This window comes from Pontibacter sp. GD7 (assembly GCF_058216375.1).
Map to the genome: position 1 here is coordinate 230,209 of NZ_JBYZMP010000005.1, position 56,869 is coordinate 287,077.

At 46.7% G+C, this 56,869-nt stretch carries 45 protein-coding genes and 1 tRNA gene (1 of these 46 cut by a window edge); 39 read left to right on the forward strand and 7 right to left on the reverse strand.

Annotated elements, in window-relative coordinates; translation table 11 throughout:
* The 10 genes from AC4BAP_RS10105 to AC4BAP_RS10150 form a co-directional block, all read left to right on the forward strand.
* Positions 1-280 carry the 3' portion of a SixA phosphatase family protein gene (locus AC4BAP_RS10105; RefSeq protein ID WP_490582521.1) on the forward strand. The gene continues 212 nt to the left of window position 1, outside the view, so the window shows 280 of its 492 coding nt (coding positions 213-492); its start codon lies beyond the left edge, outside the window; the stop codon is at positions 278-280.
* A 97-nt stretch (positions 281-377) separates the two neighbouring features.
* Entirely contained in the window at positions 378-1,124 is a 747-nt protein-coding gene (locus AC4BAP_RS10110; RefSeq protein WP_490582522.1) for a ParA family protein, read from the forward strand.
* Between the two features lie 114 nt (positions 1,125-1,238).
* On the forward strand, positions 1,239-5,774 hold the full coding sequence (locus tag AC4BAP_RS10115; protein WP_490582523.1) for a HAMP domain-containing protein: 4,536 nt from the start codon (positions 1,239-1,241) through the stop codon (positions 5,772-5,774).
* Positions 5,774-6,370: a chemotaxis protein CheW gene (locus AC4BAP_RS10120; RefSeq protein WP_490582524.1), complete on the forward strand. Its 597-nt coding sequence runs from the start codon at positions 5,774-5,776 to the stop codon at positions 6,368-6,370. Before AC4BAP_RS10115 ends, AC4BAP_RS10120 begins: the two co-directional genes overlap by 1 nt.
* Before the next feature lie 30 nt (positions 6,371-6,400).
* Positions 6,401-6,763 (forward strand): response regulator, encoded by a 363-nt coding sequence (locus tag AC4BAP_RS10125; RefSeq protein ID WP_490582525.1) that lies wholly within the window; start codon positions 6,401-6,403, stop codon positions 6,761-6,763.
* Positions 6,764-6,881: 118 nt separating this feature from the next.
* Entirely contained in the window at positions 6,882-8,516 is a 1,635-nt protein-coding gene (locus tag AC4BAP_RS10130; protein ID WP_490582526.1) for a chemotaxis protein CheA, read from the forward strand.
* Between the two features lie 42 nt (positions 8,517-8,558).
* Positions 8,559-9,203 (forward strand): chemotaxis protein CheC, encoded by a 645-nt coding sequence (locus AC4BAP_RS10135; RefSeq protein WP_490582527.1) that lies wholly within the window; start codon positions 8,559-8,561, stop codon positions 9,201-9,203.
* 789 nt (positions 9,204-9,992) lie between these two features.
* The gene (speE, locus tag AC4BAP_RS10140) at positions 9,993-11,267 is read left to right on the forward strand and encodes a polyamine aminopropyltransferase (protein ID WP_490582528.1); all 1,275 of its coding nucleotides are present in this window, start codon (positions 9,993-9,995) and stop codon (positions 11,265-11,267) included.
* Positions 11,260-12,330: an agmatinase family protein gene (locus AC4BAP_RS10145; protein WP_490582529.1), complete on the forward strand. Its 1,071-nt coding sequence runs from the start codon at positions 11,260-11,262 to the stop codon at positions 12,328-12,330. Before speE ends, AC4BAP_RS10145 begins: the two co-directional genes overlap by 8 nt.
* Positions 12,331-12,482: 152 nt before the next feature.
* Positions 12,483-12,815, forward strand: coding sequence for a phage holin family protein (locus AC4BAP_RS10150; protein WP_490582530.1), 333 nt, complete (start codon positions 12,483-12,485; stop codon positions 12,813-12,815).
* 105 nt (positions 12,816-12,920) lie between these two features.
* Here the strand turns inward: AC4BAP_RS10150 and AC4BAP_RS10155 are convergent, their stop codons facing one another.
* Positions 12,921-13,253, reverse strand: a complete 333-nt coding sequence (locus AC4BAP_RS10155) for a four-helix bundle copper-binding protein (RefSeq protein ID WP_490582531.1) — start codon at positions 13,251-13,253, stop codon at positions 12,921-12,923.
* 231 nt (positions 13,254-13,484) lie between these two features.
* Here AC4BAP_RS10155 and recQ point away from each other — a divergent pair, with 231 nt between their 5' ends.
* A complete protein-coding gene (recQ, locus tag AC4BAP_RS10160) occupies positions 13,485-15,617 on the forward strand; it encodes a DNA helicase RecQ (protein ID WP_490582532.1) in 2,133 nt (710 codons plus the stop codon).
* 70 nt (positions 15,618-15,687) lie between these two features.
* Here the strand turns inward: recQ and AC4BAP_RS10165 are convergent, their stop codons facing one another.
* Complete coding sequence (locus tag AC4BAP_RS10165; protein WP_490582533.1) at positions 15,688-17,064, reverse strand: S8 family serine peptidase; 1,377 nt, start codon at positions 17,062-17,064, stop codon at positions 15,688-15,690.
* Between the two features lie 550 nt (positions 17,065-17,614).
* Between AC4BAP_RS10165 and AC4BAP_RS10170 the strand changes: the two genes are divergently transcribed.
* On the forward strand, positions 17,615-18,388 hold the full coding sequence (locus tag AC4BAP_RS10170) for a helix-turn-helix domain-containing protein (protein WP_490582534.1): 774 nt from the start codon (positions 17,615-17,617) through the stop codon (positions 18,386-18,388).
* 182 nt (positions 18,389-18,570) lie between these two features.
* The gene (locus AC4BAP_RS10175) at positions 18,571-19,290 is read left to right on the forward strand and encodes a pirin family protein (RefSeq protein WP_490582535.1); all 720 of its coding nucleotides are present in this window, start codon (positions 18,571-18,573) and stop codon (positions 19,288-19,290) included.
* Between the two features lie 141 nt (positions 19,291-19,431).
* Here the strand turns inward: AC4BAP_RS10175 and AC4BAP_RS10180 are convergent.
* Positions 19,432-19,505, reverse strand: a tRNA-Met gene (locus AC4BAP_RS10180).
* A gap of 135 nt (positions 19,506-19,640) precedes the next feature.
* Between AC4BAP_RS10180 and AC4BAP_RS10185 the strand changes: the two genes are divergently transcribed.
* From AC4BAP_RS10185 to bshB1, 8 genes are all read left to right on the forward strand, one after another.
* The gene (locus AC4BAP_RS10185) at positions 19,641-20,045 is read left to right on the forward strand and encodes an START-like domain-containing protein (protein ID WP_490582536.1); all 405 of its coding nucleotides are present in this window, start codon (positions 19,641-19,643) and stop codon (positions 20,043-20,045) included.
* A 102-nt stretch (positions 20,046-20,147) separates the two neighbouring features.
* A complete protein-coding gene (locus tag AC4BAP_RS10190; protein WP_490582537.1) occupies positions 20,148-21,560 on the forward strand; it encodes an LptF/LptG family permease in 1,413 nt (470 codons plus the stop codon).
* 113 nt (positions 21,561-21,673) lie between these two features.
* Positions 21,674-21,949: a 30S ribosomal protein S15 gene (gene rpsO, locus AC4BAP_RS10195; RefSeq protein ID WP_490582538.1), complete on the forward strand. Its 276-nt coding sequence runs from the start codon at positions 21,674-21,676 to the stop codon at positions 21,947-21,949.
* Between the two features lie 137 nt (positions 21,950-22,086).
* The gene (gene pnp / locus AC4BAP_RS10200; protein ID WP_490582539.1) at positions 22,087-24,225 is read left to right on the forward strand and encodes a polyribonucleotide nucleotidyltransferase; all 2,139 of its coding nucleotides are present in this window, start codon (positions 22,087-22,089) and stop codon (positions 24,223-24,225) included.
* 192 nt (positions 24,226-24,417) lie between these two features.
* A complete protein-coding gene (locus AC4BAP_RS10205; protein ID WP_490582540.1) occupies positions 24,418-25,281 on the forward strand; it encodes a sigma-70 family RNA polymerase sigma factor in 864 nt (287 codons plus the stop codon).
* 143 nt (positions 25,282-25,424) lie between these two features.
* The gene (gene trxB, locus AC4BAP_RS10210) at positions 25,425-26,363 is read left to right on the forward strand and encodes a thioredoxin-disulfide reductase (RefSeq protein WP_490582541.1); all 939 of its coding nucleotides are present in this window, start codon (positions 25,425-25,427) and stop codon (positions 26,361-26,363) included.
* 127 nt (positions 26,364-26,490) lie between these two features.
* Positions 26,491-27,546 carry a peptidoglycan DD-metalloendopeptidase family protein gene (locus AC4BAP_RS10215; protein ID WP_490582542.1) on the forward strand — a complete coding sequence of 352 codons (1,056 nt, stop codon included), beginning with the start codon at positions 26,491-26,493 and terminating at the stop codon, positions 27,544-27,546.
* A 15-nt stretch (positions 27,547-27,561) separates the two neighbouring features.
* Positions 27,562-28,281: a bacillithiol biosynthesis deacetylase BshB1 gene (bshB1, locus tag AC4BAP_RS10220; protein ID WP_490582543.1), complete on the forward strand. Its 720-nt coding sequence runs from the start codon at positions 27,562-27,564 to the stop codon at positions 28,279-28,281.
* A gap of 100 nt (positions 28,282-28,381) precedes the next feature.
* On the opposite strand, the gene accC is transcribed toward bshB1, so the two are convergent.
* A complete protein-coding gene (accC, locus tag AC4BAP_RS10225) occupies positions 28,382-29,890 on the reverse strand; it encodes an acetyl-CoA carboxylase biotin carboxylase subunit (protein WP_490582544.1) in 1,509 nt (502 codons plus the stop codon).
* A gap of 212 nt (positions 29,891-30,102) precedes the next feature.
* Here accC and AC4BAP_RS10230 point away from each other — a divergent pair, with 212 nt between their 5' ends.
* Both AC4BAP_RS10230 and AC4BAP_RS10235 read left to right on the forward strand, forming a co-directional pair.
* On the forward strand, positions 30,103-31,341 hold the full coding sequence (locus AC4BAP_RS10230; RefSeq protein ID WP_490582545.1) for an aminotransferase class I/II-fold pyridoxal phosphate-dependent enzyme: 1,239 nt from the start codon (positions 30,103-30,105) through the stop codon (positions 31,339-31,341).
* Between the two features lie 106 nt (positions 31,342-31,447).
* Positions 31,448-31,639, forward strand: a complete 192-nt coding sequence (locus AC4BAP_RS10235; protein ID WP_490582546.1) for a histone H1 — start codon at positions 31,448-31,450, stop codon at positions 31,637-31,639.
* 78 nt (positions 31,640-31,717) lie between these two features.
* Here AC4BAP_RS10235 and tyrS read toward each other — a convergent pair whose 3' ends face one another.
* Positions 31,718-33,022, reverse strand: a complete 1,305-nt coding sequence (gene tyrS, locus AC4BAP_RS10240) for a tyrosine--tRNA ligase (protein WP_490582547.1) — start codon at positions 33,020-33,022, stop codon at positions 31,718-31,720.
* Positions 33,023-33,157: 135 nt separating this feature from the next.
* Between tyrS and AC4BAP_RS10245 the strand changes: the two genes are divergently transcribed.
* The 10 genes from AC4BAP_RS10245 to trmB all read left to right on the forward strand — a co-directional run bounded on the left by AC4BAP_RS10245 (position 33,158) and on the right by trmB (position 44,961).
* Entirely contained in the window at positions 33,158-33,616 is a 459-nt protein-coding gene (locus AC4BAP_RS10245; protein WP_490582548.1) for a GNAT family N-acetyltransferase, read from the forward strand.
* Between the two features lie 136 nt (positions 33,617-33,752).
* Positions 33,753-34,799: a DNA polymerase III subunit delta gene (gene holA, locus AC4BAP_RS10250; RefSeq protein ID WP_490582549.1), complete on the forward strand. Its 1,047-nt coding sequence runs from the start codon at positions 33,753-33,755 to the stop codon at positions 34,797-34,799.
* Between the two features lie 242 nt (positions 34,800-35,041).
* The gene (locus AC4BAP_RS10255; RefSeq protein ID WP_490582550.1) at positions 35,042-38,089 is read left to right on the forward strand and encodes a tetratricopeptide repeat protein; all 3,048 of its coding nucleotides are present in this window, start codon (positions 35,042-35,044) and stop codon (positions 38,087-38,089) included.
* 38 nt (positions 38,090-38,127) lie between these two features.
* A complete protein-coding gene (locus tag AC4BAP_RS10260; protein ID WP_490582551.1) occupies positions 38,128-39,813 on the forward strand; it encodes a TonB-dependent receptor in 1,686 nt (561 codons plus the stop codon).
* Between the two features lie 6 nt (positions 39,814-39,819).
* Positions 39,820-40,962: an HU domain-containing protein gene (locus AC4BAP_RS10265; protein WP_490582552.1), complete on the forward strand. Its 1,143-nt coding sequence runs from the start codon at positions 39,820-39,822 to the stop codon at positions 40,960-40,962.
* A gap of 1 nt (position 40,963) precedes the next feature.
* Positions 40,964-41,668 carry a MotA/TolQ/ExbB proton channel family protein gene (locus tag AC4BAP_RS10270; RefSeq protein WP_490582553.1) on the forward strand — a complete coding sequence of 235 codons (705 nt, stop codon included), beginning with the start codon at positions 40,964-40,966 and terminating at the stop codon, positions 41,666-41,668.
* 2 nt (positions 41,669-41,670) lie between these two features.
* A complete protein-coding gene (locus AC4BAP_RS10275) occupies positions 41,671-42,069 on the forward strand; it encodes an ExbD/TolR family protein (RefSeq protein ID WP_490582554.1) in 399 nt (132 codons plus the stop codon).
* 9 nt (positions 42,070-42,078) lie between these two features.
* Positions 42,079-42,999, forward strand: a complete 921-nt coding sequence (gene tolA, locus AC4BAP_RS10280) for a cell envelope integrity protein TolA (protein ID WP_490582555.1) — start codon at positions 42,079-42,081, stop codon at positions 42,997-42,999.
* 9 nt (positions 43,000-43,008) lie between these two features.
* Positions 43,009-44,301: a bifunctional folylpolyglutamate synthase/dihydrofolate synthase gene (locus AC4BAP_RS10285; protein WP_490582556.1), complete on the forward strand. Its 1,293-nt coding sequence runs from the start codon at positions 43,009-43,011 to the stop codon at positions 44,299-44,301.
* A gap of 3 nt (positions 44,302-44,304) precedes the next feature.
* Positions 44,305-44,961, forward strand: coding sequence for a tRNA (guanosine(46)-N7)-methyltransferase TrmB (gene trmB / locus AC4BAP_RS10290; protein ID WP_490582557.1), 657 nt, complete (start codon positions 44,305-44,307; stop codon positions 44,959-44,961).
* Between the two features lie 214 nt (positions 44,962-45,175).
* Here the strand turns inward: trmB and trpF are convergent, their stop codons facing one another.
* Positions 45,176-45,799: a phosphoribosylanthranilate isomerase gene (gene trpF / locus AC4BAP_RS10295; RefSeq protein ID WP_490582558.1), complete on the reverse strand. Its 624-nt coding sequence runs from the start codon at positions 45,797-45,799 to the stop codon at positions 45,176-45,178.
* A 235-nt stretch (positions 45,800-46,034) separates the two neighbouring features.
* On the opposite strand from trpF, the gene mnmA reads away from it, so the two are divergent.
* Genes mnmA through AC4BAP_RS10320 form a run of 5 tightly spaced genes read left to right on the forward strand, consistent with a single transcriptional unit; the run spans position 46,035 to position 52,724 of the window.
* Positions 46,035-47,180 carry a tRNA 2-thiouridine(34) synthase MnmA gene (gene mnmA / locus AC4BAP_RS10300; protein WP_490582559.1) on the forward strand — a complete coding sequence of 382 codons (1,146 nt, stop codon included), beginning with the start codon at positions 46,035-46,037 and terminating at the stop codon, positions 47,178-47,180.
* Positions 47,181-47,186: 6 nt separating this feature from the next.
* The gene (locus AC4BAP_RS10305) at positions 47,187-47,918 is read left to right on the forward strand and encodes a hypothetical protein (RefSeq protein WP_490582560.1); all 732 of its coding nucleotides are present in this window, start codon (positions 47,187-47,189) and stop codon (positions 47,916-47,918) included.
* Positions 47,919-47,921: 3 nt separating this feature from the next.
* The gene (locus tag AC4BAP_RS10310; protein ID WP_490582561.1) at positions 47,922-49,574 is read left to right on the forward strand and encodes a S8 family serine peptidase; all 1,653 of its coding nucleotides are present in this window, start codon (positions 47,922-47,924) and stop codon (positions 49,572-49,574) included.
* 44 nt (positions 49,575-49,618) lie between these two features.
* Positions 49,619-50,272 carry a ribulose-phosphate 3-epimerase gene (gene rpe / locus AC4BAP_RS10315; protein ID WP_490582562.1) on the forward strand — a complete coding sequence of 218 codons (654 nt, stop codon included), beginning with the start codon at positions 49,619-49,621 and terminating at the stop codon, positions 50,270-50,272.
* Positions 50,273-50,288: 16 nt separating this feature from the next.
* Complete coding sequence (locus tag AC4BAP_RS10320; protein ID WP_490582563.1) at positions 50,289-52,724, forward strand: TonB-dependent receptor; 2,436 nt, start codon at positions 50,289-50,291, stop codon at positions 52,722-52,724.
* Between the two features lie 265 nt (positions 52,725-52,989).
* On the opposite strand, the gene AC4BAP_RS10325 is transcribed toward AC4BAP_RS10320, so the two are convergent.
* Entirely contained in the window at positions 52,990-53,856 is an 867-nt protein-coding gene (locus AC4BAP_RS10325; protein ID WP_490582564.1) for a DUF2911 domain-containing protein, read from the reverse strand.
* A gap of 653 nt (positions 53,857-54,509) precedes the next feature.
* Here AC4BAP_RS10325 and AC4BAP_RS10330 point away from each other — a divergent pair.
* On the forward strand, positions 54,510-56,869 hold a 2,360-nt coding region (locus tag AC4BAP_RS10330), incomplete at its 3' end, for a YDG domain-containing protein (RefSeq protein ID WP_490582565.1).

Genomic DNA, 56,869 nt, shown 5'->3' on the forward strand with positions numbered 1-56,869 from the left:
ATACTATGAGCCGGAGGAAGTGGATTACCAGCCTGATCTGTATAATGCTCATGAGCAGCAGCTTTTAAATTGTTTGTGCGCATTGCCGCCCGACGTGAAGAACGTGTTGCTGGTGGGGCATAACCCGGGCGTTACCAAATTAGTGCGCGAAGTAACCGGTAAGATGATCGGGTACCTTGACACGGCGCAGGTTGTGGCGCTTGAAGTATGCCTGGAGAAGTGGGAAGACCTCTATATTACCTCTGGTAGCCTGCTGCATAGATCGGGGCAACAAGTATAAATGGTTTATTTTGGCATTTATCTTTTATAGTCAAATCTTAATTTTGTAGCTTTAACCGCGCTAATGACGCCGGTTTGCCCCGGCCTAAACAACCCTTATGAAAACTACTGTAGTTGCTGTCATTAACCAGAAAGGTGGAACCGGTAAAACCACAACCACAATAAACTTAGGTAGTGCCCTGGCTAAACTGGGGAAAAAAATCCTGCTTGTAGACCTCGATCCGCAAAGCAATCTTTCCTACTCGCTTGCTGTACCATCAACTGCCGGAACGCTGGCCGATGTGTTTTTGGGTGCAAAAAAATTACAGGATATTCTTGTCCACAAAGACGGCATTTCTGTTGCCCCCGGCTCAAACGATCTGGTTGATATCGAGATATCGCTGGTGAGCCAGCCAAAGCGGGAAAGCTTCCTGAAAAGTATACTTGCTGATGCGAAAGGCTTTGATTATGTGTTGATTGACTGCCCGCCCTCGCTTTCAGTGCTTACACTTAACGCGCTCAGTGCGGCAAATGAGGTTATCATTCCGTTGCAGATGGAAGTGCTCACCCTGCAGGGCCTTGACCAGATCATGCAGACAGTGGAAAAGGTGAAAAAAGCGTTCAATCCCAAACTTAAAATAAAGGGCATCGTAGTGGTGATGTTTGATGTGCGCAGGAAGCTGAGCCAGGAAGTGCTGCAATACCTGCGGGAGAACATTGAAGAACGGATATTTAATAGCCAGATACGCCTGAACGTGAAACTTGCAGAAGCACCATCTTTCGGTAAAAGCATACTTGATTACGATGCCGCCTCCTATGGGGCCAAAGACTATAAATTACTGGCAGAGGAATTCCTTCAAGCTTAAATGTGGAAACCGCCTTTAGTTGATAAACAATTTAGAACTATATTGCATTTATAAGAAGTCTGTACAAAGAACACGACGTGCTTTGTAGATACACATACCCAAACCCTGACACTTATGGCCTTAGGTAAGAACTTGAAGCTGAATAAAGAAAAACTCATCAGTGAGGCAGAGGCTAAGCCAAAGAAACCTGCTTCTCTTAACGCCAAAGCAGAGAATGCCAAAGCAGATGAGAAAACACCGGTTACCAGACTGAATAGCAAGGATCAAAAACCTCAGGAAGTAAAAGAGAAAACCCCTGGCAAGAAACCTAACCAGCCAGACTTTTCCGCTGACATCAAAGTGGAGTCTAAGCCCGCCGATGCCCTGTCCTATAACCAGGAGTACGTAAGCGAGCAGCTTAACAAGGTACTCTACGCGCTTGATGCCTTTAAGAAAGGCGACATCTCGGTAAGGCTTACAAAACAGAACAACGACATTTTCGCTGAGATCGCAGAAGCTTACAACTCGATGGTGGAGATGATCGGTGGTGTAGGTGGTGAGGTGTCCCGTATCTCGAAGGTAGCAGGAGTGGAAGGTAACCTGAAAGCCAGGGCCTCCGCCGAAAGCGCCTCGGGTTTCTGGAAGGACATGATCAACAACATCAACGGTCTTGTTGACTCCATTGCGGTGCCTGTACTGGAGGTAGGCAAAGTACTGAAGAATATATCTCGCGGTAACCTCGACGAAACGTTCCAGATCCCGGTATCCGGCGACTTTAAAGTGATGGCCGAGACCATTAACCGTACTATTGATAACCTGAACCTGTTTGCCGGTGAGGTAACCCGTGTGGCCCTGGAAGTGGGTACCGAAGGTAAGCTGGGCGGCCAGGCATCGGTGCCAAACGTAGCCGGCGTATGGAAGGACCTGACCGACAACGTGAACACCATGGCCTCGAACCTGACATTGCAGGTACGCGACATCGCCAATGTGGCAACAGCCGTGGCCAAGGGTAACCTTACCCAGAAAGTATCGGTTGATGTGCGCGGTGAGTTTGCCCAGCTGAAGGACAACGTAAACCAGATGGTTGATTCACTGAACATCTTTGCAGACGAGGTAACCCGCGTTGCCCGTGAAGTAGGAACGGAAGGAAGACTGGGAGGCCAGGCAAAAGTGCCGAATGTTGGTGGTGTTTGGAAGGACCTGACTGACAATGTAAACACCATGGCCAGCAACCTTACCAGCCAGATGCGTGACATTGCGAATGTATCTACGGCTGTTGCGAAAGGTGACCTGACACAGAAGATCACAGTGAACGTGAAAGGCGAGATGGCCGAGCTGAAAGACATCATCAACCAGATGGTGGACTCGCTGAACATCTTTGCAGGTGAGGTAACCCGCGTTGCCCGTGAAGTAGGTACAGAGGGTAAACTTGGAGGCCAGGCAAATGTGCCAAAGGTTGAGGGCACTTGGAAAGAGTTAACAGATAACGTGAACCTGATGGCGGGCAACCTGACCAGCCAGGTGCGTGACATCGCCAACGTGGCAACCGCTGTGGCCAAGGGTGACCTGACCCAGAAAGTATCCGTTGACGTGAAAGGCGAGCTGGGTGAACTGAAGGACATCCTCAATGCCATGGTGGACCGCCTGAATGTGTTTGGTGCGGAAGTAACCCGTGTGGCGCGTGAGGTGGGAACAGAAGGTATACTTGGCGGCCAGGCGAATGTGCCAAATGTGGCAGGTATCTGGAAAGAATTAACCGATAACGTGAACCTGATGGCGGGCAACCTGACCAGCCAGGTGCGTGACATCGCCAACGTAGCAACTGCGGTTGCGAAAGGTGATCTAAGCCAGAAAATAACTGTAAATGTGCGCGGTGAGCTTGCTGACCTGAAGGAGAACTTAAACCAGATGGTGGACTCGCTTAACATCTTTGCAGACGAAGTAACAAGAGTGGCACGTGAGGTGGGCACCGAGGGTAACCTGGGTGGTCAGGCCACTGTGCCAAACGTAGGCGGTGTTTGGAAAGACCTGACCGACAACGTGAACACCATGGCCTCTAACTTAACGCTGCAGGTACGTGACATCGCCAATGTGGCAACCGCCGTGGCGAAAGGCGACCTGACGCAGAAAGTGTCTGTGGACGTGAAAGGGGAGATGGCTGAGCTGAAAGTGAACCTGAACCAGATGGTGGACTCGCTCAACATCTTCGCCGGCGAGGTAACCCGCGTTGCCCGTGAAGTAGGCACCGAAGGAAAGCTAGGCGGACAGGCAACTGTGCCTAATGTAGGTGGTGTTTGGAAAGACCTTACTGACAATGTGAATACCATGGCCTCTAACCTGACAACACAGGTAAGAGGTATAGCCAACGTGGCAACCGCCGTTGCCAAAGGCGACCTGACCCAGAAAATTACAGTAGAGACCCGCGGTGAAATGGCCGACCTGAAGGAAAACCTGAACCAGATGGTGGACTCGCTGAACATATTCGGTGATGAGGTAACCCGTGTGGCGCGTGAAGTAGGAACGGAAGGTAAACTGGGTGGCCAGGCAATTGTACCGAATGTAGGTGGTGCCTGGAAAGACCTGACCGACAACGTGAATTACATGGCGTCTAATCTTACGGCTCAGGTACGTGATATTGCAAAGGTGGCCACTGCCGTAGCAAAAGGCGACCTTACGCAGAAAGTATCGGTAGAGGCCCGTGGCGAGATCCTGGACCTGAAGGAAAACCTAAACCAGATGGTGGACTCGCTGAACATTTTCGCTGACGAGGTAACCCGTGTTGCCCGCGAAGTGGGTACCGAGGGTAAACTGGGCGGACAAGCCAATGTGCCAAAAGTACGTGGTACCTGGAAAGAGCTTACCGACAACGTGAACACCATGGCCTCGAACCTGACCAGCCAGGTGCGCGACATTGCCACTGTAGCCACCGCCGTTGCTAAAGGAGACCTGACTCAGAAAGTATCCGTGGATGTGAAAGGGGAGCTGGGCGAACTGAAAGAGAACATCAACCGCATGGTGGACTCACTCAACATATTTGCAGGTGAGGTTACCCGTGTGGCGCTGGAAGTAGGTACTGAAGGTAAACTAGGCGGACAGGCATCTGTGCCCAACGTGGGTGGTGTATGGAAGGACTTGACGGACAACGTGAACACCATGGCCTCGAACCTGACAACACAGGTGCGTGGCATTGTAAAAGTTGTAACGGCTGTATCGAAAGGTGACCTGACGCAAAAACTGACACTAGATGCCAGAGGAGAAGTAGCTGAACTGGCAGATACTATTAACACCATGGTGGTTGACCTGAACAGGCTGGCCGGTGAGGTTAGCCGTGTGGCAAGAGTGGCTGGTGTGGAAGGAAAACTGACCGAGCGTGCCACACTGCAGGGTGTGGGTGGCAGCTGGAAAGAACTGGTTGATACCCTGAATGACCTGCTTGAGTCCATTGTAACGCCGGTTCTGGAAGTATCCAGGGTGGTGCGTGCGATCTCTGAAGGTGACCTGACTCAGAAAGTGGAGACACAGACTGCCGGTGACATTCTGGACATGGCTAACGCCCTGAACCTTGCCGTTGACAACCTGAACTCATTGCTGGGCGAGATCAACGACTCGTCGCTGGTAGTGGGAACCTCCTCTGAGGAGATGGCCAGCAAAGGCTTGGAAATGAACAAGATTACGCTTGATGTGGCGCTTGCCATGCAGCAGATGGCCGAAGGTGCACAGAACCAGGCCCTTAAAACGGACCAGGCCTTTAAACTGATCGAGGAGATCATGAAGGCAACCAAGGAAACCGCCAATCGCGCCGAGGTTGTGAACAAATCTGCCTTACTCGGTGAGGAAACCTCGCAGTTGGGTCTGAAAACTGTGGCGGAAGTGGTGAAGAACATGGAAGAAATCTCCAGCTCTGCTGCCCTTACCTCTAAAACAATTGAGGTATTAAGTGCCCGTTCGCAGGAGATCTCCAAATCACTGGGTGTAATCACCGACATAGCCGCACAAACCAACCTGCTTGCGCTGAATGCAGCCATCGAGGCGGCCCGAGCAGGTGAGGCGGGTAGGGGCTTTGCCGTGGTTGCCGAGGAGATCCGAAAACTTGCCGAAGGCTCCCGCAAATCGGCCAGTGAAATCTCGACGCTGGTGGATGACGTGAAAAAAGATACTGCCTCTGCCGCTATGGCGATCTCTACCATGGAGGGCCGGGTATTGAAAGGAAAGAACGCCACATTTGAAGCGTCCGGTGCATTTAAGAACATCGCGGCATCGAGTGGCGAAACCCTTAGAACTGCACAGGACATCTTAACTGCGACAGAAGTGCAGAAATCCTCTATCGGGGATGTTGTGAAGTATGTGGAGGAAGTTGTTGCCATTGCGGAGCAAACCGCCTCCGGAACACAGCAGGTTGCCAGCACCGCCAAGCAGCTTTCAGCTTCGATGCAGGCACTTACCTCTTCTTCACAGAACCTGAATGATATCGCAGCAGATCTTCAGATAAGTATATCCGCCTTCAAGCTTATTGACGGAAACCTGGTTTTTAACAATGCTGGTAGCAGACGAATGTTGTCTATTCCTGCAGCGCATAAGAATGATAAGGTTGCAAGGGGGAATCAACGTCTCAGTACTAAATCGAAGGCCACTAACGCGTCTCAGACAGGAAGTGACAAAAGAAGCAAGTAATGGCGAAGCAAAAGAAAGAAGAAATGCCTGCTGCCATACAGGAGGCAGGCACTGAGCATGATCCGGCCCTTGCAACCAACGGAAGCAACGGAGGTAGCAAGAAAGAGCCAGCACCAGAGGAAAAGGAAGAAAAGGTACACCTGATCGTCTTCAAGCTTGGCGAAGAATACTATGCCATCAAAATTGAGCAGGTAAAGGAAGTCACCATAACGCCAAGTATAACCCGGATGCCGCGGACCCCTGATTTTGTGCAGGGTGTCGCCAACATCAGGGGCGATATTATCGCCATCGTTGACCTGGAGAAAAGGTTTCAGATAAGGCCTGCTCCCGTAACAGAAGATTTGAATCCTAACCTGACGTACACGTTGGTTATGGAGGCGAAAGAGTATAGTATAGGTGTGGTGGTAAAGGAAGTGCCGCAGTCGCTTAACCTGTCCATGTCTAAAATCGATAAAACGCCTTCTTTCTTACAGGATACAAGTATAAAAGACAATTACATTGAGGGCATAGCCAAGGTCGATAACCGTCTGATCATCGTGCTTGACATGCATAAGATCCTTTCCAGTGACGAGATAAAGCAGCTTACCGGAAAATAACATCAAACTAAAATCACTTAAAATAAAAGTATGAAAAGAATACTGGTTGTAGATGACTCCTTCTACATGCGCACCATGCTAAAGAACATGCTCACGGATGCAGGCTACGAAGTGGTGGGAGAGGCGCCAAACGGGCAAACTGCGCTGGAACTGGCCAAGGAAACAAAGCCTGACCTGATTACACTGGATGTGATTCTGCCGGATAATACGGGACTGGATGTGCTGAAGGGGATCAAAAAAGACCAGCCTGACATGAAGGTGATCATTGTGAGTGCCGTTGGCCAGGAAGTGATCGTGAACGAGGCCCTTGAGTATGGCGCCTTGTCATACATTGTAAAACCATTCTCGGAGGAGAAGGTGCTGGAGGTAGTAAGCAAGGCACTGGAGGAATAAGTAAAACAGTAGTTTAGCTATTAACGCAAATTCGAGCCTGTAACTACCGCAGCAAGTATGTTTTGCCGCATTTGTTCAGGTAAAAGTATAGCAGGCTAAGGTCTTCGGATCGCAAAGCATGAAATCTAGAGAACAGGAGTATAAAGAGATATTTATTGCTGAGGCGCTGGAGTATTTTGACTCCCTGAACAGGCACATCAGCGAACTGGAGAAACAGCCGCAGAATGATAAGATTCTGGCGGAGATCTTCCGTTTGCTGCATAACCTGAAGGCGAACGCAAAAGCTATCGGCTACCTGCAGATATCGGATGTGGCGCATAAGCTGGAGACCGCCTTTAGCCTGATCCGTAACAAAGAGCTCAGCTTTAGCGATGAGGTGGTGACCGTGCTGTTTGACGGGATAGACATGCTCGGTGATCTGATCGCCAACATAGACAACCCGACGGTGCTTGAGCCGGACCCGGTGCTGCTCCGCAACCTGGATATTATCGTAGACAGCCTGTCTGACAGTACCATAGAGCTGGCAAAGGTTCAGAAGTATACTTCGGCCAAGAACCTTTCACTCTCCGACCTGATCTACATCCAGATAAAGAAGCTGGACCACATGCTGAACCTGGTGGGGGAGTTGATCATAGATCGTGACCGGATCATTTCGCTGAGCAGAGAGCTGAACAATGATGACCTGAAAGTGGTTAGTTCGCACCTGTACCGCATCACGGAGGAGTTGCAGTACAGCGTTATGGATGCGCGCCTGGTTAACATCGGTACGCTGTTCAACAAGTTTCCGCGCATAGTGCGTGACATAGCCACTGCCGAACACAAGGACATCAACCTGGAGATAATCGGACAGGACATCCAGATCGACAGAAACATACTTCAGATCATCACCGACTCGCTGCTGCACCTTGTCCGGAACGCCATTACGCACGGCATCGAGATGCCGCAGCAGCGCGAAAAGGCCAACAAGCCTAAAGCCGGCTCGCTTGTGCTGAGTGCCCGTAATGACCGGGAAAATGTAGTGATCAAACTGAAAGACGACGGCAAGGGCATAGACCTGAAAAAAGTAAGGAAAACGGCTGTCAGCAAGAAGCTCGTATCGCCGGACCTGGTAAATGACCTGCCGGACACGGAGGTGCTTTCTTTTCTGTTTGAGCCGGGGTTCTCTACTGCCGATGTGGTTACCGAGTTCTCGGGCAGAGGTGTAGGCCTTGATGTAGTGAAAAATGCCATCGACTCGATCGGAGGACGCTTGCAGGTTGATTCCCAATTAGGGGTGGGCACCACGTTTACCATGCAGTTGCCTACATCCATTGCTGTGAAGGGCGCGCTGCTTTTTGAGGTGGATGAGATCTTCTACGCCATACCGCTGATACACACAGAGCAGGTTGTTGCCCTGGATAAGGACGAGCTGCATGAAGTTGGCGACGTGATGGTGGCCGATGTTAAAGGTGAAACGATTACGGTGGTATACCTGCACGAGCTTCTGAATGCCGATGAGGCAAGTATGAAACTCGGCGATAAGGCCAGGCTGAAAGGCCAGGTGCAAAACATTGTTGTTGTGTCTTACAATAACCGAAAGCTCGGACTTATTGTAGATAAGTTATACAGGCAGCAGGATATTGTTGTAAAACCCTTAAGTAAACCGCTGGATAAGATAGACCTCTACGGAGGTGTAACGCTTCTTGGCAGCGGCAAAGTTTGTCTGGTGCTTGATGTGCCGGCTATAACCAGGTATTTTATAAATAAAAGGTAAAGGACCGAGGCGATGGGAGTTGACGAAACAAAAGCAGAACGTATGATGGTACCTCATATCACGGAACTGGAGAGGGACATAATTAAAGAGATTTTAAACATAGGTCTTGCCCGTGCAGCAGACTCGTTTGCCGCAATCGCCCAAGACCAGGTTTTGCTAAAAGTGCCGGACATCAAACTGATCGATATCAAAGAACTGCTGCAGTTTGTAGAGCAATACATTGATACACATCAAATTATTCAGTCTGATATCAAAGGGGACTTTAACGGGGCTACCCTGATGCTGTTCTCCGATGACCACATTGCCCGCCTCTCGGAAGTATGCCTGAGTATGCTCAAAGTGCAGAAAGGGGAATTGTCCGTTATGCAGGAGTCTTTATTGCTGGAGATCAGCAATATCATTACCGGAGCCCTGGTAACCCAGCTGGCCAACATACTTAAAGCAGACATTTACGGCTCACCGCCTAAATCCCCCAAAAACCACATCGCCGATTCCCTGAAAGACATTCTGATGAATCATCCGATGTTCAAGCCGATCGTATTTACAGTGATTACCCGCTTCACACAGAACCACAGAAGTGTGGAACTGCCCTTGCTCTTGTTCTTCGATGCCAAAACACTTGTTAAGATGCTGGACATCATCCGCACGTTTGACCTGGAGAGCAACGGTCTGTCCGATTCGGAATAAAGTATAAAGGATAAAGTATAAAGTATAAAGTATAAAGAAGCTGTTTAGGGTTTTGGCTAGAAGAGATCGAACCCGCCATTGTTGGTGTTTTTCAACAACAATTTAAGGCACTGGCTATTATACTTGCTGGTGAAAACACGCAGCAAGGGCAGACAGTATGTATTTTAATAAACGCTAAACAGGCTCAAAGTATAAAGTATAAAGTCCTTCTGTAAGTATGACTTCTACTTCAAAAAGGGGCTAAGTTGACAAGGTGCTACAGGCTATGCTTATAATGTCCCTGTAGTTAAGTTATTACTTTAGCTTCGGTCAAGCCATCTCCCTATGGGTCCTATCTTTGAAACTGTTTAGAGTTTCGGTAAAAAAATAATGAACCCGCCATTGTTGGTGTTTTTCACCAATAATTTAAAGGCACCGGCTTTTATGCTTGCTGGTGATAACACGCAGCAAGTGCAGGCAGTCTGAATTTTAATAACCTGTAAACAGGCTCTATACTTACCCACTTTGGCAGGTTGCCTTTTCGCCGCTAAGGCATTTCAAAGTACAGAACTGCTAATTTCTACAACAAGCCTGGGTAAACCAGGATAACTGAATCGACAGTTGTTAAGTATAAAAGGCTAACTTATTGTAAAGCAGCAAAGTAAACAAATGAGGTGTATTATCATTTTTGATAATAGCTTCAGATTTCGTTTTTTTGCTGAATTAATCATTTTTAACCTTTCATACCCATTGATGAACGCTTTAGGTAGACACATTTTAGTTGAATTTTACGATTGCTCGCCTGAGCTTATGAACGATGTCGTTCATATCGAAAACAGTATGGTAGCTGCCGCAGAAACTGCGGGTGCAACTGTCATTAACAGCACGTTTCACCATTTCTCGCCGTATGGCGTTTCGGGTGTGGTTGTTATTCAGGAGAGCCACCTGGCCATCCATACCTGGCCTGAGTTTGGCTATGCAGCCGTAGACCTTTTTACCTGCGGTGATTCAGTTGATCCTTGGGTATCTTATAATTTCCTGAAAGAGGCTTTTGAGGCCGGTCACGGTTCTTCGATGGAGCTTCGCCGTGGTCAGCTTAGCCTGCTTAAGCGCACCGACTTTAACCTTGAAACCCTGCGTGATGTGTCATCGCGTCCGGAAGAAGTGCCGGGCAGCATTACACGTGATGTATGGTTTACCGAGCGTGACGAGAACATTGCCCTTTCCCTGAAGCATTCTGGCAACCAGCTTTACAAAAAAGATTCTCCTTACCAGCGTGTAGAGGTATTTGAAACACTTGCTTACGGCAACATGCTTACACTGGACGGCATGGTGATGTGCACGCAGAAAGACGAGTATGTGTACCATGAGATGATCACGCACGTGCCGATGTTCAGCCACCGCAAAGCCAAGAGAGCCCTTGTTATTGGCGGTGGCGACGGCGGAACTGTAAGAGAGCTTTTGCGCCATGAGCAACTGGAAGAGGTAACACTTGTAGAGATTGACGAACTGGTGATTGAAGCATGCAAGCTGCACTTGCCGGAAACTGCGTCTGCCTTCGACAACCCACGCCTGAACCTGCTGGTGGAAGATGGTATCAAGTATATCAACGAGTGTGAAGACGGCCGTTACGACCTGATCATAGTGGATTCTGCAGACCCTGTTGGACCTGGAGAGGGCTTGTTTACAGCAGAGTTCTACAAAGAAGTTTACCGTTGCCTGACACCGGATGGCGTTATGATCACGCAGTCTGAGTCGCCGAGATTTAACAGTGGTGTGTTTGTAGAGATCTACGATACCTATAAGCAGATCTTCGGTAAGGATAAAGTACACTGCTACCTTGCAGCTATCCCAACTTACCCGACTGGTACCTGGAGCTTCTCTTACTCATCCAAAGGTGATTCTAACCCACTGGTGTTTGATAAAGAAGCTGCTGCTCAGTTCTCTAAAGAGCAGAACTTAAAGTATTACAACGAGGAGATCCATGCTGCTGCCTTTGCACTTCCGAACTTTGTGAAGGAGCTTTTGAACAAGGGTACACAGCAGGTGATCGAGAAATATTCTGCAGAGCCAGCCAATGAATAGCAAAGAGCAAAAGATCGCCAACTTCGACCCAAACGGAGTAGGTGATGTCAGCGGCGGTATCTTCGGACTTCCGTTTACAGTGGAGGAGTCTGAACTGGTAATCATCCCAACGCCCTGGGAGGTAACAGTATCGTACAGTGCTGGCACCGCGCAGGGGCCCCAGGCTATACTTGATGCCTCTCCGCAACTGGATCTGTTTGAGCCAAGCATTCCGGATGCCTGGAAACTGGGCGTTGCCATGGAGGAGGTGTCGGAGGAATGGCTGGCTACCAGCGATGCTTTACGCGCCAAAGCCGAGGCATACATTAACTGGCTGGAGGCCGGAAGCCCAGAGATCGGCAGAGCGGAGTTTGAGAACCTGCCAGCTGACGTAACGGCAAAAGGGAAGGAGTTCCTGCAGTGGCTGAAAGACAAATCGCTGGGTTACCTGAACCAGGGTAAAATGGTGGCCGTACTTGGCGGCGACCACAGCACACCGCTTGGCCTGATGCATGCACTGGCTGAGAAGCATGAGGAGTATGGTATACTACAGATAGATGCGCATGCTGACCTGCGCGATGCCTACGAAGGCTTTGAGTTTTCCCATGCCTCTATCATGTTCAATGCGCTGAAGTTGCCTCAGGTTAAGAAACTAGTACAAGTAGGTATCCGTGATTTGTGCCAGGCCGAGGCAGAACTGGCCGACCAGTCTAATGGCAGGATTACGATCTTCTACGATGCCACATTGAAAGAAAACATGTATGCTGGCGATAGCTGGAAGAAAGAGTGCAAGAAGATCATTGCGCAGCTTCCGCAGAAAGTATACATCAGTTTTGACATTGATGGCCTTGATCCAAAGCTTTGCCCTGCCACTGGTACACCGGTACCTGGCGGCCTGGAGTTCGAGCAGGCTGTGTTCCTGGTAAAGCAACTTGTAAAGTCGGGCCGCGAGATCATCGGCTTTGACCTGTGCGAGGTTGCCCCTGGCGAAAGTGAGTGGAACGGTAACGTAGGTGCACGCGTGCTGCAAAAGCTGTGTAACTGGATGGCGGTTTCGCAGGGTAAACTGGAGGCCCAGTTTTAATACCTTTACAGCTTGAATAAAATTAATAATGGCCGCCGGCAATATTGCTGGCGGCCATTATTAGTTCCGGGTTTACAGCCAAATATTCTAAATTGCGTATGTATTGCGAATATTGCTGATTCCTTAACGTACTATACTATAACCAAACCACTATGGGATTCCTTGTAAAATTATTGATCACGGGTGCCGCTGCCATGATAGCGGCCTATATACTTCCGGGGGTAAATATCGATGGCTTTTTAACTGCACTTATACTTGCACTTGTGCTGGCATTGCTTAATGCCGTTGTCAGGCCGGTATTGGTGTTTTTTACCATACCTGTAACTGTACTTACACTGGGCCTGTTCTTATTGATCATCAACGCCATCATTATACTTTTGGCAGACTGGCTGGTGACTGGTTTCGATACCAGCGGCTTTTTTGCTGCGCTGCTTTTCAGTATAGTTCTGGCCATTGTAGAGGCCATACTTGATTTTATTTTCTAAAGGCCAGCCATACTGCAGACAACTTGTTGTCGTATACTTTTTATACTTTAACAAAAGAGGCAACCGTAATTAAACACGGTTGCCTCTTTTGTTTTTATTTTATACTTACGATTTCATCCATGCCTCACACGCCTCCACGCACTCACGGCAGGCATCGGCACACTTCTGGCAATGATCGTGGTCGTGCTTTCTGCACTCTTCCTCGCACAGCCTGCAGATCTCAATGCACTCCTTCATTACATGCTTGGCATGGGCAGAGTCACGGGCTACAAAGCGCGCCGTAATGGTGCAGATGTCGGCACAGTCGCGGTCTAATAATATGCATTTGGCCATTTCCTTAACGTTGTCTTCGTGCAGGCATTCGGTGGCACACGTTTCGCAGGCGGTTATACATTTTATCAGTACATGTTCCAGGTTGTTTGTCTTTTCTGATTTCATAGCTTATTTATTTTTTATCATTTACAATGCATTAAGGTACGGCTGCTGAAAAGTACAGGTTATGAATTCTGTGGTGCGGCTATTCAAAGTATAAATTTGAGGTCCTGAAACTTATACTGTTCTCTTTAAGATTTACATGAAGTACAGTTCGTAATTGCGAATGCTTATGGTTAACTTTGAAGTATAATTTTAGCAGTACAGGCAGGTAGCTTTCTGCAGTTAGATAAAGGTATGGTTACGATTCGGGAAGCGAGGGAAGCGCTTAAGTTATACTTTGGGTATGAGCAATTCAGGCCCATGCAGGAGCAGATCATTGAAAGCGTGCTCCAAGCCAGGGATGTAGTGGTGTTGATGCCAACCGGTGGGGGCAAATCTGTTTGCTATCAGGTGCCGGCTATTGTCATGCCCGGGCTTTGCGTGGTGGTTTCTCCATTGATAGCCCTCATGAAGGACCAGGTGGAGGCACTGTTAGCCAACGGAATTCCGGCCGCCTTTATAAACAGCTCCCAAACTGCAGAGCAGCAGTACCAGATTGAGAACCAGTGCCTGGAAGGCAAGCTGAAGCTGCTCTATGTTTCTCCTGAGAAATTGCTTTCGCCGGGCTTTCTTTCGTTTATCAAACGGGTGAAAGTATCGCTTTTTGCCGTGGATGAGGCGCACTGTATCTCTGCCTGGGGCCATGATTTCCGTCCGGAATACACCCAGCTAAAGGCATTGAAGCAGCAGTTTCCGGCCATACCTGTTATTGCCTTAACGGCCACTGCGGATAAACTCACCCAAAAAGACATACAGGAGCAACTGCACCTGCAGCAGCCACGGGTATTTGTCGCCTCTTTTGATAGGCCAAACATTAACCTTATGGTGAAGCCTGGCCGTGACAGGTATAAAAAGATCACGGACTTCCTGGATCGTCATTATAACCAACCGGGTATTATTTATTGCCTCAGCCGCAAAGGTGTAGAGTCGTTGGCAGCTAAGCTTAAGGCAAACGGATACAGTGCTACATATTACCACGCAGGAATGTCGCCTAACCAAAGGGCCAAGGCCCAGGAAGACTTTTTGCGCGATAATGTACAGATCGTGGTGGCCACAATAGCCTTTGGCATGGGTATAGACAAGTCTAACGTGCGCTGGGTGATCCATTACAACCTGCCAAAGAATATTGAAGGCTATTACCAGGAGATAGGTAGAGCTGGCCGTGACGGCGCCAAGTCGGATGCATTGCTTTTTTACAGCTTTGCCGATGTGATGAACATGCGCAACATGTTAACGGACAACCAAAGCCGGGAAGAGCAGACTGAACTGCAACTGGTTAAGCTGGAACGCATGCAGCAATTTGCCGAGGCAACGGCCTGCAGGCGGCGTATACTTTTGCAGTACTTCGGCGAAACCATGGAGAAAGACTGTGGCAACTGCGACATCTGCCGTAATCCGCCTTCCAGTTTCGATGGCACCCTGCTTGCCCAGAAGGCACTTTCCGCTATTGCAAGAACGCAGGAGCGGGCCAATATGAGCCTGTTGATAGAGGTTTTGCGCGGTGCCCGTACGAACCAGGTACTTCAGGCTGGTTTTGATAGAATAAAGACCTATGGGGCCGGGCGCGACATAAGCACGATTGACTGGAACAGGTATCTGCACCAGTTATTGAATGAGGGCTTTATGGAGATGGCTTATGACCAGGGCTATACTTTAAAGCTGACCGACCAAAGCAGGCAGGTGTTGTTTGAGGGTCGCAAAGTGCAGCTGGTCAAGTTTGAAGAGATCAGGCAGGAGGAGCCGGCTATTAGAGCGCGTCCGAAGCGTGAACTGATCAAAGATGCCTTGTTTGAGCGTTTAAGGGCCTTACGTAAAAGCATTGCCGACAGCGCAGGTGTGCCGCCGTACGTTGTGTTTACCGATACTACCTTGCAGGAAATGGCTGCGGAGCGCCCAACAAATAAAATTGCCATGCTGGCTATATCCGGGGTTGGTGCGCAGAAGTATGAGCGCTATGGTGATATCTTTATCAGCGAGATCATTGATTTCGTGAATGAAGAGCAGGCTAAGGGCAACAAGATGAAGGGGGCTACCCACCTGGCTACATTCGATTTGCTGAAGCAGGGCTATTCCATTCAGCAGATAGCAATTCAGCGTAATTTAAATGCCGTAACAGTTTTCTCTCACATCGCCACCTTGTACGAGCAGGGCTTCGATATTGACCTGTACCAGTATGTATCAAAGGGAGAGTATAAAGTGATCAAAAAAGCCATCGCAACTTTAGGAGCGGATGCTAAACTGAAAGAGCTTTTCGAGTTCCTGGAAGAAAAGTATGAATATTATAAAATAAGACTGTCTATATCGCTTTATAAAAAAGGGGAGGTATAGCTATTAAATCACCCATAAATAAGAAAGGCTGCCCGCAAAGGCAGCCTTTCTTATTTATGGGCTAAATTATTTATTTAACCGATGCGATCGGGTCTGGAGTGTTGTCCTTGTCTCCTGTGATTGTACCCTGTGAGTAAACAGTACCTCTCAGTAGCAATACACCTGCAACGTGCGGCGCGGCAAACGACGTACCATAACCACCGCCTGCAAATCCGCCACCTTTGGTAGTTACCGTAACATTTGCGCCTGGGGCAGCAAAGTCTACAGATGCGCCATAGTTAGACGATGACCAAAGGCGGTTGTATATGTCCATGGCAGACACGGTATAAACGCCAGGGGCATCAACACGGGCAGGAGATGTGCCAGAGCAATCTACACCGCTGTTACCGGCTGCAATTGCAAAGAAAATACCTTTGGCCGCAGCAGACATCACCGCATTATCAAGAGTAGATGAAATACCGGCACCAAGGCTCATGTTTACCACATCACCTGGTTTGGCATACATGCTGGCATGGTTTACAGCAGAGATCGCTCTTGAAACAGTGCCTGCGCCAGCATCATCGAATACGCGAAGCGCCACGATAGTTGCATTGGCTGCTACGCCTATCATACCAGAACCGTTGTTTTTAGCTGCAATTACACCAGCTACTGAAGTACCATGGCCGTAACCATCTTCAACAGACGTTATACCATAGATAAATGAAACGCTTCTGTTAAGGTCGATATTCAAGTCAGGGTGATCTGTGTCAACGCCAGAGTCAATTACCCAAACAGTTTTACCTGTACCATCGCCAAAGCCTACACGCTGAATGTTCCAAGGCACGTTCTCGCCGGCAACAGGCGTGATAGTTGTATAAGTGTTTGTGCTTGGAGCAGGAGCAGGAGCTGGTGCTGGTGCAGGTGCTGGTTCAGTCGGAGTCGGCTCAGTAGGTGTTGGCTCCGTTGGAGTCGGTTCAGTAGGTGTTGGGGTAGGGTCGGTTGTGCCACCGCCGGTTTTATCTCTGCCATTTCCTTTGCCAGGGTTTGAGTTTTTGCCAAGAGATATGGTTCTGTCCTGCTCAATGTAAGCAATATTCGGGTTTCTTCTCAGTTCCTCAAGCTGAGCGTCTGAAAGGCGTGCGGCAAAGCCATTAACAACACCGTCAAACTTCTGTACCAGGTCGGATGCAGAGATGTTGGCCTCAGCTACTACACGCTCGCGCACACTGTTAAAGCTGGCACGCTCACCCGTGGACATGTCGTTAGAGCCAACGGCATTAAGCCCTTTACCACCTTTAAATACAACTATGTATTGGCCAGGGATGGCATTGCTTACAGCATTTGGAGATTCGGCAACATTGCTTTCAAACTGATTTTCCATCAGATCTTCCTTCTGGCAACCTGCCAGGGTTACAGCTGAGGCAAGTGCCAGGCAAGAGACTGTTCTCTTAAATCCATTTGTAATCATAAACTTTGGGCTAAAAAGTTGAAAAAATATTTAATGTTTTGTGAAACCTTTGCTTTGATTGTGTCGTAACCAGCCCCTTATTCAAAAAGTTCAAGTCTTTGCCAAAAAACTGGCTAAAGGAAATTAAACTTTCAAAAGAAATAAGGTCAAGAACTTTAAGATCTGAAAGGGAAATTTAACTCCTGAGCACCCTTAATATCATGTTTAAAAATTGCACTGATATATCAGAGATACGCATTAACTAAAAGGCAACCCTTGGCTAATTGCTTCAATTTGATAAAGATAAGGGGTTTGTTTTTGCTTATGCAATAGCAGGTTTAGTGTTATAAAATGTATTTATATGACTTTAAAAGGAATTTAGTGAAAGTGCAATTTTTGAGAGTTGAACTTGTGGTGAATTAAGGTTGGAATTGTACTTTATTAAGTGGGTTAATTAATTGCTAATTTGATTAGTAAATGATGTAGTATTTTCATACCTTTACAGAAAGGATGTTATTTAAAATGTCCTTTTATTTTTAATTTTCGCTAACACATTTGGCAATCAAGCAATATGGTTACTGCAAATATCAGGTTTCTGCGTAAAAATGCGGGTTATACCCAGGCCCAGCTGGCAGATAAATTAGAGATAAAGCGTTCGCTAGTAGGTGCGTACGAAGAGGGGAGGGCGGAGCCGAAATTGGCTACTCTGGTCAATATTTCTAAACTGTTTGACATTACGCTGGATGACCTGATCACAAAAGATCTTTCAGATCCGCAGGTGCAGAAGGGGGCGACGGCAAACCCGAATGGCGGCAAACTCAGGGTGTTGGCCATTACCGTGGATGAGCAGCAAAAAGAAAACATCGAACTGGTGCCATTCAAAGCGAGTGCCGGCTACCTGAACGGTTACGCCGACGCTGAGTTTATTGAGGACCTTCCGCGCTTTAAACTCCCGATGCTGGGTTCGAGTGGTACTTACCGCGCCTTCGAGATCAGTGGCGATTCCATGTTGCCAATTGCCTCCGGTACTGTTATTGTAGGTCAGTTTATAGATGACTGGGCTACAATTAAGGATGGCACGCCGTGTATTATCGTTAGTCAGAAAGAAGGCGTTGTGTTTAAGCGCGTGTTCAATAAGATAAAAGATGCTGCCGTGTTGCGCCTGCATTCTGATAACCCCGTTTATTCACCTTATGAGATAGGTGTGGAGGATGTGATCGAGATCTGGGAGGCAAAGTCTTACATCAGCTCGTCTTTCCCTATTGCCGACCTGTCGCTGGATAAGCTGTCCTCTATTGTGCTGGATCTTCAGAAAGAAGTACAGAAGTTAAAAAAGGTAGATTAATACTACAGGTAGTATACGCTTCATACTTATATAAATAGCAAGGTCCTGCCAAAGCGGCAGGACCTTGCTATTTATAGCCAAAATCAGCTGTAAACGTGTTTGTTTTAACTAGCTAAATAGTTTATCCGTACAGCATAGCAGTTTAGTATACTGTTGCATACAAAGTATAAACTACACGCAAAATGATAAAACTTATAACAGCTAAGGAGCGCCATGAGGCACATATTGGCGATTGGCTTTCTTCCCATTACCTGTTGTCTTTTGCCGATTACCACGATCCGGCGAATATCCAGTTTGGTCCTTTAAAGGTTTTCAACGATGACCTGATGCAGGGTAACTCCAAACTGCCTGACCACCCGCATGCAGAGATGGAAATAATAACCGTAATGCTGGATGGAGAGCTAAGGCATACAGACAGCCTGGGAAATGATGTAAAGGTTAAGGCTGGGGAGGTGCAGCGCATGTCTGCAGGCACCGGCATCACACATGCCGAAACAAATGAAGGGGACAAGCCGGCTCATTTCTACCAGTTGTGGTTTTTGCCCAATAAAAATGGGATTGCGCCATCTTACGAGCAAATGTCACTGGATTTTCTGGATAACGATGACAGGTTAACCCCTTTGGTAACCGGCCAGAAGGTGCTTGAGAATGTCTTGTTCATGAATTCCAACTCCACGGTATACTTTGGTAAGGTTGGGCAAAGCAAGGATATTGAGTTTAAGACTTTCAAGATCCGGAAAACACTCTTGTATGTTACCAAGGGCTCTCTGCTTGTAAATAACGTAGAGGCAGACCAACATGACCAGGTGCGCCTTGAGGAATACGACATAATAAGTATACACGGAGTTTCGGATGCCGAATTTATACTTGTGGACGTGCCGGCCCTTGAGGTTAATTATTAAGGAAACAATATTGTATTGTGTAGCCAGTGCTTTTTTCAGCGTAGAATACCTGGTGTAAGGTCTCTGGATAGAGAATAATTGGCAAATGCCCAAAGTATAAAAAGCAAAAGCCTGCTGTGGAAACACAGCAGGCTTTTTTTGTAGCGGGGAGCAGAATCGAACTGCCGACCTCAGGGTTATGAATCCTGCGCTCTAACCATCTGAGCTACCCCGCCGAATTGTGGTGCAAATATAGCAGGTTGAGTTTTAAATATGCAAGTGTTGTTCCAAAAAAAAATATTTTGTTTTTCAGATATACAAAGAATCAGAAATTAATACTATAATTACTCAGACACTTACATTACCTACGTATGACAAGAGCTACTAAGACAAAGTTTGTTCGAGAATATCCTGTAAACGCATCTGCAAAATTACTGTATCCGTACCTGAGTACAGCAAGCGGGCTTGCACAATGGTTCTGCGATGATGTGAAGATTGATGAAGACAAAGTATACAATTTTATCTGGGACGGCCGCAGCCACTATGCCGAAATGACCGGGCACCGTACAAACAAGTCTGTGCGTTTTCTTTTTCTGGACGACAAGAAGGAGCACGTGACGGATGGCTCTTACATAGATTTCTCTATTGAGTCCAGTGAGCTTACCCAGGAGCAGTTCCTTAAAATAGTGGATTACACAGATGAAGAGGATGTAGAGGAGCTGGAAGAGCTTTGGGATAATCTTTTTCAGAATTTAAAGGAAATAATAGGAGGGTAGTGCCTATCCCACATATCTGCTTATCTTTGCACGATTTTTGGACGCCAGGTGTTAGTTTAGCGCATTGTGGCAAAATCGGCTGCATTGCCTGTTTCGGCTCTCATGAAAAAATTAGATAAGCTTATAATCAGGTCCTTCTTCGGGCCTTTTATACTTACGTTTGCCGTAGTTGAGTTTATACTGCTTACCCAGTATATGCTTAAGTACCTGGATGAACTGGTGGGCAAGGACTTGGGTGCCAGTATCTTTGGCGAGCTACTGTTCTACTTCAGTCTGAATATGGCTCCTGTTGCCCTGCCGCTTGCGGTGCTTCTTTCTTCCCTTATGACCTTTGGTACGCTCGGAGAACACCATGAGCTTACGGCCATTAAGACCTCCGGCATAAACCTTACCCGTATTTTGATGCCCGTGTTCCTGCTTGTGTCAGGGTTAACGGTGGGTGCCTTCTTCTTTAATAATGTGATCGTGCCTAAGGCAAACCTTAAGGCTTATAGTTTGCTCTGGGACATCAGGCAGAAAAAGCCGGCCATGAACTTCAAGGAAGGGGCTTTTTACAATGGCCTGCCCGGTCTGAGCATCAAGATCAATAAAAAAATTAACGATGAGGGTGCCATAAAGGACATCATGATCTATGACCACTCAAAAGGTGGCACAAACTCCAGGGTTATACTTGCCGACTCGGGCAGGATGTACACCGACTTTAACGACGCCTACCTGGTAATGGAGCTGTATGACGGCAATACTTACGTAGATGAGCAAAGCGGTGGCATCAGGCACTCGGACCAGCAGTTTATCAGGCAGGAGTTTGACAAGAGTAAGATTGTGGTAAGCCTTGCCTCTTTTAACCTCGACAGAACCCGCGAAGAACTGTTTTCTGACAACAAGATGATGAAGAACATCAAGCAGCTTGGTGTTGTCACGGATTCGCTCAGAACATTTGCCAAAAAAGAGCAGCAGCTTTACGCCCCTAACGTTGACCCGTTTTTCATGTATTTTAAAGCAGACACCGGTCAGGTAAAGAACGGCATGATGGTAAAGGGCAAGACAGTTGAACGCAAACTTCCGGAAATTACCCCGGATGTATTGGCGCTGGCCACCAACAAGGCCCGTAATGTAAAAAGCTTTACTGGTAGTTATGTAGAGCGTTTGACATCCACGCTGCGCGATGCGAACAACTATGAAATTGAGATCTGGCGAAAGTATACGCAGTCTGCCGCCATACTTGTCATGTTCCTGATAGGCGCACCGCTGGGTGCTATTATCAAGAAGGGTGGACTAGGGGTGCCGGTTATCATCTCAATAGTGTTCTTCATACTTATGTACGTAATTGCTATACTTGGTGAAAAGTGGGCCCGCGAAGGCCTGATTCCGGTAGGGGCAGGCATGTGGGCAGCCAATGTAATTCTATTGCCGATAGGTATATTCTTTCTGAACCAGGCACGAAATGATTCGAGTTTACTGGAAGTTGATTTCTGGCGAAAACTGATGACGCGCCTGCGAAGAAACAGGCTTTAAAGTTTGGTCTGAGTTGTAGAAATAAATTTTTTATTAAGATTTTATTCTATATCTTTGCGCCTTATACAGCAATCTTACGGATAAAAAAAACAGATTGATATTTATTATACGCAATGAAATTAACTACTGAAGCGAAACAAGAAATTTTTGAAAAGCACGGCCTAGCTAAGTCTAAGACTGACACAGGTTCACCGGAAGCTCAGATCGCGTTGTTCTCTACACGCATCAATGACCTGACAGAGCACCTGAAAGTTCACAGAAAAGACTTCTCTACTCGTTTAGGTTTGCTTAAGCTGGTAGGTAAAAGAAGAAGACTTCTGAACTACCTTCAGAAAAATGACATTGAAAGATACAGAGCAATTATTGCTGAGCTAGGTATCAGAAAATAAGACTTTTGCATTAGGGAATTCACATAGGGGATTCCCTAATCTTTTTCTAAGTACCCCTTCTTTTCTTCCTTTTTGCCAGTACCCCCTGCAGTGGCCGCAAAGGGCAGCCCTGTTTTTAGATGTAAAAATTATTGAAGATGTCTTATAACGCGATTAACAAAACCATTCTTCTTCCTGATGGCAGGGAGATCATTATCGAAACTGGTAAATTAGCCAAACAAGCCGACGGTTCTGTAGTAGTGAAAATGGGTAACACCATGCTACTTGCTGCGGTTGTTTCTAACAAAGAAGCCCGTGAGGGCGTTGACTTCTTGCCTCTTTCTGTAGACTATCAGGAGAAATTTGCCTCTTCAGGTAAAATTCCTGGAGGTTTCCTGAAAAGAGAAGCAAGACTTTCTGACTACGAAGTATTAGTGTCTCGTTTAGTAGACCGCGTGTTGCGTCCTCTTTTCCCGGACGATTACCATGCAGAGACACAAATGACCATACACCTGATATCTGCGGACACAGAGATCATGCCGGACGCACTTGCTGCGCTTGCTGCATCTGCTGCCCTTGCCGTATCAGACATTCCTTTCAATGGCCCGATCTCTGAAGTGCGCGTAGCGCGTATCGATGGCCAACTAGTAATTAACCCTACTTACACAGACCTTCAGCGCGCTGACATTGACATGATGGTTGGTGCCTCCATGGACAGCGTTGTGATGGTGGAGGGTGAGATGAACGAAGTTTCTGAGGCAGAGATGCTTGAGGCAATTGCATTCGCTCACGAAGCCATCAAGTCGCACTGCCAAGCGCAGCTTGAACTGATGGAAATGGTAGGCAAAACTGTAAAACGTGAGTACTCGCACGAGACACACGACGAAGACCTGCGCAAGAAAGTATACGAAGCAACGTATGCCAAGGCTTACGAAGTTGCCAAAAGAGGCAGCGATGTGAAGTCTGACCGCAAAGAAGGCTTCGCAGCAGTGCTTAATGAGTTCGTTGAGTCGCTAGGTGAGGAGCATGAGTACGACATGAGCCTGATCAAGACTTACTACCATGATGTAGAGAAGGATGCGGTTCGCAACATGATCCTGAATGACAGAGTTCGCCTGGATGGTCGTGCCCTTGATCAGATCCGCCCGATCTGGTCTGAGGTAAACTACCTGCCGGCTACACACGGTTCTGCTGTGTTCACGCGTGGCGAAACCCAGTCTTTGACAACTGTAACACTTGGTACCAAACTGGACGAGCAGCTGATCGACAGCGCCATGATCAGTGGAACAAGCAAGTTCTTACTACACTATAACTTCCCGGCATTCTCTACCGGCGAGGTAAGACCAAACAGAGGTCCTGGCCGTCGTGAGATCGGTCATGGTAACCTTGCACTGCGTGCCCTTAAGAAAGTGCTTCCACCGGAGTCTGAGAACCCGTATACTATCCGTATCGTGTCTGACATCCTGGAGTCTAACGGTTCTTCTTCAATGGCAACTGTTTGCGCAGGCTCTCTTGCCCTTATGGATGCCGGTGTACCTGTAAGAGGTGCCGTTTCTGGTATCGCTATGGGTCTTATCACAGATGAGCAAACAGGTAAATTTGCCGTTCTGTCTGATATCCTTGGCGACGAGGATCACCTGGGTGACATGGACTTTAAAGTAGCTGGTACTAACAAAGGTATTACTGCCTGCCAGATGGACATTAAGGTTCATGGCTTGTCTTACGACGTGCTTAGTCAGGCACTTGCTCAGGCTAACGCAGGCCGTCTGCACATCCTTAACGAGATGTCTAAGACCCTCGCAGAGCCTAACGCTGACTACAAGCCGCATACTCCACGTTCGTTCAACATGGTTATCGATAAAGAGTTTATCGGTGCTGTGATCGGACCAGGCGGTAAAGTGATCCAGCAGATCCAGAAAGACACTGGCGCTACGATCATTATCGAAGAGAAGAATGAGAAAGGCCATGTGAACATCTTTGCAAGCAACCAGGATGCAATGGACAGCGCTGTTTCTAAGATCAAAGCAATTGTTGCGCAGCCTGAGATCGGCGAAGTATACATTGGCAAGGTTAAGTCGATCCAGCCTTATGGTGCTTTCGTTGAATTTATGGCCGGCAAAGATGGCTTGCTTCATATCTCTGAAATTAAGCATGAGCGTCTTGAGACAATGGACGGTGTGCTTGAGATAGGAGAGGAAGTAAAAGTGAAGCTTATCGACATCGACAAGAAGACCGGTAAGTTCAAGCTTTCTCGCAAGGCTATTCTGCCAAAACCAGAAGCAACTCAACAACAATAAGTCAATTTAAATACTCTTGGCGCTGTTTTCACTCATGTAAAATGGCGCCAGGAGTTTTTTATTTTACTGTGCAGAAGCAGACGTCTTGATTTTATTTAGAAGATGTCAGAACTTTGCGCGGTTTTTTGATGTTAAGTCACCGGAATCAAAATCCTTAATCATTTACAATTTTTGCAATAATATTATACTCTGATGAGACAACTCAAGATAAGCAAACAGATTACTAACCGCGAAAGCCAGTCCCTGGACAAATACCTGCAAGAGATTGGTAAAGTAGATCTGCTTACGCCTGATGAAGAGGTGTCGCTGGCTCAGAGGATCAAAGAGGGAGATCAGTTTGCGCTTGAGAAGTTAACTAAAGCTAACCTGCGTTTCGTAGTTTCGGTGGCTAAGCAGTATCAGAACCAAGGCCTTTCTTTAGGCGACCTTATTAACGAAGGAAATTTAGGTTTGATAAAGGCTGCCAAAAGATTCGACGAAACCCGTGGTTTTAAGTTTATCTCTTATGCCGTATGGTGGATCCGTCAGTCTATTCTGCAGGCTTTGGCCGAGCAGTCTCGTATTGTTCGTCTTCCACTAAACCGCGTAGGTTCGCTTAACAAAATCTCTAAATCTTTTTCAGAGCTTGAACAGAAGTTTGAGCGTGAGCCATCGCCGGAAGAAATCGCTGAGGTATTGGAATTGACTACTGCTGAAGTAGTTGACACACTGAAAATATCAGGTCGCCACGTGTCTGTGGATGCACCTTTCGTACAAGGTGAGGAAAACCGCCTGTTGGACGTACTTGAGAACGAAGACGAAGAGTCTCCTGACACTGGTTTGATGACTGACTCGCTTCGTAAAGAGGTGCAGCGTGCGCTTTCTACGCTTACAAAGCGTGAGGCAGACGTGATAACACTATACTTTGGCCTTAACGGTGAGCACTCGCTGACCCTTGAGGAAATAGGCGAGAAGTTTAACCTTACACGTGAGCGTGTGAGACAGATCAAAGAGAAGGCTATCAGAAGGCTGCGCCATACTTCCAGAAGCAAAGCGCTAAAGCCATACCTGGGCTAGGCAAATGATAAAAGTCCAAAACCCTGCTTTAACCGGCAGGGTTTTTTTGTGCCCTTTTTGAGTGCAATTTCCGGATTTCATGCAGGCTTAGGGCCAGATTTTTTGTATACTTGCATCCAAAATTCTATCTGCACAAACATAAAATGGAAATAGAAAAAGTAAAGTGCCTTATTATTGGTTCAGGTCCAGCAGGTTATACTGCGGCAATATATGCTTCCAGAGCTGGTCTTAATCCTGTATTGTACCAGGGTTTACAGCCAGGAGGGCAGCTAACCATTACCAACGATGTAGAAAACTATCCGGGTTATCCTGATGGCGTTATGGGCCCTGCTATGATGGAAGATTTCAAAAAGCAGGCTGAGCGTTTCGGTACAGATGTACGCTACGGTATTGCCACAGCTGTTGATTTTTCATCACAACCACATAAAGTAACCATTGACGACCAGAAAGTAATAGAGGCGCATACAGTAATTATTTCCACAGGTGCATCTGCCAAATGGCTGGGCCTTGACTCAGAGTCGCGTTTAAATGGTAGCGGTGTGTCTGCCTGCGCTGTATGCGATGGTTTCTTCTACCGTGGTCAGGATGTTGCCATTGTTGGTGCCGGTGATACAGCGGCGGAGGAGGCTACTTACCTAGCTAACCTTTGCTCTAAAGTATACATGATCGTGCGCCGCGATGAAATGCGTGCCTCCACCATTATGCAGGAGCGTGTTAAGAAAACCAAGAACATTGAGATACTTTGGAATACCGTAACCGAAGAAGTACTTGGTGAAAATGAGGTAGAAGGTGTACGCGTTAAAAATGTGCTGAATGGAGAGCTGCGCGATATACCAGTAAAAGGCTTCTTTGTTGCTATTGGTCATAAACCTAACTCGGATATATTCAAGGATTTCCTGAACCTGGACGAGAATGGGTATATCCGTACTATTCCGGGTACTTCCAAAACAAATATTGATGGTGTTTTTGCCTGTGGCGATGTACAGGACTTTACGTACCGTCAGGCTGTGACAGCTGCCGGTACGGGCTGTATGGCCGCTTTAGATGCAGAGCGTTACCTGGCAGCCAACGATTTGCATTAATATTTTGGATAGTTGCTCCCTGAATTGCACTTTATTTTTTGTTTGGGTGTTGGAGCATTGACAATAAACAGGCTTTTATGCAGTTATTGATGCTAAAGCTATAAGTGCACTGGCTAAATTGGAAATTATGCCACAATTCAGATTACCCTTATTTCTGGTACTTTTTTTACTGTTTTTTATTGGCGGTGCCGGCAGTGCACTGGCTCAGAACAATAAAGTAAAGAAAGACCTTTTCAAAACGAAGTCTCCTAAGATTCAGTACGTTCGTCCGGATACTACCATACTTATAAAGTATGACGAGTTCCCGGATGACAACTCCGATGCTGACAAATCCATTTTTTTTAATCCAAAGAAAGAGCTCTCTATCGTAAGCGAGGATACCTCAGAACTGGACCTTGGAGAGCAGCACATCGTGGAGATGTCGGAGGAGGTGCTGATCGACTCTACCTGGATCAAGATTGCAGGATACTACTCGATTTGGGATACCCGCAACATTAATCCGTACAGAATGGATGGCCGCCAGATGAAGGATACAGTTGACATTAAGCTGTACGACCCACGCAGCAATCGCAACTATAAAATGCCCCTTGAAGAAACCCCTGTTACCAGTCATTTTGGTGCAAGGGGAGGGCGCTGGCATTATGGTACTGACATTGACCTGAACACAGGTGACTCCATTTATGCAGCCTTTGACGGGGTTGTGCGCATTAATAAGTGGGATGGCGGTGGCTATGGCAATTATATCGTGCTTCGCCACTATAACGGCCTGGAAACCCTCTATGGTCACATGAGCAGAACTATTGCCAAAACAGGCGATTTTGTGAAAGCAGGTGATGTGATCGGCCTTGGCGGAAGCACAGGCAGAAGCTCCGGCCCGCATTTGCATTATGAGGTACGTTACCAGGGCAACCCAATTGACCCGGAGAATTTGTATGACTTCCCGGACTACCTGCTGAAAGGTGATAACCTTGTAATTACATCTGCTTTGTTCAATTATTACAACCGCGCTAAAAGCGGAGGTACCAGTGCAGGCAGACGTTTAACGTACCACACCGTTAGAAGCGGTGACACCCTTTCTGGTATTGGTAAAAAGTATGGCGTGTCTGCTGCGCAAATCGCAAAACTCAACGGTATGAGCACAAGATCTACGTTAAAAGTTGGCCGTAAGCTCCGCATCAGATAGCAACCCTAAAGAACTATGAAATTAGATATACTCGCCTTTGCATCGCACCCGGATGATATTGAACTGGGTTGTGCAGGTACACTGATAGCCCACATTGCACAGGGCAAGAAAGTAGGTATTGTAGATTTAACCCGTGGCGAACTAGGCACGCGGGGAACTCCTGAAACCAGACTCCAGGAATCGGAGGATGCCAGCCGTATTATGGGGCTAGCTGCACGTGAAAACCTTGGATTTGCTGATGGCTTTTTTCAAAATGATAAAATGCACCAGCTCAAGGTAATTGAGATGATCCGGAAGTATACGCCAGACATCGTTATCATGAATGCTGTGCATGACCGCCATCCAGATCATGGCAGAGGCTCTGAGTTGGTTTCTGAATCCTGCTTTAAGTCCGGCCTTAAGATGATCAAGACTCAGGATGAGAAAGGGGAGGAGCAGCAAGCCTGGAGACCCAAAGCAGTTTACCATTATATCCAGGACAGGTTTATATCCCCGGACATTGTGGTAGATGTAACAGAGCACTGGGATAAGAAAATGGAAACCATCCGCGCCTTTAAATCTCAGTTTTATAACCCCGATGACTCCAGCCCGAACACCTATATTTCGTCGCCAGAGTTTTTAGAGTTCATAGAAGCCAGGGCCAAAGAAATGGGGCACTCAATTGGCGTTACTTATGGCGAGGGTTTTACGAAGGAGCGTAATATCGGAGTAAGGAGCTTCTTTGACTTGATCTGATATTCCAGTTTCTGATTAAAGTATAAAACTTGGTTAAAGTATAAAAAAGAGGGGGCGCTGTTTGATCAGCGCCCCCTCTTTTTTATACTTTGTTATTATGCTACCTCGTGCGGTTTTTACGCCAGTTGGAAGTTGTTTCAGTATTGCCTGAGGCCGCTCCGCTTAGAGCCGAGTTGCTCACCTTTTTAGCGTTAACCAGCATGGCTGCCAGGGCCACAGCAACTTCTTCTGCGCCTTCATCCGGTTTCGTGTTCAGAACTTCAGGCGTATAGTAGCGCTCAATAAATTTGGTGTCGAAGTTGCCGCTGACAAATGCCTCATGCTGCAACACATACTTGCCGAAAGGAAGTGTGGTCTCGATACCTGTGATGATGTACTCGTCGATGGCACGGATCATTTTATCGATGGCTTCTTTTCGGTCTTTGCCAAACGTAACCAGCTTTGCGATCATTGGGTCATAGTAGATCGGGATCTCCATACCTTGTTCAAAGCCATCGTCAACGCGAACGCCCAGGCCTTGAGGTCTTTTATACGTTTCCAGTTTACCGATATCTGGCAGGAAGTTGTTGGTAGGGTCCTCGGCATACACACGCAGCTCAAGCGAGTGTCCGTTTATTTCCAGGTCTTCCTGCGCAAAGCTTAACGGATTGCCTTCGGCTATCAGGATCTGCTCTTTAACCAGGTCTAACCCTGTGATCTGTTCTGTTACAGGGTGCTCTACCTGCAGGCGGGTATTCATTTCCAGGAAGTAGAAATTCAGGTTCTCGTCAACCAGGAACTCTACCGTACCTGCTCCCACATAGTCACAGGCTTTGGCAACGTTCACGGCGCAACGTCCCATTTCAGAGCGCAGCTCGGGGGTAAGTATTGCAGAAGGGGCTTCTTCGATCACTTTCTGGTGACGGCGCTGGATAGAGCACTCGCGCTCAAACAGATGCACGATGTTGCCGTGTGTATCACCCAATACCTGTATCTCGATGTGGCGCGGAGAGCCGATATATTTCTCAATAAACACAGAGCCGTCGCCGAAGGCAGAGGTAGCCTCACTAACAGCCAGCTGCATCTGTTCTTCGAATTGGTCCACGTTGTCTACTACTCGCATACCTTTACCGCCGCCACCTGCGCTAGCCTTGATTAGTATAGGAAAGCCTACTTCGGTTGCGATATGTTTGGCTTCCTCCACATCCGTAATAGCGCTTTCAGTGCCAGGCACCATTGGGATGTTATACTTTGCCACAGCGGCCTTTGCAGCCAGCTTGCTACCCATCAGTTCGATCGCTTCCGGTGACGGGCCAATAAAGATAAGGCCTGCCTCTTTTACCTTTTGCGCAAACCCGGCATTCTCAGACAAGAAACCGTAGCCAGGGTGGATAGCGTCAACGTTCAGCTGCTTACAAACGTCAATAATAACGTCACCACGCAAGTATGATTCACTTGACTTTGGACCTCCTACGCAAACAGCCTCGTCGGCGAAGCGTACATGCAGTGCGTTGCGGTCTGCCTCGCTGTAAACGGCTACAGTTTTGATGCCCATTTCCTTAGCCGTTCGCATAACGCGCAAGGCTATTTCTCCACGATTGGCTACTAAAATCTTGTTTATTTTTCTCATGCGGGTTCTTTTAACTTTCAGTCTTCAAAGAAAACGCTTTAACAGCAAACATAAAAGCGGCAAGTATAAAAAGGTGTCCATGATATAGTGTATATTCATTGTTTATGATGTTCTAAAAGCATAAATTTGCAAAGCTTGTAGCTGTGCCCTTTATATGTGGCATGGAGGCAACTTTAGATTGAAATTATTCCGATAACCAAATTATTACACAAGTGGATTTATTTGAAAAGTTGTTGACCAACAGAGGTCCATTAGGAAGCCACTCTCATTATGCGCATGGCTATTTTACGTTTCCAAAGCTAGAGGGGGAGATTGCGCCACGCATGAAGTTCAGGGGAAAAGAAGTGCTTACCTGGAGCCTGAACAACTACCTGGGACTTGCTAACCACCCGGAGGTGCGTAAGGCGGATGCCGAAGCTGCCGCTGAGTGGGGCATGGCATACCCAATGGGTGCCCGTATCATGTCGGGTAACTCAAACCTGCACGAGCAGCTGGAGTCTGAGCTTGCGGAGTTTGTGCAGAAGCCTGATGCTTTGCTTTTAAACTTTGGATATCAGGGTGTAGTGTCTATTATTGACGCTTTGGTTGACAGACACGACGTGATCGTTTACGATGCAGAGTCTCATGCTTGTATCATCGACGGCCTTAGATTACACCAGGGCAAGCGTTTTGTGTATGCTCATAACGATATGGAAAGCCTTGAGAAGCAGCTGGAGCGTGCCACACGCTGGGTTGAGAATACTGGCGGTGCCATACTTGTAATTACAGAGGGTGTATTTGGTATGTCTGGCAAGCTGGGCAGCCTTGACAAAGTAGTAGCCCTGAAAGAGAAATTCAATTTCCGTTTGTTCGTTGACGATGCGCACGGTTTCGGTACAATGGGTAAAACTGGTGCCGGTACAGGCGAGCACCTGAACTGCCAGGATGGTATCGATATCTACTTCTCTACTTTTGCGAAGTCGATGGCCAGCATTGGAGCCTTTGTTGCTTCTAACGAGCAGGTGGTAGAGTACCTGCGCTATAACATGCGTTCTCAGATCTTTGCCAAGTCCTTGCCTATGCCTTTAGTAGTAGGTGCGCTTAAGCGCCTGGAACTGCTTCGCACCAACCCTGAGCTTAAAGATAAGCTATGGACTATCGTTGATGCCCTGCAGTCTGGATTACGTGAGAAAGGCTTCAACATCGGTGGCACAGAGTCTCCGGTAACGCCGGTATTCCTGAACGGTCAGATTCCGGATGCAACGCAATTAACGCTTGACCTACGTGAGAACTACAACATTTTCTGCTCTATTGTGGTGTACCCAGTAGTGCCTAAGGATGTGATCATGCTGCGCCTGATCCCAACGGCTGTGCATACTTTAGACGATGTGAAGGAGACAATCGACGCATTCGAGAAAATTGCACAAAAATTGGACAAAGGCTTGTATGCAAGCCCGGCAGTTACCGCTTAGCAGGCTCTAAGGGCATATATTAATATTTGCTAATTTTTGCTTGTTTGTAACAAATGTGTATATTAGAGCAGTAAAAACAATTGTTTCACTATAACAAATAGCTCTAATGAACAACAACTTTAGCAAACTAAGAGACCTAGTTATGTCACTAGAATCTGATTTCGAAAAGTTCTATGACAAAGGTAACGCAGCTGCAGGTACTCGTGTACGTAAAGGCATGCAAGATCTGAAGAACATGGCTCAGGACATCCGTAAGGAAGTTCAGGACATGAAAAATAGCACTGCTGATAAAAAATAGTCATCAGACAGACTGAAAGAAATAAAAAAGGTGACCTGCAAAGGCCACCTTTTTTATTTGTAATCTATTGATTATTAGTTACTTTACAGTAACAAGGTAATAGTTTTTCTTGCCTTTCTGCACAACCAGGTGTTTTTGCTGCAGCAGCTCATAGGTTACGGCTTCGTCTGGTCCGGCTACTTTCTGACGGTTTATACTTACACCGCCGTTTTTGATCATGCGCTTTGCCTCGCCCTTTGAATCGAAAATCTGTCCTCCGGTTATTTCAGAAAGCAGGTCTGCTACGTTGCCGGCGGTTTCAAAGCTTTCACGCGTGATCTCTATCTGGGGCACACCCTCGAAAATTGATAGCAGCACATCCTCTTTCAGGCCTTTTAAGGTGTTAAAATCGCCTTTGCCAAATAAAATTTCAGAGGCTTCTACTGCAGAAATATAATCTTCTTCTGAATGCACGCGAATTGTAACATCTTTAGCCAGGGCTTTCTGTAAAACCCTTAAATGAGGGGCTTGTTTGTGCTCTTCTACCAATCGTGCAATTTCATCTTCCGGTAGCAAAGTATAAACCTTGATCAGCTTCTCAGCCTCCTCGTCAGACAGGTTAAGCCAGAACTGGTAGAACTTGTATGGGGAAGTGAAGTTAGGGTCAAGCCATACGTTGCCACCCTCAGACTTGCCGAACTTCGTACCATCTGATTTAGTAACTAGTTTGCCAACCAAAGCAAAGGCTTTACCACCGTCCATACGGCGAATAAGCTCTGTGCCTGTCGTGATGTTGCCCCACTGGTCTGAAGCACCCATCTGTAACTTGGCACCCTTGGTCTTATACAAATGGTAAAAATCGTACCCTTGTATAAGCTGGTAAGCAAATTCTGTATAAGAAAGACCTTCGGCACGCTCTCCCTCTTCATCGGCGCTGATGCGCTTTTTAACGGAGTCCTTGGCCATCATGTAATTTACCGTAATGTGCTTGCCCACCTCACGCAGGAAACCAAGGAAGCTGAAATCCTTGAACCAATCGTAATTGTTTACGATCTCGGCAGAGTTGGCACCGCAGTCAAAATCCAGGAATTTCTCAAGCTGGGCTTTAATCCCTTCCTGGTTGGCACGCAGCGTGGTTTCGTCCAGTAGGTTACGCTCAGCTGATTTGCCTGACGGGTCACCGATCATGCCGGTGGCTCCACCTACAAGGGCAACAGGCTTGTGTCCTGCTCGCTGCAGATGCACCAAAAGCATAATAGTTGCAAGGTTGCCAATATGCAGGGAACTAGCAGTTGGGTCAAACCCAATGTAGCCCGTTGTCATTTCGGCGGCCAGTTGCTCTTCGGTACCAGGCATGAAGTCGTGGAGCATGCCTCTCCATCTCAATTCGTCTATAAGATTCATGTACACCAGTTTCGTCTGTTCCGGGCAAAGATAAAAAAGAGTTGGCAGTTTACCCGTGGCAAATTCAATTGCATGTAACAGATTAGCAAGAGAGCGGTAAAACAGTAAGATTTTAAAATTTATACTTTGTAAGCGATGCCAGCAACCATCCGAAACGCTACCAAACAGGACCTTAAGCAAATAAGCCAAGTTGATTCGCAGCTGTTTGGGGCAGTCGCCTACCCTCAGTTTGTGTTGAGGCAGCTACTGGATATTTGTGGCAGCCTGTTTAAAGTGGCCATAGCAGGAGATGAATTGATTGGCTATGCTATTGCGCATTACAATGCTGAGGACAAGATTGCCTGGTTTTTGTCTCTCGCTGTTTTGCCTGCATATCAGAGTAAAGGAACAGGTGAGGGGTTGATAAATACCTTACTTTCTAAGGTAGAGGCCAAGGGTGCAAAGAAAGTATACCTGACTGTATTGCCTGATAACATCAGGGGTATCCGGATATATGAACGGTTAGGTTTTAGGCAAATTAATGATGAAAAAGATTATTACGGTGACGGCAATTCCAGGCTGTTGATGTGTAAGAATTTTGAGTGGCAGGAGTAAGTCAATTAAATTTGGAGTAGCGCTAAGATTCTTTAATTATGAGCGCGGGGCTTTTATTTTACTGTTGATGCCTTAAATTTGTAGAAGAGTGCCTTGTGCCTCAAATTATCATGCTACCACACCAACAGTACCGCTCATGTCGCAGACCGCCGATACTATATTAGACCAACTCAAGCAACGACAGTTTGCCCCTGTATATTTTTTACAGGGTGAGGAGTCTTTCTACATTGATACAATTGCCGATTATATTGAACAGCACGCCTTACAGGAACATGAAAAAGGCTTCAACCAGGTAATAGTATATGGTAAGGACGTTGACGTGGCTACGGTGTTGTTGCAGGCAAAGCGTTTTCCGATGATGTCGGATAAATCGGTTGTTATTGTAAAAGAGGCCCAAAGTATACAGGATATCGAGAAGGAGGAAGGTATGAGGCAACTGGAGGCTTACCTGCAAAACCCTTTGCCATCTACGATACTCGTGTTCTGCTACAAGCATAAAACCCTGGATGGCCGTAAAGCCCTGGCCAAGGCAGTGGCCAAGCATGCCGTGCTGCTTACTACCAAAAAACTGTACGATAACCAAATTCCGGCTTGGTTAACCGGTTACCTGAAACAAAAAGGCGTTCGCGCCACCCCGCAGGCGGTGCAGTTGCTAAGTGAATACATCGGGTCGGACCTTTCACGCCTGGCCAACGAAATAGACAAACTGCTGATCAACCTTAAACCTGGCGCCACCATTGATGAAAGTGTAGTGCAGGAAAATGTGGGCATTAGCAAAGAGTATAACATATTTGAACTGCAGGCTGCGCTTATTGCCCGGGATGCACTCAAAGCGAACCGCATCATCCATTATTTCGAGGCTAATCCCAAGAGCAACCCGTTGATACCTAATCTTTCGATGCTGTTTAACTTTTTCACGAAGCTCCTTACCCTGCACACACAGGCCGATAAATCGGAGGCGGGGCTTAAGAAAAGCCTGGGACAACAGGCCTGGAAGCTAAAAGAGTACATGGTGGCCCTGCGTGCCTACCCGCCTCAGCGCTGCGTTGACATCATACATTATATCCGTGTGGCCGACCTGCAGGTGAAAGGCGTAACCGGGGGAGATATGTCCGAAGCAGATATTCTGCGTGAGCTGGTTTTCAAGATCTTACATCCAGTTCCCAGGGCACTGGCCTCTTAAGCAAGATAAATTCCTGTTGCTGTACAATATTCGGCAATCTCCGGCATTATATAGTTGTTCTGCGATACATGTGCACCAGGCATAGCAGAAGAAATGTGCTAAACTCAGGTTCGGCTCCCGAATTTTTACTACCTTTGAGAAAGCTGTGTGGTGCTTGTAATCAAAGTTTTAACTGTAATCTAAGCATCTTTTTATACTTCCAAGATTATTAAATGATTATCCCGATGGGTAATAGAAAACATATGAAATTAGCTTACAAAGTTGCGCTTGCATCGGTGCTGGCCGGCGGCTCGCACGTAGTGGTTGCGCAGCATACTCAAGCCTTCACTTCCGATGAACGCTACTATCATGAGGGGATAGAGCTTTTTGACCGTGCCAAGTATGGCGCTGCGCAGGAGGCCTTCCAGAAGTATATCAAATTGATCGGTGACAACGCTAAAACAGCGGATGCACAGTATTATTATGCATTAAGCGGTTTATACTTGCTGCACCCGGACGCGGAGCAGTTGATACTAAACTTCGTAAAAACATTCCCGACTCACCCTAAGACTGCTCTTGCCAATTATGAGCTAGGTCTGTACTACTTTGAGCAAAAGAACTACAAGCGTGCAGCCGAGTTGCTGCAACTGGCTCCTCTACACCTGTTAAGCTCTAAGCAGACAAAGGAACTGGAGTTTAAGCTGGGCTATTCATACTTCGCCAACAAAGATTTCGACAACGCGAAAATCTGGTTTGATAAGAACAAAACGAACGGTTTTAGAGAAGAGGAGCACCGCTTTGCCTATGCTTCTAATTACTATGCCGGTTACATCGCTTACCGTAAAGGCGACTATGCCGCTGCCAAGGCTGACCTGAAGATTGCGGAGAAGAATGAGGCTTATGCTAACATTGTGCCTTACATGATCACGGAAATCCTTTACAAGGAGAACGACATCTATGAGGTGATCCGCTACGGCGAGGCGGCTCTGGCTAAAAAGCCGACTGTACAGCAAGCCGATGAGATTGCGCTTTTAGTTGGTGATGCCTATTACCAGAAGGCAGACTATAAGACGGCCGATAAATACTTCGACCAGTATGCTGCAGGCAAAAAGTCGCTTGACCCTGTGGTGCAGTATAAGATCGCCCTTACAGACTACAAGAACAACAACTATAAAGACGCCATCAACAATTTTAAGGCAATAGCCCTTAAGAAGGATGCACTTGGCCAAAATGCTGCCTATTACCTTGGATTAAGTTACTTAAAGGAGAACAACAAGCAGTTTGCTTTAACTGCCTTTGATCAAGCCAGAAAGAATGACCAGGACAAGGATATTACCGAGGCTGCTACCTTAAAGTATGCGCAGGTTAACTATGAGCTGGGCAACTTCAGGGAGGTGATCAATGCCCTGGCAGATTTTAATAAAGATTTCCCTAATTCCGACCAGGGGGAAGAGGCTGATAAACTACTGAGCGAATCATACTTTGGCTCTAACAACTACGCCGATGCGATTCGCCATATCGAAAGCCTGGAGAAGAAAAGCTGGCGCATCCTTCAGACGTATCAGCGTGTAACATACCACCATGCGGTAAACCTTTTCAATGATGCGAAGTTTCCGCAAGCTGTTGCCATGCTGGATAAATCGTTGCAGTACCCTTACGACAAGGATGTAACAGCTGCCAGCCACTTTGTGAAAGGCGAGGCGTTCTCTATCGGAGGGCGCTACGAGGACGCGATCAACAGCTATGGCGCTGTTTTCCGTACCACTCAAAATGCCAAGGAGGATTATTATACCAAGTCGCGCTACGGTATTGGTTACGCATACTATAATACCAAGCAGTATGACAAGGCCATGACTCACTTCAAGGCTTACCTGGATGCTACCAAGCCAAGCAACCCGAACTACAACGATGCTACCCTACGTTTAGCGGATACCTACTATGTAAACAAGAACTATAACGAGGCCCTGAAGCTATATGAACGCGTGCTTTCTTCTAGTTCTCCGGACCGCGATTATGCCTTGTTTCAGAAAGGTGTAATCAACAGTATTACTGGTCGTAACGACAGGGCAGCTGAAGCTTTGGAAGAAGTGATCAGGAAGTTCCCGCAGTCGCGTTATGCCGATGCAGCGCAATACCAGCGTGCCCTGATCGACTTTGAGGCAGGTAACTACCAGGCGGCCGTGAAGGGCTTCAGTACGCTCATCAACAACATGCCGAACAGTAGGCTGGTGCCTAATGCCCTGCAGAAGCGTGGTATTGCCTATGCTAACCTTGGCCAGAACAATCAGGCCATTGCCGATCAGCAGCGCGTGCTTAATGAGTACCCTAACTCTAAAGTGGCAAGCGGTGCCCTGTATAGCTTACAGGAGGTGCTGGGAGCAGAAAACCGTACCAGCGAGTTTGATACATACCTGGACAAGTATAAATCAGCCAATCCGGAAAGCGACGCCCTGGAAAGTATAGAGTTTAACGCTGCCAAGAACTTATACTTTGCCCAAAACTACGAGCAGGCGATCCCTAAATTCGAGAAGTTCCTGGTGTCTTACCAGAAGAGCTCTTTTGCACCGGATGCTCGTTATTTCCTGGCGGACTCTTACCTGCGCATGAACCGTATGCAGCAAGGACTACAGCGCATGAAAGAGGTGATCACAGAAAACAAGTCGGAGTATGTGAACCGCGGTATACAGCGTGTGGCTGACCTCGAGTTTGATGCCAAGAACTACCAGGAGGCCATTAAATACTACAGCCGCCTGCGCGACCTGGCCGCTAACCGCAAAGAACAGCAGACTGCCTTGATGGGACTGATGAAAAGCTATTTCAACATCAACGACTATGCAGGCACAACACGTGTGGCAAATGAGTTGATCAGTCAGGGCAATGCATCGCTGAATGCCTATAACTCAGCATTGCTTTTCAGGGCTAAAGCCACTTATGCGCAGGGCAACCTGGACCAGGCTTTTACCCAGCTCCGCGAAACAGCCAAAGAGGCATCCGATATTAATGGGGCAGAGGCACACTACCTGGCTTCCGAGATACTTTTCAAGCAGAAGAAGTATAAGGAGTCGCTGGATCTTGCATTCGAGTTCAACAATAAGTTCTCTAACTACGATTATTGGCTGGGTAAAACCTTTATCCTGATCGCAGATAACTATGCTGCGCAGAACGAGATATTCCAGGCTACCTCAACACTTAACTCTATCATAGAGAATGCACCTAACCCGGAAATTGTAGAGGAGGCGAAGCAGAAGCTGGCCCAGTTGGAAGGTAAAAGTCAGCAGAAACCCTCCGACACAAATAACAAAAAGAAGTAGGATCGTTTTAGCAGATCATCCAGAACAGTATCATCACCATGAAAAATAAATTAAGAATAGCCTCTCTGGCCATTGTTTTAAGCGTTGGTTATAGTTACCTGAACCAGACCCAGGCACAAGGCTGGGGTGAGGGCGCCAAGCTGGAAGACGCAGAAGTGGTTGTAGAAAAAAACCGTGTGATCGAGCTTCCGCAGGCAGCCCGTAACTTCGAGAAGTTCAGAATACCGCCACCGGAAACCGGCGACCGTAACGTGCGCTACCGCTTCAATGATTACCGCCTGCCATCTCAGGACATTAGCCTGCAGATGAAAGTGCTTACCATTAAGCAAGACGAGCTGACCAAGCTTTACGGCAATTACCTTAAGGCTGGCTTAGGCAACTACGGCTCGCTCTATTTAAAAGGGTATTTCCACAATAAGCGCAGCAAAGACACGGATTACGGTGCGGAGATCAGCCACATCAGCTCTGCCAGAGGACCGGTAGACAAGGGGAACTCAGCGGTTGCCAACAGTAGCATCGGGGTGCACGGCGAACGTTACATGAAAGGCCTTACACTTGGTGGCAGGCTTAACTATGGCCGCGACAAGTATCATTTTTATGGCTATGCGCCAAACATCGAGCCGGTTGTTGAGAAAGATAACATACAGCAGATACTTAACAGGGTACTGGCAGAGGGTACATTGCATAATCAAACCTCCGGAGCACCTTTTCTGTACAACGCCAACCTGAAAGCGACTTACCTGAACGATTACTATGATATGTCGGAGGTGAACGTGGCTGTGGGAATGCGCAGCGAGTATGGAATTGATGATGTATCAGCCTTTAAAGTGGATGCTGATCTTTCATTCCTTACCCACAAGGATGACGCCTTTAGTGTAACCAGGAACTTTGTGAAGGTACATCCGGCATACCAACGTCAGTTTAATGCGGTTAAGCTTACTTTGGGTGCAAATATCGCCTATACCGGTGATACTATAAACGATGCCCGCAAGTTCAATATCTATCCGATGGCCCGTATTGCCCTGGAGCCTATAAAAGATAACCTGCAGATATACGCTGGTTTAGGTGGTGATCTTGAAAGGGTTACTTTATATGGGCTTACCCAGGAGAATCCATGGCTGGCTCCTAATGTGCAGGTTGCCGATATAAACAAAGGGCTGGAGGTTTACGGTGGTTTCCAGGCAAATATCGCCAATTACGTGCACCTGACAGGTCGTGTGGCTTACCAGAACTTCCGTAATTTATACTTCTACAACAACTCTGTAACCGACTCTACCAAGTTTGACCTGGTTTATGACGATGGTGTTACGAATGTTTTAAATTTTTATGTCGAGGGATCATTCAACTATTCGGATGAGTTGCGCATTGGTTTAAAGGCTGATTATAACAAGTATAACACTAACAAGCTGGAGCAACCGTTTCACCGTCCGGAGCTGATGAGCAGTGTTTTTGCCACCTACAACTTCTACGATAAGATTCTGTTTAATTCAGAACTTTATTATATTGGTAGCTCATTTGGGCGTATTACCCGACCAGACGGCTCTACGGTGCTGCGTGAGACAGACACGATCGTGGACCTGAACCTGAAGGCGGACTACAAATTCACGAATAATTTCACCACTTTTGTAATGGCCAATAATATTTTCGGCCAGAAGTATGAGCGGTTCGTGAATTACCCGAGCAAAAGTATAAACCTGATAGGAGGTATTTCCTACTCATTCTAAAAGCCTATGGTTGAAAAGCACATAAAGTCATTGCTCTATGATCATGACTGCGTCATCATCCCCGATTTCGGCGGACTGATCACGCGTTATGTGTCTGCTCGTATTAACCCGGTTAAGCACTCGTTTCTGCCGCCGTCCAAAACGGTTGCGTTTAACGAGAAGCTGATCCTGAACGATGGCTTGCTTATCAGCACCATTGCTTACCACAACCAGATCTCGAAAGCGGAGGCACAGCAGGTGGTGGCAGATTTTGTGCGCAAGGCAAAAACTACCCTGCATCAGGAGAACCGATTTATACTTCAGGATGTTGGCGTGTTCAGGTACAATGCAGAGCGCCGCCTGGAGTTTGAGTATGTGGAGTCGGATAATATGCTGGAAGCAAGTTTTGGCCTGCCTGAGTTAACCGTTAGACCGATCCGGTTTGAAGAGCCGGCGGTGTTGCGTACACTCAAGAAGGAGAGACAGCCAGTAGAGGCTCAGGTTAAGCAACCGTTTAAGAAACGCCTGAAGCGTGCTTATAACGTGGCCGCCGGACTTGCCTTGTTTGGCTTAACCGCTTCGGCTTTATACTTCCTGTCGTTGCAGGCAGACTATAACCTGAGCAGCCTGAACCCGATAATGCTCTTCAACCAAAGCTTTAACACCGGAAGTTTGGCCTCAGTTGATAAGTATGCGGCCGACTATGTGCCGTTTACCGAAGAAGAAAGGCTGCAGCACTACATGGCTATCTTGCCAGGCGCAGGTGCTCCGGTAGTTGCTGAGCAGGAAGAAGAGGAGGTAGCTGCAGAGGACGGTTTTACTGCAAGTGATAGTTTAGCTGTTAACACAGAAGTTGAAGTGGCTGAAGAAGTTAAGCATGTTGAAGCTAAGGTTGCTGAAGTAGAAACTATTGCACCACAGACGACAATTAATGGCAAAACCGGACGTTTTTATATCATTGCGGGTGGGTACTCTACTATGGTAAATGCCGAGAACAGCCGCGACGAGATCAAGGCTAAAGGCAACAATGCCAAAATAATCGAGCCTGGCCGTGGCAGCAGACTTTATCGTGTGTCTGTCGCCGATTTCGGCACAGAGGAAGAAGCAAAAGCAGCATTAGAAAATTTTAGAAGTACATTCGGAGAATCTATTTGGGTATTTAATTATTAAAATGACATCACTCTTATTACAAATCACGACTACAACAGTTGATACGACTACTGCCCTTGTGGAAGGCGCTGAGGCAGCAGAGACATCAGTATCACTATTTGACCTGGCCGTTAATGGTGGTTGGGCCATGTACCCATTAGCACTTCTATCTCTGGCAGCGTTGTATATCTTTTTTGAGCGTTACCTGACGCTTAAGAAGGCTGCCAAGAACCCGGAAGGTTTTAATGACAGAATTAAAAGTATGGTTCTGGCCGGCGATATCAACGGTGCTAAAATGCTGTGCGCACAGGCCAACACTCCGGTATCAAGAATGATATCGAAAGGCGTTTCGCGTATCGGCAGCCCCCTGAAGAACATTGAGACTTCTATTGAGAACGTGGGCAAGATCGAGATCAGCCGCTTGGAGAAGAACCTTTCTGCGTTGGCTACTATTGCAGGTGCCGCGCCGATGCTAGGCTTCCTGGGTACGGTAACAGGTATGATCGGTGCCTTTATCGCCATTGCGCAGGCAGAGGGTTCTGTTAGCCCTAAACTGCTTTCTAGCGGTATTTACGAGGCAATGGTAACCACGGCAACCGGCCTTATCATTGGTCTGCCGGCTTATGTAGGGTATAACTACCTAGTTTCTAAAATTGACAGCATTGTGCACTCTATGGAGTATTCTTCTATCGAGTTCCTTGACCTGTTACAAGAACCACAACTGTAAGAATGAACCTACGATCTAAAAACAGGATTAACCCGGAGTTCAGCATGTCGTCCATGACGGACATCATCTTCCTGTTGCTGATATTTTTCATGCTTACCTCAAATTTCGTAACACCGTCTGGTTTACCGGTGAGCTTGCCAAGCAGCAAGGCTTCCGATATCACGATGCAGAAGATAAGCGTTACGATAACCGAGGACTTAAAGTATTACTTGAACGATAAGCCGATCGCGCTGGAGCAGATCGAATCTGAACTGGCAGCGTTATTGCAGGGTGGATCAGAGCAGGGTGCCGTTGTGCTGCACGTCGATAAGACTGTGCCGGTAGAGCACCTGGTAAAAGTGGCTGGTATTGCCAAAAATTTAAATGCCAGCGTAACATTGGCAACCGTACCAAGCGAGTAAGAAAGAATTATGGCATTTGCCCCAACACACGAGGAAGAAAAGAATAAGCGTATTGCCGCCGGTGTCAGCATCGGGGTGCACGTTCTTATTCTGCTTTTCCTGATCTATATGTTTGCCTGGCGTGCTCCTGACCCGCCTGCACCTGAACTTGGTATCGAGCTGAATTTTGGCCTTGATGCCGTGGGTAGCGGGGATGTGCAGACACAGGCAACGCCTAACGTATCGAAGAATACTGAGGACAGCAAGCCTGCGCCTACACAGCCAGACCCACTGCCTGAGCCGGCTCCGACGCCAACACCTACGCCGCCTGTAAAAACTGTGGAAGCGCCTAAAGTAGTGACCACTACGGCAGATGCCCCTGTTACGGCAAAAGAGGTAGAGAAGCCTCAACCTAAAAAAGAGCAGGTGAAGGAAGAAGTGAAGAAGCCGGTAGAGCAGCCTCCGAAAGAGGAAGTGGTCAAAAAAGAGCCTGAAAAGCCGAAATCACTTTACCCTGGTAAACCAACCAACAGTACTGGTACTGGCAAAAGCGGAACATCTGACAATGCCACTGGCAATAACAACGGCGATGATGCCAATAAAGTAGGCGATAAAGGTGATCCGAAAGGTACCCTGGAAGCCAAAGCGCTTTACGGTAAAGCCGGAGGTGGTGCAGGCGGCTCACTTAACATGGCCGGATGGGGATGGGGAGATATTCCTCGTATAAAGGATTCTTCCAACGAAACCGGAAAAGTAGTCATTAAAGTGGTTATCAGTCCGGATGGAAGTGTGGAGAGTGCTACAGTAGTTGAGAAAACTGTTTCTACACAAATTGCCAATATTTACCGCGATGCAGTTTACCGCGATGCTACTTTTGTGCGAACCGGTGAAAATCGTTCGGGAACGAGTGGTGCCACAGGTTATATTACTTATATCATAACCAACAGATAATACCTTTTGATGACCTATCAAGAATGTCTTGATTACCTATACCAGCAATTGCCGATGTACCAACGCATCGGCAATGCTGCTTTTAAGAAGAGCCTGGACAACATTATTGCGCTTTGCGATGCGCTTGGCCAGCCGCAGCATCAGTTTAAAAGTATACATGTAGCCGGTACTAACGGCAAAGGCAGCAGTTCGCACATGTTGGCGGCAGTGTTACAGGAGTCTGGTTACAGAACCGGCCTTTATACTTCACCACACCTTAAGTCCTTTACAGAGAGGGTTAAGGTAAACGGGGAGGAGCTGCCACAGGAGTACCTGGTGCACTTTGTAGAGCAGCATAAGCCATTATTTGAAAGTATACAGCCCTCGTTTTTCGAGATGACGGTGGCGCTTGCCTTTAAATACTTCGCCGATGAACAGGTAGATATAGCCGTGATCGAGGTAGGCCTGGGGGGCAGACTGGATTCAACAAACATCATCACACCGGAAGTATCCCTGATAACCAATATCGGGTACGATCATCAGGCTTTGCTGGGAGATACCATTGGGGCTATCGCTTCGGAGAAGGCTGGCATTATCAAATCAGGTGTTCCGGCAGTTATCAGCACAAAGCAGGAGGATGCCGAGACTGTTTTCAATTTAAAAGCCAAGCATGTTACGGCACCGTTATACTTTGCTACTGACAAGTATAGGGTAGAGTTTGTTGAGGGTGACGTTGAGCGGCAGGTGTTTCAGGTATACAGAGAGGAACAACTTTACCTGGCAGGCGTTGAACTTGACCTGACAGGGGCATACCAAAAGTATAACTTGCCGGGTGTATTGTTGGTACTGGAACTTCTTAGCGATAAAGGCTATGATATTTCTGTGGAAGCACTTCTTGCCGGTTTGGCACATGCCAAGCAGCTGACAGGCCTTAAGGGCCGCTGGCAAAAATTAAACGATAAGCCTTTAACCATTTGTGATACAGGCCATAATGAGGACGGTATAAAACAAATAGTGCAGCAGCTGGAGGCTTTACACCCGAAAAAAGTGCATATGGTTTTCGGGGCGGTAAATGATAAGGATATAACTAAGGTGCTCAAGCTTTTACCTCAGGATTATACTTACTACTTCTGTCAGGCAGCTATACCAAGAGCTTTACCGGTAGAGGATCTGTATCAGCAAGCGAAACAAGTGGGTTTAAAAGGCACTACATATACTACTGTAACAGCCGCTGTAAATGCAGCGAAAGCAAATGCTGCCCCGGATGAGGTTATTTTTATTGGAGGTAGTACCTTTGTGGTTGCAGAGATTGAAGAACTATAAGTAATGGGAAGATCAAAACTGGCAAAATTTGCTGTGGTGGCCGAACGTGAGAACGTGGTGCAGCCAGGCGATGAGCTTTATGGACAACTTGCCGGCAAATGGCGCGAGTTGCATTTCGAAAACAATAACCCTATCGTGCTGGAGGTTGGCTGTGGCCGTGGCGAATATACCGTTGGTATGGCCAGGCTGTATCCGGAGAAAAACTTTATCGGCACCGATATTAAAGGCGCACGCATCTGGAAGGGCAGCACCATGGCAGTGGAGGAGGAGCTTCATAATGTAGCCTTCCTGAGAACATACATTGAGCGCATCGAGGAGCACTTTGGAGAGCATGAGATCGATGAGATCTGGATCACGTTCCCTGACCCACGTCCCCGTGACCGTGACATCAAGCGCAGATTGACTTCCCCTAAATTTCTGGATATGTACAGTCGCATTGTGAAGCCTGGAGGTATTGTTCATCTCAAAACGGATAACCTTGGCTTGTACGAGTATACTTTAGAGGTGCTCCAGGAACGCAAGGCAAAAGACCTGCTCTATACTTCAGACCTATACAATTCTGACCTTCAGGAGCACACCATGGGGATTTATACTACCTATGAGAAGCGTTACCTGGCAGACGGCATTCCGATCAAATACTTACAGTACAGAGTGAGTTAGAGAGTTTAAGAGTTTGGGAGGTAGAGAGGTTATACAGACCTCGCAGCGTCCGAAGGTCCTGCGAGCGTCTAAAATTTAGAAATGAAAAAAGTAGCTTTATTACACCTCCTGTTTAAAAACTCGTTCTACATAAACAAAACGGCCTGCTGAAGTATAAATCAGCAGGCCGTTTTATTAAATCGTTTTATCAATCAACAATTCAACAAGTCAACCATTAAGCTTCTTCAATTTCTTCGAAGATCTCCTGCAGCTCATCAAAGTCTTTTAGGCCAGGCTTGATTTCGTGGCCGCCTTGCAAACCGATACCAGACGGTTTGATCTGTTGTAGCGTTTCGTTGATGTTGTTTTTATCCAGGCCGAAACCGATGTAAACTTTGAACTGCTTGGCCAGTTGCTTCAGGAATTTGGTGTTGGTTTCGTCCACAGAGCTAAAGTCGTCAGAGTAGATGATGAATGAGTCTACAACCGAATTGTAAAGCTCCATCATTTCCAGCAGCTCGCTGTCAACTGTGTCCTTATTGATAAATATCTTCTGAATAACAGGGCGGTTGATCTCTTCGATCTCATCGATCAGGTAGGGGGTATCTAACTGTATGTAGCTCAGGTTAAACTCCTCGGCCATTTCATTGATGATCTCAGGCTTAGCGCGTTCAAACTCACCAACTAATTGTACTCCGGATACCCATCCGGCAATCTCTTTCAACGTTTCCGGCTGCACACGCTGCGGGTCATCCAGCTTAAGATTAAAGCCGATCATGTCAACGCCCATGCCTGCACAATAGCGTGCATCGCTTAAATTGTTAATTCCGTTTACGATTACTGAGGTGCGTAGGGCCATTGTACTATAATTTTATACTTGGGTAAACTGATTTTATTTTGTGTTTCAAAGTAAGCTTCTAAAATAAAATAATGCTACCTTTTTTGCATATTTTTTATACCTCTGCTAACGCTTTATGCGGCTTTTTCTTATTTGTAGCTACAATATTTGAGCACCTGAATCTTTATTACTCTGTTGTTGTTGCTATATTTGTGAAAAATTAATAAAGAATCGTGTTTTAGTTTATCCAATATAAATGAGTACAAAAGGAAGGGTGCTGGTAGCCATGAGCGGCGGTATAGATAGCTCGGTGGCGGCAGTAATGTTACATGAGCAGGGGTACGAAGTAATAGGCATGACCATGAAAACCTGGGATTATGCCTCCAGTGGCAGTAGCAAGAAAGAAACTGGCTGCTGCAGCCTCGATTCTATAAACGATGCCCGTAACATTGCCGTTAACCTTGGTTTCCCGCATTATATTATTGATATACGTGATGAGTTTGGTGACTATGTAATCAACCATTTCACGGATGAATACCTAGCCGGACGCACGCCAAACCCATGTGTGCTGTGTAATACGCATATTAAATGGGATGCTTTGCTGCGCCGCGCAGACCAACTGGGTTGCGATTTTATCGCGACGGGTCACTACGCCAATATTCGTGAAGAGAATGGACGCTATGTGATTTCTAAAGGGTTGGACGAGAACAAAGATCAGTCGTATGCTTTGTGGGGTATTTCGCAGCAGAGCCTGAGCCGCACTATTTTCCCGCTGGGCAAACTGCACAAGACCGAGATACGCCAGATGGCGCTTGATCGTGGCTTTACTGAGTTGGTGAACAAGCCGGAGTCGTATGAGATATGCTTTATTCCGGATAATGATTACCGTGGTTTCTTAAAGCGTCGTGTTGAGGGCCTGGAAGAGCAGGTAGCAGGCGGTGAGTTTGTGCTTGAGGATGGCACTGTTGTTGGTACCCACGAAGGCTATCCGTTTTATACGATTGGTCAGCGCAAAGGGCTTGGCGTTGCACTGGGTTTCCCGGCTTATGTTACACGCATTGATAAAGAAGCCAACCGCGTGGTGCTGGGTAATTTTGATGAGCTAGCCAAAAACGCGATGACTGTGGGTAAACTGACGATGGGCAAGTATGAGAACCTGATCGACAAACCATTGACCACGATCACGAAGGTGCGTTACAACGACCCGGGTACGGAGGCCATTATTGAGCAGGAGGGAGATAAAATGAAAGTACACTTCCTGCGCGGTGTGCATGCCATTGCCCCTGGTCAGGCAGCTGTATTCTACGAAGGCGATGATGTTGTTGGCGGTGGCTGGATCGAAACAAACTATAATCTGGATAAAGAGTATAACCTGGATTTCAAACTTAATGTGCTGCAATAGCAACGTATGAGAAAAGCACTGTTATTCTGTTTCTTGTTATTAACCGTAGCTATTACAGGCTGCGAAACGACCTATCTGGAACATGATCCTGAAAAACTTGGTCTTGATTACTACCCGATCAATAAAGGTGATTTTAAGATATATAAGGTCGTTGACATCAAGTATCAGAATAACGTTGCTACCAAAGACAGCTTTGAAATGCGTGAAGTAGTAGATACTACTTTTGTTGACCAGACCAACACGCTGAATTATAAGATCGTCCGGTCCATAAAGCGCTATAACCAACCTGAATGGGTAGAAGACTCTGTCATGACGGTTACCAAGTCTGATAAGTATGTAGTGCTTACAAAAGACAACACAAAGTATGTAAAAATGGTGTTCCCGGTAGAGGAGGGGAAAGTATGGTTAGGTGATGCCTTGAACAGCAGGATAATCAATAACTTAGAAACTGATCCTTTCCTGCGCAAGGAGCATTATACTTTCTCGTCCCTTGGAGAGCCTTTTACTGTCATGGGTACTACTTATCCAAATACGGTTACAGTAATACAAGGTAAACCTCTTTTAACCCCTCTATTGCTCGATGATCGTAAGGAAGTTTATGCGAAAGGTATCGGCAGGGTATATCGCCTTTTTAATAGAGTAGTATTATGCAATGATACCGGATGTAGTCAGGTTGAAAATTATAAGCAAAGCGGCCACGAGCGCCACGAAACCCTGATCAAGTACGGAAGCAGATAAACCATGCGCCAGATACTGCTCTACATAACCCTGCTGTTAATTGTGTCTGTAAATACAGCCAATGCGCAGGCAAACGTACCAGAGCAGAAAAGGCTTATATATTTTACCGACAAAAACGGCTCCCCATACTCTTTGCAGCAACCGTTGCAGTTCCTTTCCCAGAAGGCGCTGGATCGCAGGCAACGGCAAAGTATAAGCCTAAAGGAACGCGACCTACCAGTTAATCCTGCTTATGTACAAGGGCTAAAGGACAAAGGCGTTAAAGTATGGTATACTTCCAGGTGGTTTAATGCCGCTGTGGTGGAGTGCTCTGATGCCAAATTAGCTGAACTGCAGACACTGCCTTTTGTTAAAAACTCCACAACCTTAAACAAGTTTATACTTCCCGAAGACAACACGCTTGGACTTATTCAGAACGCAGTTTCCAGTTTTTCAAAAGAGAGTACTTCTGACTCAAAAGCTACTTATGGCCTTTCCTTTCATCAGGCCAACATGCTGGGTACGGTAGCCTTACACGAAGCCGGCTTTAAAGGTGCAGGTATGACCATTGCGGTTCTGGATGCTGGTTTTCCAGGGGTAAATACAATCGAGGCCTTCTCGCATTTGTTCCAGAACGATAAGATCAAAGGCACCTTTGATTTTGTGCTGAAGCAGGAGAATGTTTACGGGGCACACTCGCATGGCACTTCAGTTTTGTCTACAATGGCGGCTTTTGAGCCTGGTAAGATCATCGGTACGGCATATGAATCAAACTACCTGTTGCTAAGAACTGAGGATGCCGCAACTGAGCATACCATAGAAGAAATTAACTGGCTGCTGGCCGCAGAGTATGCCGACAGTGCCGGTGCCGATGTGATCAACTCCTCGCTGGGTTACAATATCTTTGACAGCCCCTCCAGAAGTTATACTTATAACCAGATGGATGGCAATACTTCCATTGTTGCCAGGGCCGCTGATCTAGCGGCTGCCACCGGGATACTGGTAGTAACCAGCGCTGGTAATGAAGGGAACAGTAGCTGGAGGTATATTTCCTCGCCGGCTGATGCTGACTCTGTGCTTGCCGTGGGGGCCGTGGATTCGCTGGGAGTGAAGGCAGGCTTTAGCTCATTTGGGCCAAGCGCGGATGGGCAAATTAAACCGGATGTGGTGGCCCTGGGGAAGCTGGCTTATGTGCTGTCAGCGTCCGGAAAGCTGGGTAAGGCCAACGGTACGTCTTTCTCCGGACCTATAGTGGCTGGTTTTGCAGCGAGCCTTTGGCAGGCTAACCCATCCAAAAGCAATTACGAAATGATCCAGCTTATACAGCAGAGTGGGAGCCAGGCCACAAATCCGGATAATAGTACTGGCTTCGGAATTCCGAGCTATAACCGGACTCTTACATCTCTGGGCAAATTACCGGCACAAAATAAGGTGCTGGTCACCAATCCGGTTACAGATAAGCCCATTATACTTATACTTGGCCAGGACTGGCTGGTTCGGCCACTTGAGGTGCAGGTTTGGGATGCCACCGGCAAAATGCTACTGAGGCAGCAAATTAAGCAACCAGTCGTTGAGCAAAAGCTTAGTATAGAGCCGCTTTCCTTGAAAAAGGGCCTGTATGTGTGCCGCGTTACCAACGGGAGCAATACCACCACCGTGCGATTTATTAAACTATAATACCTTAAAAAAATACTTTAGCCAAAAAAGTTACCTTTGCAGGCATGAAACCTATAATAGCCCCCTCTGTACTTGCCTCCGACTTTGCCAACCTGCAATCGGAAGTGGAAATGCTTAATAAAAGCCAGGCTGACTGGCTGCACATCGATATCATGGACGGACGCTTTGTGCCGAATATCTCTTTTGGTTTTCCGGTGATGGAAGCCATTAAGAAGTATGCGCAAAAGCCCATGGATGTGCATTTGATGATCGTAGAGCCGGAGCTTTACATTGAGCGATTCAGAGCCGCCGGAGCCGATACTATTTCTGTTCATATTGAGGCCTGCAACCACTTGCACCGCACAATACAGCAAATTAAAGCAACAGGTGCCAAAGCCGGTGTAGCTGTAAATCCGCATACTTCCGTAACTTTATTGGAAGATCTGATCCAGGACCTTGACCTTGTTTGCCTTATGTCCGTAAACCCTGGTTTTGGCGGGCAGAAGTTCATCGAGAACACATACCGTAAGATCGAGTCGCTTAAGAACATGATCATACAGCGAAACTCCAGTGCTTTGATCGAGATTGATGGTGGCGTGAATGAACAGAACGCACCGCTGTTGCTGGAGAAAGGGTCTGATGTTTTGGTGGCAGGCAGCTTCGTATTCTCCTCCGCAGATCCGATCCAGACAATCGCTGACTTGAAGAGCTCAAAATAAATAAACTAAACTGCTTATGCTGAAATACCTGTCGGTGTGTATCCTATTGCTTTTGCCGTTAGGTGTTTCAGCACAGCAGGCTTATGTTGCTGGCAAGGTCAGGAGTGTTTCCGGTGAGCCATTGGAGCTTGCCACGGTAAGTATAAAGGGCACTACCACAGCTACCCAGACCAACGAACAGGGAGCCTTTAAATTAGAGGTGCCTGCCAGTCGACAGTTTATACTTGTAGTAAGTTATGTTGGCTTTAAACAGCTGGAGCGCACCTTGCAACTGGCAGCCAATCAAACCCAGAGCCTGACGTTTAACCTGGAGCCTGATCCGCAGCAGTTGGGCGTGGTGAACATCCGGGGCAAAAACAACAACGATACCCGCGAACAGGTTAGTGTAACTAAACTCGATCCGCGGCTTACCCGCAACCTGCCATCGGCTTACGGCGACTTCAACAAAATACTGGTAACACTGCCCGGCGTAACCAGCAACAACGAACTTTCCAGTACTTACTCGGTCAGGGGCGGCAATTACGATGAAAACCTGGTTTACGTTAACAACATCGAGATTTACCGTCCCTTCCTGATCTCTGCGGCGCAGCAGGAGGGGTTAAGCTTTGTAAATCCCGACCTGGTGCAGGACATTGAATTCTCGTCGGGGGGCTGGCAGCCCAAGTATGGCGACAAGTTGTCGTCAGTGCTAAGTATAAAGTATAAAACTCCACAGAAATTTGCCGCATCTGTAACTGGTGGGCTAACGGGCGGTTCCGTTCATGTAGAGTCTGCCTCTAAAAATAAAAAAGTTACCTATCTGCTTGGGGTTCGGCATAAAACCGGCCAATACATGCTGCAAGGTTTGCAAATTGACGGCGCGTATCGCCCAAACTTCTCTGATGCCCAGGCTTATGTAACGTATGACCTCAGCAAACAGGACACTGAAAAAGGAACTACTACATTAGGTATACTTGCCAGCTATGCCCATAATAACTTTTTGGTCATCCCGGAAAACCGGGTAACCACCTTTGGTACCCGCCAGACGCCGCTTCGCTTATACGTTGGTTTTGATGGACGGGAGCTGATGGAATACCGCACTTTCCAGTCTGGCCTAAACCTTAATCACAGGTTCTCCAATAACTTCAGTAGTGAGTTTATACTTTCTGGCGTGCAGTCAAGAGAGCGTGAGTTCAGGGATCTGGAGGCAGGGTACAGGCTAAGCGAGGTAAGTGTAAACTCCAATAACCTGGGCGAGGATGAGCGTACCAGGGGAGTAGGCAGTCAGTTTGACCACTCGCGCAACACATTGCTTGCCCGATTCGCCACTGCCGAAACCAGGAACAATTGGCGTTTGAGCCAGCGAAGCATAGTACAGTTCGGTGTTAAAGCAGGTTTGGAGGATATTGAAGACAAGTTATCGGAGTATGGTTTTGTGGATTCAGCAGATTTTGTGAAGCAAACTTATTTGCTGAATTCCGACCTGAACCTGAACAGCATGCGCTACAATGCCTACGCGCAGCATACTTACGACCTTGATTCGCTTAAAACGATCACCTATGGCATCAGGGCCAGCTATTGGGGCTTTAACGGAGAGTATACTATTACGCCACGCGTGCAGTATTCCTTCATCACCAGACAAAACCCTGACCTGTCGTTTAAGGCGGCTGTGGGTTTATACTACCAGCCACCGTTTTACCGCGAGCTTCGTTATTTTGAGGGTAACCTGAACGAAGATATTAAAGCCCAACGCTCAGTACATGCCATAATAGGCTCTGATTACCTGTTTAAGGCCTGGGGCCGCGATTTTAAGTTCACCGCCGAAGCTTACTACAAGCACATGACCAATGTGATACCGTATGATATTGACAATGTGCGTTTGCGTTACTATGCCCGAAATAATGCCAAGGCTTATGCCACTGGCCTGGACATGCGTATCAATGGCGAATTCATCTCGGGGGCAGAATCCTGGCTTAGCTTGGGTCTGATGCAGACAAAGGAAAACGTATCCGGCGACTCTACTTTTGTGTATGCGAACAACGGCGAGATAATCGGAAAAAGGGAAGTAGGCTACCTGCGCCGGCCAACAGACCAACTGGTTAACATCGGTGTGTTTTTCCAGGACCACCTACCAGACAATCCAACCATCAGAATGTACCTGAACCTGGTGTACGGCAGCGGCTTACCATTTGGCCCGCCACGCCAGCCGGAGTTCCGCAACTCCTTCAATGGCAAATCCTACAAGCGCCTGGATCTGGGTTTTTCTAAAGTGATCGTGCTGGAAAGTGAACTGGTAGAGCGAAAAAAAGTAGCCCTGCAAAGCCTTTGGGTTGGCCTAGAGGTTCTTAACCTGATCGATGCCAACAACAGGATATCTTATACTTATGTGCAGGATGTGAACGGACTTACCTATGCTGTACCAAATTTCCTAACCGGCCGCCGACTTAATTTAAGGTTTGTAGCCACTTTTTAAAAACGATAAGAGCTATCATTACCTCTTCCAGAATCATAGCCATTTCATTCTACTATTTTCTGGCGCGAATCTCCAGATTCGTGACTAACATGTAATGTTGAGTCCTCCCGAGTCTGCGCTCGGGACAGGCATCATCAACTGGCTCGGAGAGCCTAAAAACAGGTCAAGAGTAAGGCTACTTACAGCCAAAGTATAGATTTTATTAGAATGAAACGGCTTTACTCCTAGTAGGAGCCGGGAGTGAGTGAATCGCAATATGAGGTACTTACTTTATCTTCTTCCAGCTGTTAAAGGCAGATTCTATTTCTTTGGCGTAGGTTTTATAAGAATCAGGTTCTTCTGTGCCTAACTTAATTGCTTTAGCTGTTAAGCTGGTTGCCATCTCATATTCTTTGTTAAGTGCGTACAGCTTGGCTTTAATCCAATTGTTAAAGAAGTTATCTTTTATAGCAATGGACTTATTGATCCATTCAAGGGCCTTTTGATGGTGTTCACGGCGTGGCAGCATAAACTCAGCGCATTGTGCCCAAATATACCAGTCATCAGGTTCGGCTTTAGCCAATGCCTGATTAATATTGGCAAGCGCCTTTTTTTCCACTTCCGTTTCAATGTTTAGCGTAACGGTGATGTTTTCCCAGCTTAGGTTTAATTTGCCCTTGTTCGAGCTAATATCTGAGAACTGAAACTGCATGGTCTCCTGAAAAGGTGATTTAGCAGGCTTTACATCCAAATAAGCCACATCATTCAGTTCACTGTACCCCTCAAGGCCCCATAGTGTGGTATCTCTGTTCAGGATCACGTTCCAGGTAGAGTCGCTTTTAGGAAGCAGGAAAAAAGAATACGTACCAGCAGGCACACGTTCATTATTCAGAAACACCTCGTCAGAAAAAGAGATAAGCGTTGCCTCGTTGGCACCGGCACGCCACATAGTACCATAAGGCACCAAAGCGCCAAATACCTTTCTGCCTCTCACACTAGGTGCATGGTAACTAACCGAAATTTCGGTTAAGCCGATCGTCTGCTTTACATAGGCATCCGGACTTGCCTGTGGCAACTTAAGTTGAGCTTCAGCTGAAAAAGCGACTATAAAAAAGAGCAATGCTACTATGCTATACTTCAAAAGGCTTGTCATGAACGAGAAAAGTTTTTTATGGTAAAAATTTACCTGAAAAAATTATGCCACTAATAGAGGCACTTACCCTTAACATGTAAAAATAATGAAGATTTGTTACAATAGCCTGCAGTCTTCTTCAATTGTTACATACATAACAATAGCTATTATTTAATAGAATGGTTAAATACCTATAAATAATTGTATAAAATAAATGTTAATGGTGTAACTATTTTTAAAATAGTGGTGTATAACTCTTGAAATCGTCATACTATATTTTAGTAGCACTCAAAGTTAGTCCCACTGAATATATGAATAGCACTATTTTAAACTTTTAGCATTTAGGTAGGCCTCAAAAGTCCTCCGATAATTAGTATCGCAGCTCACGTTTTTAGTGAGAGCTATACTTTTCCCTTAATATTTGTGCTTTTACCACTTAATCACTTGCAAGTCAGGGTGCCAGTTTAAGATGCTGATACTTTGGCTTATCTGTGGTTGTTACAGGCTTTTCAGCATTTATTTAAACTCTAATTCTAACATTCAACCCAACATTTATGCATGTTAAACTTTTACTAAAGAACATGGCTAAATTCCGGCTGCTCTATATTGCAGCCCTTTTAGCCTCACTGTCGTTCCTGGGCGTCCGCGCCTTCGACACCTATCAACCAACCGTTATGTCCGACAAAGATGATTACGCACCGGGGGAGGTCGCTATCATCACCGGTTATGGCTGGACGCAGGATAACTTAGTGGACATACACTTTGAAGAGACACCTGCCTACCATGGTGATCATCAGCATGATTACCATGATACTCAAGTTAACGCCGATGGTAGTTGGCGGATTGAGTATCCGATAGAGGATAGGCATTTGGGTGTTGCTTTTGAGGTGATTGTAAAAGGTAAGCATAGTGGGGTTGAGGCCAGGACTTATTTTACGGATGCAAATATAACTGTTGACGCTAGTAATTTGCCTTCAGGGACTTCCTTGAAAGTTTATTACCGCTTAGGAAGTGGTATTAACGATCCAGCTGGTGAATTCACATCAACGGCAAGCTTCACTCCACCCAATACTCCTACAACTTTTGTTGCAAATAATAATCAGGTGCTAGATGTATTCTATCCAGACATTATCTTGAATGGAGAAACATATAGAAGTACGTTAATAAATGTAGCTGGCTCAGATTTGACTTCTACTAACGCAACTATAATTGTAAATGGTGTAAATATTCCTGGTTCTAATGTAAGGTATACAATGCCTAACAATTCTGCTAAAACTTTCACTGGAAAATATGTTAAAGTATGTACACCACCATCTATATCAACTCAACCAGTTTCCGAAACTGTAACCTATGGAGAAAATGCTTTTTTCAGTGTTTCCGCTACCGGAACTGGTACGTTGAACTATCAATGGCAAGAAGGCTCAGGTTCACCAATAAGCTGGTCAAATATAAGTAATGGAGGATTTTACTCAGGAGCGTCAACCGCAACATTGACGCTGACTAAGCCTACTTTTGCCATGAGCGGCAGAAAATATAGAGTTGTTGTAACTGGGGCATGTAATCCTACAGCTACAAGTGATGGAAGTGCTACTTTGACAGTAAATCCCAAACCTATTACTGTTACTCCGAACGCTGGTCAAAACAAAATATATGGAGATAGTGATCCAACATTTACTTACACTCCAAGTGAGACTTTGATCTCTGGTAACAGTTTTTCAGGTTCTTTAGGGCGCGTTGCTGGTGCAGACGTTGGAGAATATGATTTTAACATCGGTACCCTATCTGCTAGCCCAAATTACAGTGTTACTCTGGCCACTTCTACCAATGTTTTCACCATTATTCGAAAACCTTTATCTGTTGATAGCTCTGTTTCATCTAAAACCTACGATGCAACAACATCAACTGGTCCCGTTACACTCGGTACTATAACCGGTTTAGTTGGTAACGAAACACTTAATATCAGTGCCTCTGGCCAATACTCAAATGCTAATGTTGGAAGTGATAAGACAGCAACCATTTCTTATACCCTTTCTGATGGTACTAATGGTGGTAAAGCATCAAACTACTCCTTGGTACCAGTAACAGCCATAGGTAGCATTACAGCAAAGCCTCTAACTATGAGCGGACTTAGTGTGCCATCGAGCAAGCCTTATGACGGAACGACAGTAGCAACTGTAAATGGAACACCAGCCTTACAAAATGCTATAGCGCCTGGCTCAGGTACAGCAACAGATGGTAAGCCATTTACAAATGATGCAGTGTCTATTTCTGGAACAGCCATTGGCACTTATAATAGCAAGAATGTAGCAACAGCCAGTACAGTAACTTTTAGTGGTTTGAGCTTAAGTGGTGCTCAGGCCGGAAACTATACATTAACTATACAGGCACCAGTTTCTGCAACAATTACACAAAAAGGTATCACAGGTTCATTTACAGCTGACAATAAAGAGTATGATGGCAATACAGAAGCCACAGTTCTTACACGCAATCTAAATGGTGTTGTAGCTGAAGATAATGTTAGTCTTGTAGGTGGTACAGCTAGTTTCAGTGATAAAAATGTTGGAAATGGTAAGACTGTGACTTTAACTGGTGCTGCTTTTGCTGGTACTGATGCTAGCAACTACAACCTGGCCTCAATAGTCACTACAACAGCTGACATCTCGGCAAGAGCCCTCACGGTAACCGCCAACACTGACAGCAAGGAGTATGACGGAAGCGCTACTTCTTCGGTAGCACCGACAGTGCCAGCCCTTCAGTCTGGTGACCAAGTGGCAACTGCTCCAACGCAGTCCTTCGACAACAAGCATGTAGGGACAGCCAAAGTGTTGACAGCAACAGGTCTTGTGATCAACGACGGCAACGACGGCAATAACTACAGCATCAGCTACGCAGCCAACAACACCGGTGCGATTACGGCAAGAGCCCTCACGGTAACCGCCAACACTGACAGCAAGGAGTATGACGGAAGCGCTACTTCTTCGGTAGCACCGACAGTGCCAGCCCTTCAGTCTGGTGACCAAGTGGCAACTGCTCC

Excerpts from the sequence above, each read along its gene's own strand:
- AC4BAP_RS10110 (WP_490582522.1), top strand. The coding sequence starts at position 378 with ATGAAAACTACTGTAGTTGCTGTCATTAACCAGAAAGGTGGAACCGGT.
- AC4BAP_RS10115 (WP_490582523.1), top strand. The coding sequence starts at position 1,239 with ATGGCCTTAGGTAAGAACTTGAAGCTGAATAAAGAAAAACTCATCAGT.
- AC4BAP_RS10120 (WP_490582524.1), top strand. The coding sequence starts at position 5,774 with ATGGCGAAGCAAAAGAAAGAAGAAATGCCTGCTGCCATACAGGAGGCA.
- AC4BAP_RS10125 (WP_490582525.1), top strand. The coding sequence starts at position 6,401 with ATGAAAAGAATACTGGTTGTAGATGACTCCTTCTACATGCGCACCATG.
- AC4BAP_RS10130 (WP_490582526.1), top strand. The coding sequence starts at position 6,882 with ATGAAATCTAGAGAACAGGAGTATAAAGAGATATTTATTGCTGAGGCG.
- AC4BAP_RS10135 (WP_490582527.1), top strand. The coding sequence starts at position 8,559 with ATGATGGTACCTCATATCACGGAACTGGAGAGGGACATAATTAAAGAG.
- speE (WP_490582528.1), top strand. The coding sequence starts at position 9,993 with ATGAACGATGTCGTTCATATCGAAAACAGTATGGTAGCTGCCGCAGAA.
- AC4BAP_RS10145 (WP_490582529.1), top strand. The coding sequence starts at position 11,260 with ATGAATAGCAAAGAGCAAAAGATCGCCAACTTCGACCCAAACGGAGTA.
- AC4BAP_RS10150 (WP_490582530.1), top strand. The coding sequence starts at position 12,483 with ATGGGATTCCTTGTAAAATTATTGATCACGGGTGCCGCTGCCATGATA.
- AC4BAP_RS10155 (WP_490582531.1), bottom strand. The coding sequence starts at position 13,253 with ATGAAATCAGAAAAGACAAACAACCTGGAACATGTACTGATAAAATGT.
- recQ (WP_490582532.1), top strand. The coding sequence starts at position 13,485 with ATGGTTACGATTCGGGAAGCGAGGGAAGCGCTTAAGTTATACTTTGGG.
- AC4BAP_RS10165 (WP_490582533.1), bottom strand. The coding sequence starts at position 17,064 with ATGATTACAAATGGATTTAAGAGAACAGTCTCTTGCCTGGCACTTGCC.
- AC4BAP_RS10170 (WP_490582534.1), top strand. The coding sequence starts at position 17,615 with ATGGTTACTGCAAATATCAGGTTTCTGCGTAAAAATGCGGGTTATACC.
- AC4BAP_RS10175 (WP_490582535.1), top strand. The coding sequence starts at position 18,571 with ATGATAAAACTTATAACAGCTAAGGAGCGCCATGAGGCACATATTGGC.
- AC4BAP_RS10185 (WP_490582536.1), top strand. The coding sequence starts at position 19,641 with ATGACAAGAGCTACTAAGACAAAGTTTGTTCGAGAATATCCTGTAAAC.
- AC4BAP_RS10190 (WP_490582537.1), top strand. The coding sequence starts at position 20,148 with ATGAAAAAATTAGATAAGCTTATAATCAGGTCCTTCTTCGGGCCTTTT.
- rpsO (WP_490582538.1), top strand. The coding sequence starts at position 21,674 with ATGAAATTAACTACTGAAGCGAAACAAGAAATTTTTGAAAAGCACGGC.
- pnp (WP_490582539.1), top strand. The coding sequence starts at position 22,087 with ATGTCTTATAACGCGATTAACAAAACCATTCTTCTTCCTGATGGCAGG.
- AC4BAP_RS10205 (WP_490582540.1), top strand. The coding sequence starts at position 24,418 with ATGAGACAACTCAAGATAAGCAAACAGATTACTAACCGCGAAAGCCAG.
- trxB (WP_490582541.1), top strand. The coding sequence starts at position 25,425 with ATGGAAATAGAAAAAGTAAAGTGCCTTATTATTGGTTCAGGTCCAGCA.
- AC4BAP_RS10215 (WP_490582542.1), top strand. The coding sequence starts at position 26,491 with ATGCCACAATTCAGATTACCCTTATTTCTGGTACTTTTTTTACTGTTT.
- bshB1 (WP_490582543.1), top strand. The coding sequence starts at position 27,562 with ATGAAATTAGATATACTCGCCTTTGCATCGCACCCGGATGATATTGAA.
- accC (WP_490582544.1), bottom strand. The coding sequence starts at position 29,890 with ATGAGAAAAATAAACAAGATTTTAGTAGCCAATCGTGGAGAAATAGCC.
- AC4BAP_RS10235 (WP_490582546.1), top strand. The coding sequence starts at position 31,448 with ATGAACAACAACTTTAGCAAACTAAGAGACCTAGTTATGTCACTAGAA.
- tyrS (WP_490582547.1), bottom strand. The coding sequence starts at position 33,022 with ATGAATCTTATAGACGAATTGAGATGGAGAGGCATGCTCCACGACTTC.
- AC4BAP_RS10245 (WP_490582548.1), top strand. The coding sequence starts at position 33,158 with ATGCCAGCAACCATCCGAAACGCTACCAAACAGGACCTTAAGCAAATA.
- holA (WP_490582549.1), top strand. The coding sequence starts at position 33,753 with ATGTCGCAGACCGCCGATACTATATTAGACCAACTCAAGCAACGACAG.
- AC4BAP_RS10255 (WP_490582550.1), top strand. The coding sequence starts at position 35,042 with ATGAAATTAGCTTACAAAGTTGCGCTTGCATCGGTGCTGGCCGGCGGC.
- AC4BAP_RS10260 (WP_490582551.1), top strand. The coding sequence starts at position 38,128 with ATGAAAAATAAATTAAGAATAGCCTCTCTGGCCATTGTTTTAAGCGTT.
- AC4BAP_RS10265 (WP_490582552.1), top strand. The coding sequence starts at position 39,820 with ATGGTTGAAAAGCACATAAAGTCATTGCTCTATGATCATGACTGCGTC.
- AC4BAP_RS10270 (WP_490582553.1), top strand. The coding sequence starts at position 40,964 with ATGACATCACTCTTATTACAAATCACGACTACAACAGTTGATACGACT.
- AC4BAP_RS10275 (WP_490582554.1), top strand. The coding sequence starts at position 41,671 with ATGAACCTACGATCTAAAAACAGGATTAACCCGGAGTTCAGCATGTCG.
- tolA (WP_490582555.1), top strand. The coding sequence starts at position 42,079 with ATGGCATTTGCCCCAACACACGAGGAAGAAAAGAATAAGCGTATTGCC.
- AC4BAP_RS10285 (WP_490582556.1), top strand. The coding sequence starts at position 43,009 with ATGACCTATCAAGAATGTCTTGATTACCTATACCAGCAATTGCCGATG.
- trmB (WP_490582557.1), top strand. The coding sequence starts at position 44,305 with ATGGGAAGATCAAAACTGGCAAAATTTGCTGTGGTGGCCGAACGTGAG.
- trpF (WP_490582558.1), bottom strand. The coding sequence starts at position 45,799 with ATGGCCCTACGCACCTCAGTAATCGTAAACGGAATTAACAATTTAAGC.
- mnmA (WP_490582559.1), top strand. The coding sequence starts at position 46,035 with ATGAGTACAAAAGGAAGGGTGCTGGTAGCCATGAGCGGCGGTATAGAT.
- AC4BAP_RS10305 (WP_490582560.1), top strand. The coding sequence starts at position 47,187 with ATGAGAAAAGCACTGTTATTCTGTTTCTTGTTATTAACCGTAGCTATT.
- AC4BAP_RS10310 (WP_490582561.1), top strand. The coding sequence starts at position 47,922 with ATGCGCCAGATACTGCTCTACATAACCCTGCTGTTAATTGTGTCTGTA.
- rpe (WP_490582562.1), top strand. The coding sequence starts at position 49,619 with ATGAAACCTATAATAGCCCCCTCTGTACTTGCCTCCGACTTTGCCAAC.
- AC4BAP_RS10320 (WP_490582563.1), top strand. The coding sequence starts at position 50,289 with ATGCTGAAATACCTGTCGGTGTGTATCCTATTGCTTTTGCCGTTAGGT.
- AC4BAP_RS10325 (WP_490582564.1), bottom strand. The coding sequence starts at position 53,856 with ATGACAAGCCTTTTGAAGTATAGCATAGTAGCATTGCTCTTTTTTATA.